Origin of the sequence: Pseudomonas sp. 6D_7.1_Bac1 (assembly GCF_025465945.1) — a bacterium.
In the GTDB taxonomy this organism is placed as follows: Bacteria; Pseudomonadota; Gammaproteobacteria; order Pseudomonadales; family Pseudomonadaceae; genus Aquipseudomonas.
The window spans coordinates 56203-113873 of sequence record NZ_JANLNW010000084.1 but is presented as its reverse complement, the minus strand read 5'-3'; the positions used below and the strand labels follow the sequence as shown (position 1 = coordinate 113873).

Genomic DNA, 57671 nt, shown 5'->3' with positions numbered 1-57671 from the left:
TGCCGAGGCCGCCAGCGCTGCCAAGCGCTTTACCTTGCTACTGACCGCCGACAGCCAAAGTGCCGAACGGCTGGAACAGGAGCTGAGTTTCTTCGCCCCGGATTTGCCGGTGCTGCATTTCCCGGACTGGGAAACCCTGCCCTACGACCTGTTTTCACCGCACCAGGACATTATATCCCAGCGCATCGCCAGCCTGTATCGCCTGCCTGAGCTGAGCCATGGCGTTTTGGTAGTGCCTATCACCACCGCCCTACATCGCCTGGCACCGACCAAGTTCCTGCTCGGCAGCAGTCTGGTGCTGGACATCGGCCAGAAACTCGACGTCGAGCAAATGCGCACGCGGCTGGAGGCCAGCGGCTACCGCTGCGTCGACACGGTGTATGAGCATGGCGAGTTTGCAGTACGCGGCGCGCTGATCGACCTGTTCCCGATGGGCAGCAAATTGCCCTACCGCATCGACCTGTTCGATGACGAAATCGAGACGCTGCGCACCTTCGACCCAGAAAACCAGCGCTCCATCGACAAGGTCGAATCGGTGCGGTTGCTGCCTGCCAAAGAATTCCCGCTGCAAAAAGAAGCCGTGACCCGCTTCAAGGCACGCTTTCGTGAGCGCTTCGATGTCGATTTCCGTCGCTGCCCGATCTTCCAGGACCTGAGCAGCGGGATTACACCGGCCGGTATCGAGTACTACCTGCCGCTGTTTTTCGATGAAACCTCCACGCTGTTCGACTACCTGCCACAGGACACCCAGGTGTTTTCCCTGCCGGGTATCGAACAGGCGGCGGAGAATTTCTGGAACGACGTGCGCAACCGCTACGAAGAGCGCCGTGTCGATCCATCGCGCCCCTTGTTGCCGCCGGCTGAGCTGTTCTTGCCGGTGGAAGACTGCTTCGCACGCCTCAAGAGCTGGCCACGCGTGGTTGCCAGCCAGCAAGACGTCGAAACCGGTGTTGGCCGCGAGCGCTTCCCGGCCAAGCCGTTGCCGAACCTGGCCATCGAAGCCAAGGCCAACCAACCGCTGGAAGCGCTGTCGAACTTCCTCGATGGGTTTTCCGGTCGAGTGTTGTTTACCGCCGAATCGGCCGGCCGCCGCGAAGTCCTGCTGGAGCTGCTGGAACGCCTGAAGCTGCGGCCGAAAACCGTCGACAGCTGGCCGGATTTCGTCGCCGGCAAAGAACGCCTGGCAATCACCATCGCTCCGCTGGACGAAGGCCTGGTGCTGGACGATCCGGCCCTGGCACTGGTCGCCGAAAGTCCGTTGTTCGGTCAGCGGGTGATGCAGCGTCGCCGCCGCGAGAAGCGCGCCGACGGCAACAACGACGCAGTGATCAAAAACCTCACCGAGCTGCGCGAAGGCGCGCCGGTGGTGCATATCGATCATGGCGTTGGCCGTTATTTGGGCCTCGCGACCCTGGAAATCGAAAACCAGGCCGCCGAGTTCCTGACCCTCGAATACGCCGAGGGCGCCAAGCTCTATGTGCCCGTGGCCAACCTGCATTTGATCGCCCGTTACACCGGCAGCGACGATGCACTCGCGCCGCTGCACCGCCTCGGTTCCGAAACCTGGCAGAAAGCCAAGCGCAAAGCTGCCGAACAGGTGCGCGACGTCGCCGCCGAATTGCTCGACATCTATGCTCGCCGCGCCGCCCGTGAAGGTTATGCCTTCGCCGACCCGAAAGCCGATTACGCGACCTTCAGCGCCGGCTTCCCGTTCGAAGAAACCCCGGACCAGCAAACCACCATCGACGCGGTACGCGAAGACATGCTCGCGCCGAGACCGATGGATCGACTGGTCTGCGGTGATGTCGGTTTCGGCAAGACCGAAGTGGCGATGCGCGCAGCATTCATTGCCGTGCACGGCGGACGCCAGGTGGCGATACTCGTGCCGACCACCCTGCTCGCCCAACAGCACTACAACAGCTTCCGCGACCGCTTCGCCGACTGGCCTGTGAGCGTGGAAGTGATGAGTCGCTTCAAGTCAACAAAGGAAGTGAATGCCGCAGTCGCCGATCTCGCCGAGGGCAAGATCGACATCGTCATCGGCACGCACAAACTGCTGCAAGACGACGTGAAGATCAAAAATCTCGGGCTGGTGATCATCGACGAAGAACACCGGTTTGGTGTTCGTCAGAAGGAACAGCTCAAGGCTCTGCGCAGCGAAGTCGACATCCTGACCCTGACCGCCACGCCGATTCCACGCACGCTGAACATGGCGGTGTCGGGCATGCGCGATCTGTCGATCATCGCCACGCCGCCGGCACGACGCTTGTCGGTGCGCACCTTCGTCATGGAACAGAACAAGAGCACGGTCAAAGAGGCCCTGCTTCGCGAGTTGCTGCGTGGCGGTCAGGTCTACTACCTGCACAACGATGTGAAAACCATCGAGAAATGCGCCGCCGACCTTGCCGAACTGGTGCCGGAAGCACGGATCGGTATCGGCCACGGGCAGATGCGTGAGCGCGAACTCGAACAGGTGATGAGCGACTTCTACCACAAGCGCTTCAACGTGCTGATCGCCTCGACCATCATCGAGACCGGCATTGACGTGCCGAGCGCCAACACCATCATCATCGAGCGCGCCGACAAGTTCGGCCTGGCGCAACTGCACCAGCTGCGTGGCCGCGTGGGTCGCAGTCACCACCAGGCTTACGCCTACCTGCTGACTCCGCCGCGCCAACAGATCACGCCAGACGCGGAAAAGCGCCTGGAAGCGATCGCCAATACTCAGGATCTCGGGGCGGGCTTCGTGCTTGCCACCAACGACCTGGAAATCCGTGGCGCCGGCGAACTGCTGGGCGACGGTCAGAGCGGACAGATTCAGGCGGTCGGTTTCACCCTGTACATGGAAATGCTCGAACGCGCGGTGAAATCGATCCGCAAGGGCGAGCAGCCAAACCTCGATCAACCGCTGGGTGGCGGCCCGGAAATCAACCTGCGCTTGCCGGCACTGATCCCGGAAAACTACCTGCCGGATGTCCACGCACGACTGATCCTCTATAAACGTATCGCTTCGGCGACCGATGAGGACGGCCTCAAAGACCTGCAAGTGGAGATGATCGACCGCTTCGGCCTGCTGCCGGAACCGACCAAGAACCTGGTGCGCCTGACCTTGCTGAAACTGCAGGCCGAGCAACTGGGGATCAAGAAAGTCGACGGTGGCCCGCAAGGCGGTCGTATCGAGTTTGGCGTACAAACGCCGGTCGATCCGCTGGTACTGATCAAGCTGATTCAGGGCCAACCCAACCGCTACAAATTCGAAGGTGCCACGATGTTCAAATTCATGGTGCCGATGGAGCGCCCGGAAGAGCGCTTTAATACAGTGGAGGCACTGTTTGAGCGCCTCACTCCAAAATCTGCTTGAAGGACGCCGCATGCGCCTGTTTCGCTCATTGACCCTGTTGTTGACCCTCGTCGCCCCGACGGCGTTTGCCGACAGCTTGTATCAGGTTGAAATGATCCTGTTCCGCCAGAACGCCGTACCCGCCATCGTCAGCCGCGCCGCGCCCGAAGATTGGGCCGCTGGCGCGAAGCCGGTCAGCGCCGACAGCCTGCGTACACCAAGCCTGAACGACGAGGCGCAAAAGCTGCGATCCAGCAGCGATTACACGGTGCTGCTGCACAAGGCCTGGCAACAGAATCTCGGTGACGTCGAGAACAAAGTGTCGATCAGCGACGGCCGGGAGCAGTACGGCCAGTTCCCGATCGAAGGCACGCTGAACCTGAAACTGGGCCGCTTCACCGACGTCGACGCGAACTTCTGGGTCAACCAGTTCAGCGCCAATGGCATGGTCACCGCCAGCGAACGCCTGAAGCAGCAAAGCCACACCAAAAACGGCCAGCTGAACTACCTCGACAACGGCCACCTGGCCCTGCTGATCAAGATCACCTCGCTGACTGCAACTGCGCGTCCGCCAGTCCCTGACGTTATCCCGGACTGATTGAAGTCCCTATGCCCCCGAGCCTGAGCAAACCCCTGGCCCCTTCCTGGGTCAGCCGATTCAAGGAACAAAGCCTGGAGCGTGGCCGCCGCTACGCACTGGAAAATCGCGTCAGGATCGTCGAAGCCGGTGACAGCACCATCACCGCCAGTTGCGAAGGCTCTGGCGGCAATGTTTACCGTCAGACCATTACGCTGCGCGAGTCCGCAAAGGGCACATTGTTATTGGTCGATGCGACGTGCAGTTGCCCGGTGCGCGTTAACTGCAAGCATTGCGCTGCGGTCTTGCTGAAAGTCCAGGAAACCCTTGAGTACCCGGCCGCTGCCAAAGATGCCGAGCTGCTGGAAAAGCTTCAGGCCGTCCTGGAAAACCGCACGCCCGCCCCTTTGCCGCAACAGGTGGTGGACAATGTGCAACCAGTGCCGCGCCTATGGTTGGCGAGCATCGAGTTCAGTGCGTTCGAACCGCGCAACGGCAAAATGCAGCGCTACATCCAGCACCGCGCGGCGCTGTCCTTCAGTTATCTGGATGAATACGTCAGTGGGCAAAAAAATGCCGACATCCTGATCCGACAGGAACAGCAAACGCTACGGATCAAACGCCAACCGGAAGTCGAAAAAGCCTACCGCGAACAGCTGCGGATCCTTGGCTTCAAAGTCGCGACGAGGCAAAGCAAAGCCTTGCCGGAAAGTGCCGGCGAACTCTACGAGATGGTCAACGACAGCGCCTGGCTGACGTTCACTCTCAATGAGCTGCCCAAGTTGCGCACCCAAGGCTGGGAGCTACAGATCGACGAAGACTTCGGCTTTGACCTGACAGCCGTCGATGACTGGTATGCCACGGTCGAAGAAGCGCCGGAGCGCGACTGGTTTGATCTGGAGCTGGGGATTATCGTCAACGGCGAGCGCCTCAGCTTGCTGCCGATCCTGCTGAATCTGATGCGCTCGCACACCGAGATCCTCAACCCGGAACGCCTGGCCAAACGCCGTGACGACGAGTTGATTCTGGTGAACATTCCGCACCGCCCGAACTCCGAATACGGTCCGTTGCAGGTCGCGCTGCCGTTCGGGCGCTTGAAGCCCGTGCTGGCGACCCTCGGCGAGTTTTACCTGCAAGAGCCCGGTGAAACCAGGCTACGCATTAGCAGCGCCGACGCCACCCGCCTCAATCCACTGGAAGACATGCCCCTGCTCTGGGACGGTGGCGAACACATCCGCACCTTCGCCCAGCGCCTGCGTGACATCAAGGATTACACCACCGAGGCCCCCGAAGGCCTGAACGCCACATTGCGACCTTATCAGCTTGAAGGCTTGAGCTGGATGCAGTCACTGCGGCAACTGGAAGTCGGCGGCATTCTGGCGGACGACATGGGCCTGGGTAAAACCCTACAGACCCTGGCGCATGTGCTGGCCGAGAAAAATGCCGGACGCCTCGACCGACCGTGCATGGTCGTGATGCCCACCAGCCTGATTCCCAACTGGCTCGACGAAGCGGCGCACTTCGCACCACAGCTCAAAGTACTGGCGCTGTATGGCGCTGGACGTAAAAAACACTTCGAGCATCTGGCCGAATACGACTTGATCCTCACCACCTATGCGCTGCTGCCCAAGGATGTCGAACGTCTGGCCACGCAGCCATTGCACGTGCTGGCGCTCGACGAAGCACAATACATCAAGAACCCTAACAGCAAGGCTGCTCATGCGGCGCGAGCGCTCAATGCCCGTCAGCGCCTGTGCCTGAGCGGCACACCGCTGGAAAACCACCTGGGGGAGCTGTGGTCGCTGTTTCACTTCCTGCTGCCCGGTTGGCTGGGTGACGTGAAAAGCTTCAATCGCGATTACCGCGTGCCTATCGAAAAACGCGCCAGCGACGTACGACTGCAACACCTGAACGGTCGGATTAAACCGTTCCTGTTGCGCCGAACCAAGGAACAGGTCGCCACTGAATTACCGCCGAAAACCGAGATCATCCATTGGGTGGAACTCAATGAGGCGCAGCGTGATGTTTACGAAACCATGCGCCTGGCCATGGACAAGAAAGTCCGCGACGAGATCACCCGCAAAGGCGTGGCCCGCAGCCAGATCATCATTCTTGAAGCCCTGCTCAAGCTGCGTCAGGTGTGCTGCGATCTGCGCCTGGTCAATGAGGCCGCCCTGCCCACGCGCGGCAGCACGTCGGGCAAGCTCGACAGCCTGATGGAAATGCTTGAAGAGCTGTTCGAGGAAGGCCGCAAAATCCTGCTGTTTTCACAGTTCACCTCAATGCTGTCCCTGATTGAAGATGAGCTGAATAAACGCGGTATCGCTTACGCACTGTTGACCGGACAAACCCGGGATCGGCGCACGCCTGTGAAAGACTTCCAGAGCGGAAAGCGTCAGATTTTTCTGATCAGCCTTAAAGCAGGCGGCGTTGGCCTGAACCTGACGGAAGCCGACACGGTGATTCACTACGACCCGTGGTGGAACCCGGCGACGGAAAACCAGGCCACCGACCGTGCGTATCGGATCGGCCAGGAGAAGCCGGTGTTTGTCTACAAGATGATTGCTCGCGGGACCGTCGAAGAGAAAATCCAGCATTTGCAAAAGGAAAAGTCCGACCTGGCGGCTGGCGTTCTGGATGGGCGCACGGCCGGGGACTGGAAGTTGCAGAGTGACGATATTGAAGCGTTGTTTGCACCGCTGCCGGACAAATCGAAGATTTAGCGGCGACTGCGAGATCGCCATCGCGAGCAGGCTCGCTCCCACAGGTACGGTGATAAACCTGTGGGAGCGAGCCTGCTCGCGATAGAGTCAACTCGGTGCAAGCGGAGACTCAGCCCTTCAACACCCGCGCCAGCGTCGACTTCACTTTGCCCATCCCGTCATGCAGCGCCTGTTCGATTTCGGCCATGGTGATCACCGCCGTCGACTTGCCCGCCGCCGGGTTTACCACCAGCGCCAGACAGGCGTAATCCAGTTCCAACTCACGGGCCAGTGCCGCTTCCGGCATACCGGTCATGCCGACGATATCGCAACCGTCACGTTCCAGACGGGCGATCTCGGCAACGGTTTCCAGACGCGGCCCCTGCGTGCAGGCATACACGCCATGGCTGCTGTAAGCACAGCCTTCGGCAGCCAACGCGGCTATCAACTGCTCGCGCAACGGTTCGCTGTAGGGATAGCTGAAATCGATGTGGGTGACCTGCTCCAGGTCATCGGCAAAATAGGTGTGCTGGCGACCGCTGGTGTAGTCGATCAACTGATGAGGTACGCAGAAATGTCCGGTGCCCATGGCGGCATGAATCCCACCGACCGCGTTGACCGCCAGAATAGCCTGCGCGCCCGCCTGCTTCAGCGCCCACAGGTTGGCCCGGTAATTCACCTGATGCGGCGGAAAGCGGTGCGGATGGCCATGACGAGCGAGAAACAGCACTTCACGTCCAGCGTACTCACCGATCTGGATCTCGGCCGACGGCGCACCATAAGGTGTGTCCAGGGCCAATGACTGGCGAATGCTCAGACCTTCGAGCTGGGTCAGGCCGGTACCACCGATAATCGCGTAAACCGTCATTGCAAAAAGTCCTTAATCAATCAGTTGGGCATCTTTGAGCGCACCAAGAGCGGTAAGCCAACGCGGGTCCTGCCGGTAATCAGTGCTGGAGAACGACTGACTGCGCATCCGCGCGATACGTGCAGACGGCTTGACCTTCAGGCGCTGAGCCGCGCTCAGGGCCAGTTCGGCTGCCGCGCGATCATTGCAGACCAACCCCATGTCGCAACCGGCAGACAGTGCCGCTTCGATCCGACTAGCAGCGTCGCCAACCACGTGGGCGCCGGCCATCGACAGATCGTCACTGAAGATCACCCCGTCAAACTGCAACTCTCCCCGCAGGATGTCCTGCAGCCAGCGGCGCGAGAAGCCGGCCGGCTGTGAGTCAACCTGCGGGTAGATCACGTGGGCGGGCATTACGGCCGCCAGCTGCTGGCTCAGACGAGCGAATGGCACGAGGTCATTGGCACGAATTTCATCGAGACTGCGCTCGTCGTTCGGAATGGCAACGTGAGAATCGGCCTCCGCCCAGCCATGACCTGGGAAATGCTTGCCGGTGGCGGCCATACCGGCGCTGTTCATGCCACGAATAAACGCACCCGCCAGCAAGGCCGCGCGCTCCGGATCGCCTTCGAACGAACGGGTACCGACCACCGCACTGCGCTGGTAGTCGAGGTCCAGCACCGGGGCGAAACTCAGGTCCAGGCCGACGGCCAGCACTTCAGTCGCCATGATCCAGCCACACTGCTCGGCCAGGTATTCGGCGTTCGGGTTGTCAGCAATCGCCCGCATCGCTGGCAGACGCACGAAGCCCTGGCGCAGGCGCTGCACCCGCCCCCCCTCCTGGTCCACCGCCAGCAACAGGTCCGGACGCACCGCACGGATCGAAGCGCTCAACTCGCGAACCTGGCGCGGGTGCTCGATGTTGCGCGCAAAAATGATCAGACCGCCCACTTCGGGCTGACGCAACAGTTGGCGATCTTCGGCCGTCAGCCAGGTACCGGCGACGTCCACCATCAACGAGCCTTGCAGGCCAGCAGTCATAGAAATTCCTTGATAACGAAAAGCGCGCGCGGCGCAACTTTGAAGAGCCCGGTCCGGTGCAGACACACGACTTCGCCACCAAGGGCGATGCCCGGCGGAACGTGGTCGGCAACGGAGAAATGGAGCGGGGCTGAAACGATAGTCGGCATGGGCGGCTAGCTTAGCGGATGTAAGCTGCCGCGCCCACCCGTGTGCGGTTAAACCTTGGCGGCAACCGGGGTCGATTTGCTGCGCGGACGCAACTGCGCGGTGGCCATGGCAGTGTCGGTGACACCGGTTTCCGCGCGCATGCCAGCAGCCAGAAACGGCACCATCAGACGCATCACCTGCTCGATCGAGGTATTCACCCCGAAATCGGTCTCGGCGATAGCACGCAAGGCCTTGATCCCCGACATGCTGAACGCTGCAGCGCCGAGCATGAAGTGCACGCGCCAGAACAGTTCGATCGGCGGAATACGCGGCGCGGCGTCATTGACCAGCATCATGTAACGGCGGAACACCTTGCCGTACATGTCTTCCAGGTAACGACGCAAGTGCCCCTGACTCTGACTGAACGCCAGCCCCAACAGGCGCATAAAGATAGACAGGTCATTGCCGCTGCGTGGCTGCACCACCAGGGCTTGTTCGACGAGGATTTCCAGCAGTTCTTCAAGGCTCGGCTTGTTGTCCGGCTTGGCCTGACGACGCTCCAGCTCGCGATCGAGACTGATGCAAAAAGGCCCGAGAAAACGCGAGAAGACTGCTTGAATCAAGGCCTTCTTTGAGCCGAAATGATAGTTCACCGCCGCCAGATTGACCCCAGCCTTGCTGGTGATCAGCCGCAATGAAGTTTCGGCAAAACCTTTTTCCGCGAACAACTGTTCGGCAGCATCAAGAATGCGTTCAACGGTTTCCGACTGGGCCATGACTACTCCGCCTGACAAACACTTGTTTGAAACATACGTTTCAGCCTGGGCCTTGTCAAGCCTGCCAGTTCGTTTTGCGAACGGTCGGTCAGCTATTTAACCATACATGCTGGCAGCTGTAGTCCGTCTTACAGACAGCGAGCTGACGACCTGCAAACCGACCGTCCAGCAGTCGGGTTAAAAAGGAGGATTGCCAAGATCACTTCACTGTATATAATCCCAGTCACTGTATAAAAAGACAGAGCGATCGACATGCTAAAACTGACGCCACGCCAAGCTGAGATTCTGGCTTTTATCAAACGTTGCCTCGAAGACAATGGCTATCCGCCGACCCGCGCGGAAATCGCCCTGGAGCTTGGCTTCAAGTCGCCCAACGCGGCTGAAGAACACCTCAAGGCACTGGCTCGCAAGGGCGCGATCGAAATGACGCCCGGCGCCTCACGCGGTATTCGCATTCCGGGCTTTGAAGCCAAGGCCGATGAATCCACCCTGCCGATCATTGGCCGGGTTGCTGCTGGCGCTCCGATTCTCGCCCAACAGCACATCGAAGAGTCCTGCAATATCAACCCTTCCTTCTTCCATCCACGCGCCGACTATTTACTGCGCGTCCACGGCATGAGCATGAAGGACGTGGGGATTTTCGACGGCGACCTGCTCGCTGTCCACACCACCCGTGAAGCCCGTAATGGCCAGATCGTGGTTGCGCGGATCGGCGACGAAGTAACCGTCAAGCGCTTCAAGCGCGATGGCAGCAAAGTCTGGTTGATTGCCGAAAATCCCGAGTTTGCCCCGATCGAAGTGAACCTGAAAGATCAGGATCTGGTCATCGAAGGCTTGAGTGTTGGCGTCATTCGCCGCTAAAGGAGGCGTTATGCAGTTCCCTCACACACCACAGCACGCACAACTTCCGCTGTTCGAAGCGTTCATGGCTCAGCCGCTGGCGCCGACCCTCAAAGATGTGGTCGAGTCGCCCTGGAGCGCCGAACCCGAAGCATTCAGTGAACTGTCCTTACGTGGTGCAGCCGGGAACTGCCTGAACCTTCTGGCCCCTATCCTCAGAGAGCTGAGCCAGGATCAGGATGCCCGCTGGCTAACGCTGATTGCACCGCCCGCCAGCCTGACTCAAACTTGGCTGCGAGACGCCGGCCTGAACCGCGAACGCATTCTGTTGCTGCAACCGCGGGGAACGCAAAGCGCCCAGCAGCTTGCTTGCGAAGCCTTGCGCTTGGGCCGCAGTCACACCGTTGTAAGTTGGCTGAACCCGCTGAACAGCAGCGCACGGCAACAGTTGATCAGTGCGGCCCGTACCGGGGATGCGCAAAGTCTGAATATTCGACTGGGTTAAGTGACACGCACTGAGCACTTGAAAAGCGCAGGGCTTCTCCAGGACAGAGAAGCCAATCTGTAACGTTGATATGAAATGATGCCCTACGAAAAGCCGACAAACGGAATCAATGAAGAATCCGCGGCCCTTCTTCTTTGTCGAATTCGCCTTCAACCAGGCGTCCAGCCATCTGCACACCCACGCTCAACATCGCCTTGGCGACTTCAACGTGCTGGCCCTGCAGGAACGCCTTGGCGTCTTCAGAGAAGTTCAAAGTCACCAGAGAACCCTCGTCCTCAGCCCTGCGCAGCTCAATACGGCCGTCTGGCAGCTCGACAATTTCTAGAAAGGACGTTGGCATAAAGGTCTGTTCTCCACGAAAGGCGGGGATTATATAGTCATCAGCGCGGCTTCGCTCGAGATCTTGACCGGCTGCACGCCACCGAAACGGGTGTTGGAGATCATCCCTGATCCATGGCTACCCATGAACGCTCAAGGCTCAGAGCAAACGCTCAGCACTCATTCAGCCCCTCGCGAAACCGAATGGCCAAGTCCTTGAGGTTCTGGCGCCAGCTCTCCAGCTCTTCTCGACTCAACTCTTGAGGAGCCTCTTCCTCGTCCAGGTTAACCGCCACGATCAGTGGCTGTGTCACATCCCCCTTGGGTTTGTGCGGTGCGCGTGGTGGTTGAAACAGCGCGGCATAGGCAGCCAGAAGCTTTGCCAGCCAGGTCTCAGGGTTGTGCGCCAACTCGACCATTTCCGCCATCTCCGGAATAGCGATGGCCTCGAGCACTTCACGGGTCAGCAACAACTCTGCTCGCGGTGCATTGGCCTGAGGCAATCGGTAGAAACCGGCAATCTCATGGCACAAGCCCAGCAGCGCACCATACAAATGAAATAACGTTGACTCGCGCCCAGCCTGGATCAGCGCCAGGGAGTTCATCGCCCGCCCCTCTTCCGCTCGGGCCAGCGCCTCAAGCGACAGGCCGGCGAAGTAAATTTTCTGATTGGTACGGGTATAGAGCTCAAAGGCCATGACGGCAGTCTCCACTACGAAATAAGACGCGTGATGCAGGTCTGACAGTGTCGTGGATCAGACAAGCCCACTGCAAGCCCAAAACAAAGGCCGCATGAAAACCCGAGGGTTCGCATGCGGCCTTTTGCATCGCATTGCCCGGTTACTTGGCTACGCGCTTGTCTTCAACCACCCACTTGCCACCGTCGTAGAACGCCTTCCAACCGGTAGGCTTGCCTTCGACCTCGGTCTGCACGTACTGCTCCTTGGTCTTGCGGCTGTAACGGATTACCGCCGGGAGACCATCCGGGTCCTTCTTCGGTGCTTCGCAGAGGAAGTGGTACTTCGGATCGATCTCATCCTTGTGCGGCACGATCTCGATCACCAACGGAGCACGAGTCTCGCGGTTTTTCGGGAACTGACTCGCCGCCAGGAACAGGCCGGAAGCACCGTCACGCAGAATATAGGTGTCGTTGACCTTCTCGCACTTGAGCTCGGGCATCTTCACCGGATCCATCTTCGGCGGCGCCGCGTCACCGCTCTTCAGCAGTTTGCGGGTGTTCTTGCAGGTCGCGTTGGTGCAACCGAAGAACTTGCCGAAACGGCCCGTCTTCAACTGCATTTCGCTGCCGCACTTGTCACATTCCAGGCTCGGGCCTTCGTAGCCCTTGATGCGATAGCTGCCTTCTTCGATCTCGTAGCCGGCGCAATCAGGGTTATTACCGCAGATGTGCAGCTTGCGCTTTTCATCCAGCAGGTAAGCGTCCATCGCGGTGCTGCAGATCGGGCAGCGATGCTTGCCACGCAGTACCAAAGACTCCGACTCACCCTCGTCGTCCGCAGCGATTTCATCGCCCGGCACCAGGTTGACGGTCGCTTTGCAGCGCTCTTTTGGCGGCAGGCTGTAACCCGAGCAACCAAGGAACACACCGGTCGATGCCGTACGAATCTGCATCGGACGACCGCACGTGAGGCACGGAATGTCAGTCATGACCGGCTGGTTGGCACGCATGCCGTTTTCCGCGCTCTCGGCTACTTCGAGTTTCTTCTTGAAGTCGCCGTAGAACTCGTCGAGCACGTTTTTCCAGTCACGTTCGCCCTGGGCGACGTCATCGAGGTTCTCTTCCATGCCGGCGGTGAAGCCGTAGTCCATCAGGTTCGAGAAGCTTTCGGACAGACGCTCGGTGACGATGTCACCCATCTTTTCCGAGTAGAAACGACGGTTGTGCAGCGCGACGTAGCCGCGGTCCTGGATGGTCGAAATGATTGCCGCGTAGGTCGAAGGACGACCGATACCGCGCTTTTCCATTTCTTTAACCAGGCTCGCTTCCGAGTAACGCGCTGGCGGCTTGGTGAAGTGCTGGCTTGGATCAAGCTTGATCAGTTTCAGCACATCGCCCTGCGCCATGTCCGGCAATACATCGTCGTCGCCAGGCTTGGCCATTTGCGGCATGACGCGGGTGTAACCGTCGAACTTCAGGATGCGGCCCTTGGCGCGAAGCTCGAAGCCGCTAGCTGCGACGCTGACGGTGGTCGACAGGTATTTCGCCGGCAGCATCTGGCAAGCGACGAATTGGCGCCAGATCAGCTCGTAGAGGCGCTCAGCGTCACGCTCCATGCCCGACAGCTTGCTTGGATCGGTATTCACGTCAGAAGGACGAATCGCTTCGTGAGCCTCTTGTGCGCCTTCCTTGCTGCTGTAGACGTTCGGTGTCTCCGGCAGGTACTTGCCGCCGAACTCGCCTTCAATATAAGTACGCGCCATCGTCACGGCGTCAACCGAGAGATTGGTCGAGTCGGTACGCATATAGGTGATGTAACCGGCTTCGTACAAACGCTGGGCCATCATCATGGTTTTCTTCACGCCGAAGCCCAGGCGATTACTGGCAGCCTGTTGCAACGTGGAGGTAATGAACGGTGCCGACGGCTTGCTGCTGGTCGGTTTGTCTTCGCGTTTGGCGATGGTGTAGCTGGAAGCCTTGAGCTTCTCCAGCGCCGCCATGGCCTGGGCTTCGTTGAGCGGTTTGAAGGCTTCGCCGTTTTCACGGGCCACTTCAAAGCGCACGTTGGCGCCTTTGGCAGTGCCGAGGTCCGCGTGAACTTCCCAGTACTCTTCCGGGTTGAACGCGCGAATCTCGCGCTCACGCTCCACCACCAGCTTCACGGCTACCGATTGCACACGGCCAGCAGACAGACCGCGAGCGATCTTGGACCACAGCAGCGGCGAAACCATGTAACCCACCACGCGGTCGAGGAAGCGACGCGCCTGCTGAGCGTTGACCCGATCGATGTCCAGCTCGCCTGGCTGGGAGAAGGCTTCCTGAATCGCCTTCTTGGTGATTTCGTTGAACACCACGCGCTTGTAGCGGCTGTCGTCACCACCAATGGCTTCGCGCAGGTGCCAGGCAATGGCTTCCCCCTCGCGATCCAAGTCGGTTGCGAGATAGATGGTGTCAGCATCCTTGGCGAGCCGGCGCAGCTCTTCGATGACCTTTTCCTTGCCCGGGAGGATCTCGTACTTGGCTTTCCAGCCATGATCGGGATCGACACCCATGCGCGAGACCAGCTGCTTGCGCGCCTTTTCTTTAGGCGACAGCGCCGGCGCTTCACCAGCAGCAGCCTTGCCACGCTTGGCGGCAGGCTCTTTGCTGGCGCTAGCCGAACCGCTGGTGGGCAGGTCTCGGATATGGCCGATACTCGACTTCACCACGTATTGGTTACCCAGATACTTGTTGATGGTCTTGGCCTTAGCCGGGGATTCCACAATGACCAGCGATTTGCCCATGGATCAGAAAATTCCTGAATTCTAGAAGTGAAAGGCGGTTGGCGCCTGACGCGGCACCGCTATATATAGTGGCAACAAGGTGAGGTCAAGCGCAGGGTTCTGCGCGCGCTCCGCTTATGGCCTTGAAAAAAGGCTCGGTTCGGCTTGCACCAAAGCAAAGCGCGGGACCTGTTCGCCGTCAACTTCGACCGACTCCAGGAACATACTCAAGGGACGCACCCAAAAGCCGTAATCGCCATACAGGGCTTGGTAGAAGACCACTTCTTCTTCGGTCTCGGAGTGCCGCGCAACACTGAAAACCCGGTACTGCGGACCTTTGTAATGCTGGTAGAGCCCTGGTTGTATCGGCATGGTCTGGCCCTCACTCAAATCTCTTGAAATAAAAAACAAAAAAATCTTCAGAAAAACAAAAACCGGGGCACATGGCCCCGGCTTCCGTCGACGAGTCGCTTAAACGCGTTCGAAGACGGTGGCAATGCCCTGGCCGAGGCCAATGCACATGGTCGATACACCGAAAGTGCCGCCATTCTGCTTCATTACATTGAGCAGGGTGCCGGAGATACGTGCACCGGAGCAACCGAATGGGTGGCCCAGGGCGATCGCGCCGCCGTGCAGGTTAACCTTCTCGTTCATCTTGTCGAGCACTTTCAAATCTTTCAGCACGGGCAGCGCCTGTGCAGCGAAAGCTTCGTTGAGTTCGAAGAAGTCGATATCGGAAATGCTCAGACCTGCGCGCTTCAGTGCTTTCTGTGTCGCCGGTACTGGACCATAGCCCATGATCGCCGGATCCACACCTGCCACTGCCATCGAGCGGATCACCGCCATTGGCTGGATGCCCAGGTCTTGTGCACGCTGCGCCGACATCACGATCATGCACGAAGCACCATCGGTGATCTGCGACGAAGTACCGGCTGTCACGGTGCCGCCCTTTGGATTGAACGCTGGCTTCAACGCCGCCAGGCTTTCCAGGGTGGTTTCCGGACGAATGGTTTCGTCGTAGTCGAACAGCTTCAGGAAACCGTTCTCGTCGTAACCCTGCATCGGGATGATTTCGTCTTTGAACTTGCCTTCCACCGTCGCTTTATGGGCGAGTTGGTGGGAACGCACGCCGAAGGCATCCTGTTGCTCACGGGTAATGCCGTGCATTTTGCCGAGCATTTCTGCGGTCAGGCCCATCATGCCCGAGGCTTTGGCTGCGTACAGCGACATGTGCGGGTTCGGATCGACACCGTGCATCATGCTCACGTGACCCATATGCTCGACGCCGCCCACCACGAACACGTCACCGTTACCGGTCATGATCGCTTGCGCTGCGGTGTGCAGTGCACTCATCGACGAGCCACACAGACGGCTGACGGTCTGGCCAGCAGCCGTGTGCGGGATCTGAGTCATCAAGGACGCCATGCGAGCGATGTTCCAGCCCTGCTCCAGGGTCTGGTTCACACAGCCCCAGATCACGTCTTCGACTTCGCTCGGGTCGACCTTGACGTTGCGTTCCAGCAATTTGCTGATCAGGTGCGCCGACATGTCTTCAGCGCGGGTATTGCGGTGCATGCCGCCCTTGGAGCGGCCCATCGGAGTACGACCGAAGTCGACAATCACGACGTCTCTAGGATTCAAGCTCATAAAATTTCACTCTCGCTCAAGTGTTTGGACGCTTAACCGAAGAACCGTTGGCCGTTTTGGGCCATTTCACGCAGCTTCGCGGTCGGGTGGTACAGCGCGCCCAAATCAGCGTACTGGTCAGCCAGGGCAACGAACTCTGCAACACCGATCGAGTCGATGTAGCGCAGTGCACCGCCACGGAATGGAGGGAAACCAATACCGTAGACCAGACCCATGTCGGCTTCGGCAGCGGTTTCGACGATGCCGTCTTCCAGACAACGCACGGTTTCCAGGCACAGCGGGATCATCATCCAGTTGATGATGTCTTCGTCGGTCACTTCACGCTGTTCGAAGACGATTGGCTTGAGCACTTCGAGTACCGACGGATCGGCTACTTTCTTCTGCTTGCCGCGCTTGTCGGTCTCGTAGGCGTAGAAGCCCTTGCCGTTCTTCTGGCCCAGGCGCTTGGCTTCGTAGAGCACGTCGATAGCCGAACGACGGTCATCTTTCATGCGGTCCGGGAAGCCTTCAGCCATCACGTCACGACCGTGGTGGCCAGTGTCGATGCCGACCACGTCCATCAGGTACGCCGGGCCCATCGGCCAGCCGAATTTTTCCATGATCTTGTCGATACGGACGAAGTCCACACCGGCGCTGACCAACTTGGCGAAACCGCCGAAGTACGGGAACAGTACGCGGTTCACCAAAAAGCCCGGGCAATCGTTGACGACGATCGGGTTCTTGCCCATTTTCTTGGCGTAGGCAACGGTGGTGGCAACGGCCAGCTCGCTGGACTTCTCGCCACGGATGACTTCAACCAGCGGCATCATGTGCACCGGGTTGAAGAAGTGCATGCCGACGAAGTTTTCTGGACGCTTGAGGGCTTTGGCCAGCAGGCTGATGGAAATGGTCGAGGTGTTCGACGCGAGGATGGTGTCCTCTTTGACCTTGTCTTCGACTTCGGCCAATACCGCTTGCTTGACCTTAGGGTTCTCGACAACCGCTTCGACGACCAGGTCGACGTGGCCGAAATCACCATAGGACAGGGTTGGACGAATGCCGTTGAGCACTTCAGCCATTTTTGCTGCAGTCATGCGACCTTTATCAACGCGACCCACCAGCAGTTTCGCGGCTTCAGCCAGACCCTGCTCGATACCGTGCTCGTTGATGTCCTTCATCAGGATCGGCGTGCCTTTGGACGCCGACTGATAAGCGATACCGCCGCCCATGATACCGGCGCCGAGTACGGCAGCCTGTTTCACGTCTTTGGCGATTTCGTCGTAGGCCTTGGCCTTTTTCTTCAGTTCCTGATCGTTCAGGAACAGACCGATCAAGCTCTGCGCAGCAGAAGTCTTGGCCAGTTTGACGAAGCCAGTGGCTTCGACTTCCAGAGCCTTGTCGCGACCGAAGTTCGCGGCTTTCTGGATCGTTTTGATCGCCTCAACCGGCGCCGGGTAGTTCGGGCCAGCTTGCCCTGCCACGAAACCTTTGGCGGTCTCGAAAGCCATCATCTGCTCAATGGCGTTCAGCTTGAGCTTTTCCAGCTTCGGCTGACGCTTGGCCTTGTAATCGAACTCGCCGGAAATCGCGCGCTTGATCAGTTCCAGGGCTGCTTCCTGCAGCTTCTCTGGAGCCACAACCGCGTCGACTGCGCCGACTTTCAGCGCGTCTTCCGGACGGTTTTCCTTACCGGCGGCAATCCACTCGATGGCGTTGTCGGCACCGATGATACGCGGCAGACGAACAGTACCGCCGAAGCCTGGGTAGATGCCCAGCTTGACCTCTGGCAGACCGATCTTGGCCTTGGTGGACATGACGCGGTAGTCCGCCGCCAGGCACATTTCCAGACCGCCGCCCAATGCGATGCCGTTGATCGCGGCTACGGTTGGGACATTGAGGTCTTCGAAATCGCTGAAAATCTTGTTGGCTTCGAGGTTGCCAGCCACAAGCTCTGCATCCGGCAGCTTGAAGTTGTCGACGAATTCGGTGATGTCGGCGCCGACGATGAACACGTCCTTGCCACTGCTGACGATCACACCCTTGACCGACGCATCTGCCTTGATGACGTCTACGGCCTGACGCAATTCGTTCAGGGTTAGACGGTTGAACTTGTTGACGGACTCACCCTTGAGGTCGAATTTCAATTCGACGATGCCACTTTCAAGAGCCTTAACCGTGATGGCTTTACCTTCGTAAATCATCAACTGATCTCCACGATATGGAAGCTGAACAGTACACGTCGGACGCTGACGTTCTGGCTCGGCATGGACGTTACCGTCGATGCTAACGCCATTCCACCAGGCACACCCGCCAACGCGATAGTCGGGATTCTGTAGGAGCTGTCTGTAATACAAACGCTCAATTCATACGCCCGTTTGATTTGGGTACGCCACCTTCACGGAATTTCCGACAATTGTCAATCGCCCAAAATGCGGGTTGAAACTCGACTTTGCGGTCATATCCGTACCACGAAGACCTGCAACACGCGGGTGCATGTTCAGCCATTCATAGAATCAATATTTAGAAACGTCGCCCTAATTACCGGCGCAACTCGAAATACGCAGCTACGCTGGCCGGGGACGATAAACGAAAAACAGAGGCGCTTATGCGCAAGATCAGCGCCACGCCTCGGACAGCGTGACGATTTAGAGAATTTCCGGCCTGCCTGGCCAACTCCAGCCCGATGAAGATGTCGGGCTTTTTATTGCCCGCCGTTCAGGCCAGCGCCTTGAGGACCAGATCGATTTGCTGCAACACTTGGGCCTCGCCCCTCTCGCCCCAATACAAGGTGATCATTTGCTTGTCGGCCTCGATCTTGTAGACGTTGGCCGGCAATGTCTGGAAATGAATCAGTAACGACTCATCCTGACAAACTTCTCGCCATTGATTGACCCACACGCCTGGCGCACTTTGCCAATAAATCCAGCACGCTGGCTTATTACCACGTCGCGGCCGATGGTATTGCGCACACGGGCTGGGGGGCTCTGGCTCCAGCCAATGCGGCCACTCCTGCGGCGCCAGCTGCATGGCCAGGCCGATACGTCGCGCCTCCATGCGCAAGGCCATCTGCCCCCCCTGTTTACGCGAAGGTCGCAGCCACGCCAGCGGGCTTAACACCACTGCGAGGATTGACACCACTATCCAGACCGTCATATCTGTACTCCCGATTCTTGATGGGCGGATTGATCCATGCCAGAACCAATCCGCTTGAAACCAGCCATACTTACCGTTATCGCAATCCTCAGGAGGAGCACCTCATGCCCTACCACCATATTCTGGTCGCCGTAGATCTAACCGAAGAGTGCGATCCTGTGATTCACCGTGCTCGCGAGATATCGGTCGGCAGCGGTGCCAAATTGTCCCTGGTTCACATTGTCGAACCGATGGCCATGGCCTTTGGTGGTGACGTGCCGATGGATCTGTCGCAACTTCAACAACAGCAGTTCGATCAGGCCAAGGAACGACTCGAACGCCTGATCAACAAGTATCCTGAACTTTCCAAAGAGAACAGCCACCTGACCTATGGCCAACCGCGCCAGGAAATCCATCATATGGCCAAGGAACAGGAGTGCGACCTGATCGTCGTCGGCAGTCATGGCCGCCACGGCCTTGCACTGCTGCTGGGCTCCACCGCCAACGACGTGCTGCATGGTGCGCCTTGCGATGTACTGGCGGTTCGCCTGATCAAGAGCTAAACCCCGTGCCCCTATGGGAGCGAGCTTGCTCGCGATGGCGGCTTGTCAGTCAACATTGATTTCGACCGACAGGACCTCATCGCGAGCAAGCTCGCTCCCACAATGAATTTATTTCGGTCTGCAGACCGTATTCCATATGAAAAACCCGACGTTCAGCGATGAACGTCGGGCTTTTTTTACATCAGCAGCGGATCAATCAGGCATCCAGCTCGGCCCAGCGCTCGACCAATACGTCGAGTTCTGCTTGCAGTTGCTCAAGCTGCGCGATGACCTTGGCGGTTTCGGCAGCAGGACGCTGATAGAAACCCGCATCGGCCATGTCGGCTTGCACTCCGGCGATCTGCTGTTCCTTGGCGTCGATATCGCCTGGCAGTGCTTCCAGCTCACGCTGCAGCTTGTAGCTGAGCTTCTTCTTGGCCACTGGCGCTTCTTGAGCAACCACCGGCGCAGGCGCGGCAGCGACGACCGCAGAGTTCAGTTCGGCCTTGCCGGACTTGTTCTCGGTTACGCCCAACAGACGCGGCGAGCCGCCCTGACGCAGCCAGTCCTGGTAACCACCGACGTATTCGCGAACCTTGCCTTCACCTTCGAAGACCAGGGTGCTGGTGACCACGTTGTCGAGGAATGCCCGGTCGTGGCTGACCATCAACACGGTGCCGTTAAAGGTCAGCAAGACCTCTTCCAGCAGCTCGAGGGTTTCCACGTCGAGGTCGTTGGTCGGTTCGTCGAGTACCAACAGGTTAGCCGGCTTGCTGAACAACTTGGCCAGCAACAGACGCGCACGCTCACCACCGGACAACGCCTTGACCGGCGTGCGGGCACGCTGCGGGCTGAACAGGAAGTCGCCGAGGTAGCTCAGCACGTGACGGCTCTGACCGTCGATATCGATGAAGTCGCGACCTTCGGCGACGTTGTCGATCACGGTCTTTTCCAGATCCAACTGATGGCGCAACTGATCGAAATAGGCCACGTCGATGCGGGTGCCCTCTTCGACTTTACCGCTGGTCGGCTGCAAGCCGCTGAGCATCAGCTTCAGCAACGTGGTTTTGCCAGTACCGTTGGCGCCCAGCAGACCGATACGGTCGCCACGCTGCAGGACCATGGAGAAGTCCTTGATCAGGAACGGGCCACCCGGGTGAGCGAAACTCACGTTATCGAGGACCATCACCTGCTTGCCGGACTTGTCAGCGGTATCCAACTGAATGTTGGCCTTACCGGTGCGCTCACGACGCTCGCTACGCTCGACGCGCAGGGCTTTCAGGGCACGAACGCGGCCTTCGTTACGGGTGCGACGGGCCTTGATGCCCTGGCGGATCCAGACTTCTTCCTGGGCCAGACGCTTGTCGAACAGCGCGTTAGCGGTTTCTTCGGCTGCCAGGGTAGCTTCCTTGTGGACGAGGAAGCTGGCGTAATCGCCGTTCCAGTCGATCAGGCCACCGCGATCCAGTTCCAGGATGCGGGTTGCCAGGTTTTGCAGGAAAGAACGGTCGTGCGTAATGAACAGCACAGCGCCCTGGAAATCCTTCAAAGCCTCTTCAAGCCAGGCAATGGCACCGATGTCCAGGTGGTTGGTCGGTTCGTCGAGCAGCAGCAGATCCGGTTCGGAAACCAGAGCCTGGGCCAGCAGGACGCGGCGACGCCAGCCGCCGGACAATTCGGCTAGGGTTTTGTCAGCCGGCAGTTGCAGGCGACTCAGGGTGCTGTCGACCAATTGCTGCAAACGCCAGCCATCGCGGGCTTCGAGGTCGTGCTGGACGTGCATCAGCTTGTCCAGATCGGCTTCGGTAACGCAGTTCTGACTCAGGTGGTGGTATTGCGCAAGCAACTCGCCCACACCGTCCAGGCCTTCGGCAACCACGTCGAACACTGTCCGCTCGTCGGCCACCGGCAGTTCTTGCGGCAATTCGCCAATTTTGAGCCCAGGCGCACGCCAGACAGAGCCGTCATCAGGCTTCTGATCGCCCTTGACCAGCTTCATCATGCTGGATTTGCCAGTGCCGTTGCGGCCGATGATGCACACCCGCTCACCACGGGCGATCTGCCAGGACACCTTGTCCAACAACGGCATAGCGCCGAAAGCAAGGGACACATCGCTGAATTTGAGCAGGGTCATGAGCTTCTCCAAAAACCGGGCGCGCATTCTACCTGACTTGAGGCGTCAGAAGGCTGGCATTTTAAATGTCGGAGCACTCTGCCCAACAATTGTTGCGAACTTATGCCAACGGGCCGGCAAAGCTTTCACCGGTTGCTGGCAAAAGGCTAAGCTACAGGCAATCAGTGCCGGCACCTGCTGGCACTTGTCATGATTTCTCTGCCCGGATGTCTCATGCGCAGTCGCCTTTTCTGCTTTTTATCGTGTTTGCTTCTTTCTGCCACTGCCGTTCAATCCGCCCAGGCGGTGGACCTGTTCACCCAGCGCCAATATTACGATGAAGCCAAGCGCGCCTTGGCCAAGGGCGATACCGGCCCGTATTTTCGCTATAGCCAGGACCTGCGCGACTACCCGCTGGAGCCTTATCTGGCCTATGACGAGTTGACGGCGCGCCTGAAAACCGCGAGCAACGACGAAATTGAAAGATTCCTCGCCGAGCACGGCGACCTGCCGCAAGCCAACTGGATGAAATTGCGCTGGTTACGCTGGCTGGCCGACCGTGGCGACTGGTCGACCTTCGTCAAATACTACGACCCCAAGCTCAATTTCACCGAGCTTGACTGCCTCAATGCGCAATATCAGATCAGTCACAACCTCAAATCCGAAGGTTACGCCAACGCTGAAAAGCTCTGGCTGACGGGTAAATCCCAGCCTGAAACCTGCGATACCTTGTTTGCACAATGGGCCGCCGAGGGCCAATTGACCGAACAGAAACGCTGGGAGCGCGTCAAACTGGCCGCTCACGCACGCAACTATGCGCTGGCCAACAGTCTGATCAACAACATGACCACCCTGGCACCACGCGGGCGCTTATTGGTTGAAGTCGCGCAAAGACCTGAAATGCTCGACCAGCCTTCGCGCTTCATCCCGGCCGATGAAGCCATGTCCGACATTGTCAGCCTTGGCCTTCGCCGCTTCGCGCGCCAGGACCCGGACCGGGCGCTGGACCTGCTCGACAGCTATGCCAGCAGCATGCATTTCTCTCGTGACGAAAAAGTCGCCATCGCCCGTGAAATCGGCCTGACGCTGGCCCGACGCTTCGACAGCCGCGCCCTCGACGTGATGACCAAGTACGACCCGGAGCTGCGCGACAACACCGTTTCCGAATGGCGCTTGCGCTTGCTGCTACGCCTGGCGCGTTGGGACGATGCTTATCAGCTGACCCGACGACTGCCGCAGGATCTGGCTACTACCAATCGCTGGCGCTACTGGAAAGCTCGCAGCCTGGAACTGGCCCAGCCGCAAAATCCGGAAGCGCAAACCCTGTACAAGAGCCTCGCGCGTGAGCGGGACTTCTATGGGTTCCTTGCCGCTGACCGCTCGCAATCGCCGTATTCACTGGTCAACAAGCCGCTGGTGTTGAGCCAGGCGCTGATCAACAAAGTCCGCAATACGCCGGGCGTACGTCGGGCCCTGGAACTCCATGCTCGCGGGCAGATTGTCGACGGGCGCCGCGAGTGGTACTACGTCAGCCGGCACTTCAGCCGTGACGAAATGGTTGCCCAGGCGAAACTGGCCTACGATCTGAAGTGGTATTTCCCGGCGATCCGCACCATCAGTCAGGCGCAATACTGGGACGACCTGGACATTCGCTTCCCGATGGCTCACCGCGAAACCCTGGTACGTGAAGCCAAGATTCGTGGCCTGCACTCGAGCTGGGTATTTGCCATTACCCGCCAGGAAAGTGCCTTCATGGACGACGCCCGCTCCGGCGTCGGCGCCAGTGGCCTGATGCAGTTGATGCCCGGCACCGCCAAGGAAACCGCGCGCAAGTTCAGCATTCCGCTGGCCTCGCCGGCGCAAGTGCTGGACCCGGACAAGAATATCCAGCTCGGCGCTGCCTACCTGAGTCAGGTCCACAGCCAGTTCAACGGCAACCGGGTCCTTGCCACCGCCGCCTACAACGCCGGTCCCGGCCGTGTTCGCCAGTGGCTAAGCGGTGCCAACCATTTGGGCTTCGATGTCTGGGTGGAAAGCATCCCGTTCGACGAAACCCGCCAGTACGTACAGAACGTGCTGTCCTACTCGGTGATCTACGGCCAGAAGCTCAACTCGCCGCAACCGCTGGTGGATTGGCATGAGCGGTATTTCGACGATTTGTAAGCACTGACAAAAATGCCCGCATTGAAAGATGCGGGCATTTTTTTGGCGGCTTACTTAGTCGGTTACCGGGTCGTCTCCTTTAAAAAAGATCGCTGTCTTCGGCAGCCCCAACAAACTGCAACGCCGCCAACCGCGCATACAGCGCATTGCTGGCGATCAGTTCGTGATGTGTGCCCACCGCTACCAGTTTTCCCTGGTCCATCACCGCGATCCGATCGGCGTTCTTGACCGTGGCCAGGCGATGGGCGATGACCAGCGTAGTGCGGTTTTGCATCAGGCTGGGTAGCGCTTGCTGAATCAGGTGTTCGCTCTGTGCATCGAGGGCGCTGGTGGCTTCGTCCAGCAGCAGGATCGGTGCATCCACGAGCAACGCTCGGGCGATAGCCAGGCGCTGGCGCTGACCGCCGGAGAGTCCAAGGCCGCCGTCGCCCAGATGCGTCTGGTAGCCATCAGGCATTTTTTCGATGAAGTCGTGGGCGTAGGCAATCTTCGCGGCTTCCTGGACCTGGGCCAGGGTCGCCGAGGGTTTGCCATAGCGAATATTCTCTTCGATGCTGCCGAAAAACAGCGCCGGGTTTTGCGACACCAACGCGAAACAACGGCGTAAATCCAAAGGATCAAGCTGGGTCAGCGGCACGCCATCGAGCAGAATGCGACCTGCTATCGGATCGTAAAAGCGCAGCAACAGGTCATAAACCGTCGACTTGCCAGCACCCGAAGGCCCGACCAGCGCAAGGGTTTCGCCGGCCTTGATCGCGAGACTCAAGCCATCGACCGCGTAGCTTTCGGGCCGTGAAGGGTAGGAAAAACGCAGATCTTCAAGCAGCAGTTCGCCGCGCACTCGGTCAGGCAATGTCACCAACCCAACGGTCGGTGGCTGGATGATGTTTTCCGAACGCAGCAACTCGGCAATCCGCTCGGCCGCACCGGCGGCCCGTTGCAGCTCACCAATCACTTCGCTCAAGGTGCCGAAGGCGCTGCCGACGATCAGGCTGTAGAACACGAACGCCGCCAGCCCGCCCGCGGAAATGCGCCCGGCAATCACGTCCATGCCGCCCACCCAGAGCATTACCGCGACCGCCCCCAGCACCAGCATGATCACCAGAGTAATCAACCAGGCGCGCTGGATGATACGTCTGCGTGCGGTATCGAAAGCCTCCTCCACGGTGACGGCGAAGCGCTGTTCGTCTTGCACCTGATGGTTGTAGGCCTGCACGGTTTTGATCTGGCCGAGGGACTCCGACACATAACTGCCGATATCGGCGATCCGGTCCTGACTCAAACGCGACAGGCTACGTACCCGACGCCCGAAGATCAGGATCGGTGCGATCACCAGCGGCAGCGTCACCACCACAATACTGGTGAGCTTGGGATTGGTGATAAACAGCAGCACGATCCCGCCGATAACCATCAGCAGATTGCGCAGGAACAGCGACAGCGACGAGCCGATCACCGATTGCAGCAGTGTGGTGTCGGCAGTCAGGCGCGACTGGATCTCGGAACTGCGGTTGTTCTCGTAGAAGCCTGGGTGCAGGTAAATCAAATGATTGAACACCTGCTGTCGGATATCGGCCACGCAGCGCTCGCCGATCCACGACACCAGGTAAAAACGCATAAAAGTGCCGATGGCCAGGCCCAGCACCAGCAACATGAACACGCCAATGGACTGATTGAGTAATTGCGGTGACTGGGTCATGAAGCCCTGGTCCACCAACAGGCGAATGCCCTGCCCCATGGACAAGGTGATACCGGCAGTGACGACCAGCGCCAGCAAGGCACCCAATGCCTGCCAACGATAAGGCGCGACAAAACGACTGGCCAAGCGAATCGCGCGGCGGTGACGAGCAGAAAGCATCAGGATCATCCGAAAGCGAAAACTGAAGGGATCAACCCGGCCAAGCCTACACCGGTCGATCCACCGGAACGTACGCAAATCACAATGAGTCAGGTTAAATATGACCTCTGACAATAGAGCCTAGATGTTATTGGTCTAAAGTCCGGCTAGAAGTCCGAGGTTATTTCTGGTGGACTGGTATGACCGCCTTGTCAGCCTGTAGGGAGTTGTCACAGCTTGGTCACTTGGTGGTCCTAGAGTAAACGCACAACCTGATGAGGAGACAGGCCATGTCCTTGCAACACAGCAGCGATGACAAGATTCAAGTGATCCGCACCCAGCCAGACCAGTCTCTGGGCTGCGCCATTATTGACGCCCAAGGGCGCGAAGTGCCGATCACTGAAGAGATGATCCAGAGCGCATGCCGTGAACTGGACCAACGGTTGGTCAAGCCTGCCAAGCAAGACTGATACATAGCCTTACGTCTTCCGCCCCGGCCCCTTGGCCGGGTTTTTTATGGCTGCCATTTGCAGCGCTGACGGGGGTGGGCGATCAGATCCAGAAACCCGGCGGTCTCAAGCAAGCCCGCACTCTTTCGCAGGCATTGCTCATGGCAGTAGCTTAGACACTAAGAACAATAAAAATAATGGCGTTTTAGTATCAACCCTTGGGGTTTCATTCGATAACCAAGCGGAACAACTTCAAGTTCATAGATCCCGCTTTTGACATATAATGTTACAAATATAATAGAAGCCCATTAATATAGCGCCCCGAGCGCGCACCCGTATTGCCCATAGCACGCAGTGAAATATCCTTATAAGTCAACACAAACACTCAAAAATGCGTACCTCTTCGCAATTCATACTCAAAACTTGTCAGTAGTGCCTCGTTCTGTAGCCTGATCCGAGGGGTCACTCTATTGCCCATCTAGTGCAACATAGGAAAATGTCAACCGAAGAGCCTAATCTCGCTGAAAGGTGCGAACCAACTAAGTCCGACATGACAAAAGCAACTGAAATTAAGCCCCGGCAGTTGGCTATGTCATTGAATCAACTGACAGCACTCGCGATGAAATGGTCAATTGGCACGCCTGTTCAAGACAGGGAAATGTTATAAAACGTCAGATAACTTCAGGATTTTGTGTATTAAGATTGCAACGCCAGCACATATGAGTAATTTTCACGATGAACACTGAGAGCAAGATCGAAAACAATCAGAGGGGTATTCTCGCTATTGGGCGCACCTGGCGCACATCAGAGAAACTAAGGCAGCTATTCATACCACACTTCACACCTGTATATATATTAGACCATCCCACCCCTCTAGAACTTGATATCGACACTCAGACTCTCGATGCAATACTCATAGAAATTGAAAGCCCATCGACGCTTGATGACAGCCTGGAACTGATTAAAAAATTACGTGCAGCACATGTAAAACCGACCATTGTTGTCGCCATCAATTATCGCTCTCCGCACGCTAAAATTGAATGTTACCTGGCCGGCGCCGATCACTGCATCAATGTACCGAACGATCAGGATGAAAAGACCAGGTTAATGTCAACATTGTTCACAAGTACTGATTGGAAGCCGACCACCACGTTAACCCTGGATCAAACTTGCCTGCACTTATATAACAATGAACACAAGATCGATCTCGCCTACCAGGAAATGAAAGCCCTGGATGCGCTTATCAATGCGGAAGGCCATATTCTGCACCATGACTGCATGGCTGAATCCATGGGTTTAAATATAAAGCTCTACGACCCACGCGTCCTGGAAAAGTCCATAAGCCGGCTTCGCAACAAAGTAAAAAAAAACGTTGGCATTAACATAATTCACAGTGTTCGCGGTTATGGCTATCGACTGCTCCGAGGGGTCGTGTCTGTAAAGCAAACACATTTCCACTCTTAAAGGGACTGAGCCATGGAATCAAGCAGGCAACCTATAGATCAAGAACGCTTCGCTTTGATTTTCTTCAGACAATCGATTCTCAAACGAAACGACGAGCTGTTCGGCAATGAAATTCATGCCAAGGCAACACAACAGAATGTCCCCCTGACCAAGGGGTATCAACCCTTGCATCCCGATCATCCACTGACGATCTATCGCGAAGTACTGACCCGGATTCAGTTAAATGCCATTTCCCAACCGCCCCCCGCCACAAACACTCCAAACAAGCTGTTTGTGACCGTGAACCAATCCTCTTTATTGGACAAAGCGCTCATCAAGGAAATGAACAACGCTCAAGCGATACTCAAAGAGCATCAGCAACAGCTGATCCCCAGCATCAACAGCAGCGCGTTTACCTCGTTCAACCTAAAAGAAAAAAGAACCATTATCAGTCACATCCACCTATTAAAAGACAACGGGATCGAGGTCGCTTTCGCGGGTTATGACTTCAGCGACAACCGCGCGGAAAAGCTGATCAGCCTGGCATTGTTTGATTATATAAAAGTGGATCTGACCTACACCAACTTCGACATCATGGTCGAAAACAGCCAGGACTTTTTCAATCGGTCCTACGACACCCTGAGCCGCATGAGCCATGACAGCAAGATCAAGTTCATAGCGGACCGAGTGGAGCACAAAGCGCTACACACGCTGGCTCGCAGCATGCCCTTCGATTTTTTCCAGGGGAGGTACTACTCACCGACCGAGGTTATTTAAGTTCTCAAAAGTTTCACCCGCCCAGGAAGGAACCTAATTATGAATACGTCCAACAATAATTTTTTAATTTTCACCCGAGACCAACTGGCACGACAAGCAATAGAGTCGCTTCTCGCACAACGGCTGTATTTATCTTTTGAAATCGAGTCCGGCAAACTCAGCTGCGAGCGAATCAAAAAGAATCGCTTCACGCACATCCTGCTCGACCAGGCGGACATATCGCTGAGTGATGTCAGCTTTATCCGCAGGAATCAAAAAGATGCAGAGATCATACTCATAACGCCCAACTCGGAGCACTCGGAACTCCATCACTTCTCGCATTTCGGGATTGATGGCTTTATCAAGAAGCCAGTGGCCGATGAAGAGTTCATCTCGGCGGTAAGTCGAGTTAAAGAGTCGCAAGGCAATTCCGAGATCTGGTGGTTTAACGCGGATGAGCGAACCCTGATCAAGGAAGATACAACCATCCTGTTGACCGGTACCGAATCGTTGATGCTCACACAGTTGGTCATCAGCGATCGACGAGTACTCAGCAAGACAGATCTGATCCTGCGCATTGATAAGGACCCGGAACGTTACAGCGGTCTTGAGATGTGTTTGAGCAGGCTGCAGAAAAAATTCAAGGGCGCGGCCAATGGAGAGCGCCTTGTTCGCTCAGTGAGAAACCGCGGTTATTGCCTGGCCCAAAGGATAAGAGTCGCTTACTGATTGAGCTCGCAAAAATAATAACAATAAATGCGAGCCCCAGCCCCCTCCAGGCACACAACCATCGCTGAACCACCCTCCTCTTCGCGCTATTGTTCCTGCTTTCCACTTCTCGTCCATCATCCACGCCACAGTTTCTGTCCAGCCTCCTCCCTCTTGCACTCGACAAGCGCCTGTCGGAATACGGCAATTATATAGATAACCTGGCTATGTGCTCCTAGCCCAAGAGCACGACCTTTTATAACAGCGCCCACAACAGCGTGGCCGTTATAATTCGTCAGACACCCACAAAGATTAAGGCACTAGTATAAAAACCGGACTCTGAGACAACCGTATCAGCCGACACCTTTATAAAAACACACCCCCTATGGCCAGTCATTAGCCCGCCGATTCTCAACATCAATCATAAAAACAATGCCTGATGAAATCGCACGACCCAAGACTTTGCGCGTGGCTGCCATTTATCAACCGTCGACTGATACACAACGTGGCGCACGCCCGAGGAATACCGCGATGGTACATAATCGTATTAATCGGAACAGCATAACCAAAGGACTTACGTTCTGGGGGCAATGGGCAATTGCCATCACTTCGGTCAATGCATTGTTATTTGCTCTGGCGCTGTACCAGACCGGAGAAGTCGACGCCCGTTATCGTGTGCTGGCGGTGCTTACTTTTCTGGGGTCGGTCCCTTCCTACTCCTTGCTGCAGGTCTATCACAAACGGCACGGTTACCTCACCGGCCTGGGACGCCTGCTGCTGGGTTGGTTGCTGACGCTGGCGGGGCTGACCAGTATCGGTTTTCTGAGCAAGACCGGCGAATTGTTCTCCCGGGAAATCATCCTGATCTGGGCCGTGGCCGGTTATTGCCTGCAGGCCTTGCTGTACCTGCCCCTGCATGGTTTTTCCAGACACTACCATCGGCAAATGCACAGCCAGTACAACACCCTGATCATCGGCACCGACCGACTGGCGGTGAAGCTGGCAGACACACTGGCCAAGACCGAATATCCGCCGCTGGTTGGCCTGATCAGTTCCAGCCCCAACGAGCTGTCTACCAGCATCAGCGCCCACAGGATCGTTGGCCCGTTGCAGGAGCTGCGCGAGCTGATCCGGGCTCACGATATCCGGCGGCTGTACATCGCACTGTCCTTGAGTGAAGCCAAACAGGTCGAAGCGCTGTACATCGATCTTCTCGACTCGAATGTGGATGTGGTCTGGGTTCCCGACCTGGGCAGCATGACCTTGCTCAATCACTCCGTCAGCGAACTGGATGGCCTGCCCGCCATCCACCTCAATGAAAGCCCATTGACCAGCTACCCTACGGCGGCGCTGAGCAAGACCTTGCTCGACAGAAGCCTGGCCGCCCTGGCAATCATCGGCTTCAGCCCGTTGCTTCTGGTGATCGCCGTCGCGGTGAAGGTCTCCTCCCCGGGGCCGATCATCTTCAAACAGGAGCGGCACGGCTGGAACGGCAAGATCATCAAGGTCTGGAAATTCCGCTCCATGCGCCTGCACGACGACCATCAGGTCCAGCAGGCCGGCCGTCAAGACCCGCGCATTACACCGATCGGCCGTTTTATACGACGCACGTCCATCGATGAACTGCCGCAGTTCTTCAATGTGCTGCAAGGCCATATGGCGCTGGTCGGGCCTCGGCCGCATGCCATCGCCCATAACGACTACTACACGGGCAAGATCCGCGCCTACATGGCCCGCCATCGGATCAAGCCGGGTATTACCGGGCTGGCCCAGATCAGTGGCTGCCGTGGCGAAACCGAAACCCTCGACAAGATGCAAAAGCGCGTAGAGATCGATCTCAACTACATCAACAACTGGTCGTTGTGGCTCGATATAAAGATCCTGATCAAGACCCCCTTCACGCTCTTTTCCAAGGACATCTATTAGCCCGTGCCCATAGCCTGTCTATGCTTGAGCCTGTTGCGAACAGGGTTGCAATCCGGGCAGTCGCCCGGAGCGTCCCACGGCCCATCCCATTTCAGGTGAACCATGCGCCCTATCACCCGACGCCAACTACTCACCGCCACAGCCTGCGGGGTTGCCGGCCTGACGCTGGGGCAACTGGCCCTGTTGCAATCGAAACGACCGACGCCGCACCAGCAAGACCTGCCCCTGCTTGAACAGGTCGACGCAGCGTGCGAGCAACTGTTCAACAGCATGCACATTGTGGCTCCCTTGAGCCTGGCGAAACACTGATGGCGACCGATCCCACCCTGGAAACACTCATGGCCAATACCGCGCTGATCGCTCAGGCTGCCCAGCGCTCGGATGCCGCCTCCAAGTTACAGCACCGTTTTGTGCATGGCGGGGCTGATGAAAGCATCCCCACCGAGTCTGGCCCGCTCCCGACGCTGAGCAAATGGAAAGCCGATACCGATCAGGTGTTGGCCCAGGTCAAGGTGATAGCCGACTCGAATGCTCGCCGAGAGGCCGCTGACCCCACGGTCCGGGCAGATGGCAGCCCCCTGCAGAGCGGCGATGAATACTTCAACACCCTGGACAGGCTCAAGAAGGTCTATAACGGCGCAGTGTGGTACGTCCCGAATGCCGATGGGCAGATGATCCAGCGCAACCTGGCCAACGCTACCGACCCCGATACAGGCCCGAACATGGTGGGGTTTCTGCAATCGGGGACAGGCACTCAATCGCGCACCGTCGGCGATAAGCTCAGGGAGCGTCACAGCCTGTTCGACTTCATGGCCAAAGCAGAGCAAGACGATGTGACCTCAGGAGGCTCGCGGCTCAATCACACGGCTGCGATCAATCGAGCCTTGGCCTCGGGGTATGAAATCGAGCTGCCGGACGGGGTGCTCAATGCCGAATACATCGAGCTGGTAGACGGTACTCGCGCCATCGGCAAGGGGCATATCGCCGGTCGGCTGGGTACCAACAACTGGAGCGGCACGGTAATCAGAGCCTTGCCCTCCGCAGAGCGGAAATTTATCCGCATGCCCGCGGGCAAAATCAGGGGCGTGTTGCTGGAGGGGTTTACCCTGGCCGGTGACCACGTGCATAACCCCTTGCAGGATGGCATCAGCCTGGAGGGCGTGGTTTCGGGCCGCGATGGCGGTTTGTGGGATTTCGAGCTGCGCCGCCTGTTCGTCAAAGGTTTTGCCGGCGACGGCCTACGGCTGGTGGGGGGTTATAAGGATACTCAGGCGCCTGTGCAGTTCGGCCAGGTTGCTCATGTACTCGTTGAACGACCCGTGGCGACGGCACGGAGCCTGGTGTTGATGGGGCAGTGCGAACATATCGAATTCGACGAGTGTCGATTCGATGGTGTGTATGGCCTGGGGCCTGTAGGCGTGGGCTCCTATATCGGCAGGTTCGATCCCGCCCATGACATAAGACCCAACAACATAACCTTCACCAACCCCAGCTTTCAGCGCGCCAGCGTCGGCATCGAGATCGACCGCTGCGAAAACATCGTGATGATTGCGCCGTGGTTTGAAACGGTCAAAACCGCGGTCCGGCAAAACAACTCATCGGTCGGGCTGGAGTTGATCGCGCCGCGCTTCGCCAATGTCATCACCGGCCTGGAGTGCGGCAAAAACTGCATGGCGTCGATCCGCTCCCCCATCGTTGCGGGGAGCATTTCGAACCTGGTGGTCGGCAGTAACCATAGCGGGGTCAGGCTCGACTCACCGTCCAAGGCCGGTGTCGGCACCAGCGGCGTCCACTCCACGGTGTCGTTCAATTCCGGGCGCCAGCTTGAGGTCAAGGCCCATACCTTCCTCAACGTCGAGTTTGGCCCGGGCCTGACGATAGAGACGATCAACGGCTATCACATGCCGGGGGAAACCTTGACCCTGCTGGTGACCTCCAACCCGGTGAGATTCACCTCCGCAGGCAACCTCGCACTGGGCAGTCTGGGGCCTTATAAAGTGCTTGCCCCGGGCAGTACCATCACCTTCATTCGCACCGACGCACCCGGCGTCGCTCACTGGCAATGCATAGGGCTGGTGTGAGGTAACGACCTCACCCCGCCCTCACACTTCCTCGAAGCCGCGAAATGGCAACTCGGCCAAACACTTGAGTCGCGCCATCATTCGGTAACTTTCTCGAAGTTGTTGTAGAACAGCTCGCTGTCACGCCCGTCGGTCATGGTCTGCAGCGAGTAAGCACGGCCCAGGCGCGCGCCGCCGTCCCGGGTCAGCGGCGCCCAGACGATATTGGCCCGGCGCAGGGTCGAAGTACTCATCAGCTCGTCGAACGGGATGGAAATATAGATCCCCTTGTCGAAGCTGCCCTCACCGTATTGTTCTTTCGAGGCGGTGGTCAGAGTGACCCAGGCGCCAAACTTCACGCCATTATTGAACGTCCGCGACAAGTCGACGGTGGTGCCCCAGTCCCGTGCCAGATAACGCCCGACACTGACCGCCGCGTGCAGGTCATTGGGCAGCTCGGTATAGCCGGTGACATGGCCCGTCACGGTCCGGTAATCACGCAGACCAAAACCCTGATCAAAATCACGCTGACGCACGAAGTTCAGATCGGCGCCCACCGACCAGCGTTGCCCCATGGGCCGATACAGCACTTCGCTGCCGACCCCGGCAAACATCGATTCCAGGTAGCCGCCGTAGACCATGCCATACAGGTCCCGATCCAGCTGCACCGCATGGTTGAGCTGGAACGTCGGCATCGTCACATCGGAGGTGGTCAGGTATTTGCGCAGATCGGTCCGCACCCTGGGCAATCCGCTCGGCGCGTCGTAGGTGAACTTGTCATAGTTGTTCAACAGGTTGGCACTGAGCAGGCCATTCCACCAGGTATTGCGGGTGAAAAGGTACTCCGCGTCGGCATCGGCGGTGAACTGATAAAGCAGGCCATCAGGGCCGCCGATGTTCTGTTTGTAACCCAGGCCAAAGCCATAGCTGAAGGGATCCAGCGCCTGGGTGTAGAGCGTGGTTTCCCGGTGCGCAACCGCCGGATTGATTTCGGTCGAGCGGTGCAGATCCGTCAGCGGCTGCTCGTTGTTCACCACCGCGCGGAACGTTTTGCGGGGCAGGCTGGTTTCCTCTATCGACATGTCGTAACGCTGGTCCACCAAGGTGAACCAGTCGATATCCTGATTGACGCTGTTATCGAGAATCCGGCTGGCCCGCCCCACGGCCTTGGCCGGGTAAAAGTAGCGGGACTGCTCGCCATACACCATCAGCTCCGAACCGCGCTGGGTGATGCGCTTGACCTTGTAGCCGGCATTTTGCTGCAACCGGTTGGAGACATTGGCCCAGTTGACCTGATCGGCCGGGATCGACGGCGCCTGCGCCGGTAGTGGCTCGGCAGGAGGGTCGTAGGTCTTGGCCGGCGCCTTGCGGCTGACGAAGTTGGTGTGCAGGGTGATGCCAAACATCGCGGTGTTGCCACGCTCCCAGGCGGCACTCAGATCGACGCTGTCGGCCAGCTTGTAGACCACGCCGATATTGATCGGCAGGTCTTGCTTGATCAGGTTGTGGAGAGGCTCGTTCCGGTAGTCGTTACCCTCGTACTCGACTTTCAGGCTCAGCGGCTCCCACGGCGTCTGATAGGCAACCCCACCAAACAACGATGGGCGACCCTTGAAATAAGCATTGGAGTTCACCCCGCCTGCCCTGGCGACCGCTGCAGTGCTTTGCGGGCGGTCATTGAACTGGCTGCCGAACACCGTCAGCGGGTTGCTGAAATCCCCTCGATCCCCCAGATAACCCCAGGCAATGCCGAGGCTGAAATCCAGGTCGGCATAGCGCTTGTTAGCGACGAAATATTCGCTGGAAAACAGCCCGGTACCACCGATGTCCCGCGCACCGAATGCGAGCTGCGGCGCCCAGTGACTTTCTTCCCAAAGCCGTGCCTTGACGTCGATGGCCTTGTCTTTGAAGCTCTGATTACCACTCAACGCCTCGGTGCCGTACTTGCGGTTGGTGATCGCGGTGTAACGAAACGAGCCTTCCAGCCAATCGAACGGTTGCAGGGAAAAACTGTAGCGCGAGTAAGGCTCGGTACGACTGGCCGTGACGCTCAACTCCCCTGCGGGAGCCATGCGCGCGGTGGGTGTCTGTAACAGACCGACACCACCAAAATCATTCTGGGTGTAACGCGGTTCGCCATGAGCCAATCCGCAGGGCAGGAGCAATACAGCAGCAAAACGTAACTTCAAGGGGCCACCTCAGCCAGGGGTTGAGTGGCGAGAAACTCGGCCAGTTGTTGATTGAGCTCAGGGGTCGGCGAATCGAGATCGTCGTTTCTGATTGGCACCAGAATCCTGCTGCCGGGGGCCGGCACGACACCCTCCTCACGATTCCATGCCGCCACGCCCACGTGCCGTACCTGGCCGTCGGGCTGAATCAGCCACAGATAATCGCTCTCGGCATCGCTGAGGATCGTGCAGTGCCGGGCATAGTCGCGGGCTTCCTGCATGGCGCTGAAAGGCACCTGACAGGGCTGCACGACCGCCCCCCAGACTTCCACAGTGGTCGGTCGCGCGGGATAAATCAGACGATCACCATCATCCAGCAGAGCGTTGCGGGCGAACCCCACCTCCAGGGCGATCGGATCAAGTACCGCGACCTGGCGCCCGGTGACCGGCAACCGCTCGATCTGCTCATACAGGCGCGCGCTCAAGGTCGCTCGCGTGTGCCTGTCATCGAGCAAGGCAACCCGCTGCAACAGCTTCAGATCAAACAGGATTCCGGCCTTCAACCGGGTCTGCTTATCCACTAATGAGCGGTGCAGCCACGCCGCGCCCAGCCAGTAGCTTTCGGCGTTGGGTTGGGCGGCGCTGATGACGTCCAGCAAACGTGCGCCGGGTTTGACCTCAAATTCTCCGGGGCTGCGGACATCACCACTGACGGTGACGGCCGCCTGACCCACGGCCGGGCCGATCAATAACAGGCCAAGCAACAAAAGGTTCGAACACTTCACCGGGCGGCTCCCCGATCAGGGCGCAACTGCACGATATTCAGGGAGAGCTCAGGCGTCAGATGCTGCTCGCTGCGCAGGATGAAACCGTCCCGGGGGTCGACCCAGTAGTGGTTGGTGGCGTGAAAGTTCAGGGTGGGCGCCTCCACCTGCTCATCGATCCGCAGCAAGGCGAAATCCTTGTCCAGAATGCGGATGCTTTCGATGTCATGGATGCTGAAGCGGCTGTTGACCGCGATGCCGACACGGTAGCCGTCGTAGATATCGATCCAGCGAGTGCTGGTATAGCCGTCGGGCAAGTGCTGAAGACCACGCTTGAAGGGCGACTCGCCGCTGAAGCGAGTGCCGTCCAGGGAAACGCCCAACCCGACACTGCGCACCACCAGGCCGTCACGCATCATCAGCACTTGTTTGCCGGAAGCGACCCAGAACTCCAGGTCGCCACGCTGACGAGTCATGGCCATCACCCCCTCGCTGGTGGCGGTGGTGACCAGGATCTGCGGATAAGGCACGGCATCGATCTGAGCGTGGGTCAATTCGATGGAGGCAGGCCCCGTAGCAGACGCTTTAAGCGTGTCCCAAGAGGCTTGCATCAAAGGAGTACACCCGCACAGCAGTAGCGCCATCGTCAGATAGGCGCTGGTAGGCAAAATGTTCACTGCGTGGTTGAGCCTTATCTGCTTTTAGCTTCGCTGAGGTTGTTGACGGAGCTGGCGCCGGTCCCGAGGACACTGGCCGTAGGCAGAAGTTGGCTGATCAGACGGTTCCAGCGCGTCACGCCGGCCGGGCCGACATAGACGATATCTTGCGGCTGCAGGTCGAAACGGGTGGCCAGCACCAAGGCCGAAGGTGATTCAGCATTGAGCTGGAAGACTTTGGCCGGCTCGGTTTCCAGATTGTCTGCACCGCGAATCACATACACCGCATTGCCGTTGGAGGTGGTCTGGTTCAAGCCACCCACCGTGCCCAGGGCATCGGAGAGGTTCATCGATTTGCTCTTGAAGCTCAACGCACGGGGTTGGTTGACCTCACCCATGACATAGATCCGCTTGAGGTCGTTATACGGCAGGTACAACTGGTCGCCCCCTTTGAGGTAGACCTTGTGCAGCTGTGAGTCCTGGCGATTGAGGGTGTCCAGATCAAGCCGGTACTCACGCCCGTTGCGGGTCAGCGTCAGACCTGACAGATCCGCATTCAGCGGGTCTACCCCTGCGACGCCGATGGCTTCCACCAGGCTCAGCGGATTGGTGGTGATCGACTGTTGGCCGGCTCTTGTCACCGCGCCGGAAATCACCACCGTCTGGCTGGCGAAGCGCAATACGCTGACATCGACCTGAGGGCTTTCGACAAATTGCGACAGGCGCTGAGCGATAAAGGCTCGCAACTCTTCGATGGTCTTACCCGCGGCCGGGACATTGCCGATGTAGGGGTAAAACAGCGTGCCGTCCGGACGAACCAGACGACCGTTGGCATCGATTTGCTGTTGCGGCCCCGAAGGCGCCGTCAACTCGGGATGATCCCAGACTGTAATAAACAATAAGTCATTGGCGCCCACGCGATAACCACCCGGCGCATAAGACAATAACGCCGAGGGCACCGACTCACGAACGTGCGCAGCGGCATCCATGGCAATCAATTTAGGCGTGATGGGAATAAGTTCCACCCGGCTACTCTCCACAGAGCCGTCACCCACCAGTTGACGGGTATCCATATGTTGGCCAGGGGAAAACATACAACCGTGCAAGCTAATACTTGCCAGCATTACAGCAGAAAACCTACGGATCATAATGGCACTACGCTAGTCGAGGGCAAGTCTAAAACAAGACCACCCGGAAAGTTCCGAGTGATCTTGAACAACACACTTCGGAGGGGATCAATGGGTGCCCGTCGTTCCGGTAGTACCGGTGGTCCCCGTCGTTCCAGGCGTTCCGCCATTGGAACTGCCACCCGAGTTTGCAGCGGCCACCGCAGCGGCGGTAACGGCCGCTCCGACCATCACGCCCCCCCCTACCGTAACGCCCCCGATCAATGGGGTGCTCAAGGCCAGGGGTTCTTCGACCGCCGCCGCAGGGGCAGCCAACGCCGGGGCAATCACGGTCAGGGGCTCTGCCGCCAGCGCCGCGCTGCTCATGACAGTCAGCAAGCCAACAACCAGTAGTTTCTTCATATCAAACTCCTTCTCGGCACCAACTCTTTATAAGCGTTGATACTAAGGGGCCAGGAATGGAACAGCAGGTTTATGTACTGACATTCGTAAGTTTAACGAGTCAGCCCATGCGCCGCGCCTATTGTTATTATTCGTCAGGATTCTCCCGAGCCATTACCCCAGAAGGGCTTTGCGCGCCGTGAAGTTTCAGCTAAAACAGCGACTGGCAATAACATTCACGGTTAAATATAGACCGTTAATAACGATAGGCTGAGTGTTCACTCAAATAGCAGTGACACGGATGTTCAAACCTCGGGAGCTGTTTTTCCCAACTGCTGCAACACCCGTTGCAGCTCCCGCGTCCAGCTTTGCGGTGCCAATCCATGAGCGTGCTCAAGGGCTTGGCAATCGAGTACGGACCAAACGGGTCGTTTGGCCGGCGTCGGATATTCGGCGGTAGTAATCGCCTTCAAGCCCGGGCGTTTTTCCAGCAAACCCAGCGCCAGGGCCTGGCTGAAAATCTCATCGGCGAACTCATACCAGGTGCAGGCGGGAGCACCACTGTAGTGATACAGGCCCCACTTGAGCACGCCGTCGCGCTGAAAAATCGTCGCGAGCGCCCATAAGGTATCGGCAATACTGCCGGCGGAAGTCGGACAGCCGCGCTGATCCGCGACCACGGCCAGCTCATCCCGATCACGCCCGAGACGAAGCATGGTTTTGACGAAATTGTTGCCATGGGCGCCGAACACCCAACTGGTTCGCAGAATCACATGACGCGAACAGTGTTGCTGCAGTTGCTGCTCGCCGGCCAGCTTGCTCAACCCATACACACCTGAAGGGGCCGTGACATCACCGGGTTTGTAGGCACTGTCGCTGTCGCCACTGAACACATAGTCAGTGGAGATATGCAGCAACGGGATACCCAGCTCCTCGGCCGCCAGCGCCAGGTGCGCAACGCCATCGCGGTTCACCCCATAGGCCCGCTCGACCTCGCTCTCAGCCTTGTCCACTGCGGTATAGGCCGCCGCGTTGATCAACAACTGCGGCTTGATCCGGGTCAAAACCTCCTGGACCTGGGCCGGGTCGCTGATATCCAGATCACCCGAGCCGTAACCCATCACGCTGAACCCGGGCGGCACTCTTTGCAGCAACTCGCGCCCGACCTGCCCTTGCGCTCCGGTCACTAGAACCTGCATGGTCATTCCCCGCTCAGCAGTGTGCGCAAGCGCGGATGGCGCTGGTCTTTTTCCGAGAGTTGAGGCGACTTCAGAGGCCAGGCAATGTCCAGCTCCGGATCATTCCAGAGAAGGCCACCCTCGTCCTCCGGGTCATACACATCGGTGCATTTGTATTGAAAGTCGGCCGTATCACTGAGCACACAGAATCCGTGGGCATATCCCGGCGGGACCCATAGCTGAAGATGATCATCGGCGGTCAGCTCAACCCCCACGTGTTCACCGCACGTGGCGGACGCGGGATTGATGTCCACCACCACGTCGTAAACCGCGCCACGGGTGACCCGCACCAACTTGCCCTGGGGCCGGGTCCGCTGAAAATGCAAACCCCGCAGTACGCCATACCGGGAGCGCGAGTGATTGTCCTGCACGAAAGGCCATTCGATTCCAGCGTCGCGATAACGCTGCTGGTGATAACTCTCGAGAAAGAACCCACGGGCATCGCCAAACACCTTGGGCTCGATAATCAGTACGCCAGGCAACCTGGTTTTGATCACCTTCATTTCCCAGGCTCCGTGGTCAGCACCTGTGCCAGATACTGGCCGTAACCGGTTTTGCATAACGCAGTGGCTTGTCTATCCAGTTGCTCGGCCGACAACCACCCCTGGTGGTAGGCCACTTCCTCAAGACAGGCCACTTTCAAGCCCTGGCGCGCTTCAATGGTCTGGACGAAATGCCCGGCCTCCATCAACGAATCATGAGTCCCAGTGTCCAGCCAGGCAAAACCACGCCCCAGCACGCTGACGTGCAGGTCCCCGCGCTGCAGATAAGCGTTGTTCACATCAGTGATTTCAAGTTCGCCACGAATCGAAGGTTTGACTTGCCTGGCAATGCTCACCACGTCGTTGTCGTAGAAATACAAACCGGTAACCGCATAGTTGGACTTCGGGTGTTTAGGCTTCTCCTCGATCGAGACCGCCTTGCCGTCGCTGTCGAACTCGACAACACCAAAACGCTCTGGGTCGCTGACTCGATAACCAAAGACGGTAGCGCCGGTCTGTCGTTGTGACGCTTCGCGCAACGAGGCGCTGAAACCATAACCGTAGAAAATGTTATCGCCGAGAATCAGCGCCACATTGCTGTCACCGATAAAGTGCTCGCCGATCAGAAAAGCCTGTGCCAGGCCATCCGGGGAGGCCTGCTCGGCATAGCTGAGTTCAATACCGAAAGAGGAGCCATCACCCAACAAGTTCTTGAAGTTGGGCAAATCCTGCGGGGTGGAGATAATCAATATCTCCCGAATACCCGCCAGCATTAGTACCGACAGCGGGTAATAAATCATCGGCTTGTCGTAGATCGGCAGCAGTTGTTTGGATACGCCGCGGGTAATGGGATGCAAGCGGGTGCCGGAGCCTCCCGCGAGAATTATGCCTTTCATATGGGGATTCCCTTCGAAGTCTAGCGAGCTTAGAGGCAGTGTTTTCCTGCCTCAGGAGGTTTGGCCAAGACGCTCCGGCCGGTACTGTCCGTTAAGTACCCGTTGCCACCATTCTTGATTGTGCAAATACCACTGGACCGTTTTGCGTATGCCGCTTTCAAAGGTTTCCTGTGGCCGCCAACCGAGCTCACGCTCGATCTTGCCTGCGTCGATGGCATACCGAAGATCGTGACCCGGCCGGTCCTTGACGAAGGTAATCAGCTCGCGATAACGCGCGACACCGGCGGGTTTGTCGGGAGCCAACTCTTCGAGCAGATCGCACAGGGTTTCCACGACCTCGATATTGGTTTTCTCATTGTGGCCGCCGATGTTGTAGGTTTCGCCGACCTTGCCCCGGCACACCACCTCGCATAGCGCGCGCGCATGATCTTCTACAAACAACCAGTCACGGATCTGCAAACCATCGCCATAGACCGGCAGAGGCCTGCCGTGGATGGCATTGAGAATCACATGGGGAATCAACTTCTCGGGAAAGTGATAGGGACCGTAGTTATTCGAACAATTGGTGACCAACACCGGCAGACCGTACGTACGTTGCCAGGCCCGAACCAGATGGTCCGAACTGGCCTTGGACGCCGAATAGGGTGAACTGGGCGCATAGGGCGTGGTTTCACTGAACAGGTTATCGGTGCCTTCCAGGTCGCCGTAGACCTCATCGGTGGAGATATGGTGGAAGCGAAACGCCTGTTTTACCTGCGCCGACAGCCCGTTCCAGTAACGACGGGCTGCTTCGAGCAAGGTATAGGTCCCGACTATGTTGGTCTGGATAAAGTCGGCGGGGCCGTCGATAGAGCGATCGACGTGCGACTCCGCGGCCAGGTGCATCACCGCATCCGGTTGAAACGTGGTAAATACTTGATCCAGCGCCTGAGCGTCACAAATATCGACATTGAAGAAGTGATATCGCGGTGACTCGGCAACTCCAGTCAAAGACTCAAGATTGCCGGCATACGTCAATTTATCGAGGTTGGCCACTTCGCATCGGGTGTTTTCGATCAGGTGCCGGACGACCGCAGAGCCGATAAAGCCGGCTCCACCAGTCAGGAGAATACGGATAGTCATAGTCGTCTCTCTACCGACTGACGGGATACCAGTCAGTCAATAATTTTTCATACTGAAGCAAGATTTGATTCCACGTGAACCGCAGATGAAAGCGCGTAAGGCTGGCCGCTTTCATCTGCGCAAGCGTTGAATCGTCCGTCAGCAGTTGGTCAAACAAAGCAGCACAAGCCGCTTCATCCTTGAAGTACGCAGCGCCGCTTTCCGTTACCCAGCGATTGAATGGATTGTCATGGGCAATGACCGCACACCCGGCGCCAAGCGCCTCGACCAACGATGGGTTAGTTCCACCGACACGATGCCCGTGCAGGTAAAACCGACAATAAAAACGCAGTGACTGTACGACCGCCGTCTCATAGATCGCCCCGGGAAAGATGACCTCTGCGCTGGCCGCATCCATGACCTGTTTATGGTACGGATTAGCCTTCGGCTGAAAGTTGCCTAAAACCACAAGCCGGTGATTGCGCGGTGTGGAACTGAAGGCGCGCACCATCTCGAGGAACGAGTTTTCGGGCTCTGGCCGGGCGATGATCACCGAAAACTTGCCGGGCTCTACGGCATAAGTCGCCAATAAACCCGCGTCTGCGCTCAGGACCCTGTCTCCCCCATAGGGGATCATGGTGATCTTGGCTTCGGAGACCCGCGTCGCAAGGTGCGACTTGATCTTGGGGTGATCCGCGACCAGGTGATTGCCCATCCAGCAGCCGGCACGTTCATTGAGCCAGAACCAGGTCTTGGCAATAGCTCCCCATTTGTCACGCCGCCACTCAACGCCATCCATATTAATAATGTTGGTCTGCCCTTTAAGCCTTTGCAGCAAACTGAAGACGGCGGTGTTGTAACCCAGGGTCAGAAACAAACCTTTTTGCGAGGTCGCATGACGCGTGGCTTTCCAGTCAAAAACAACCGTGCCCAGCGCGCCTTCCTGAGTCACAGGGATATGAATCCTGTTGACACCGTTCCAGGTACTCCGGGTGATTTCTCCGCGGCCCTCTTCCTGACAGTAGACATACACTTGCCAGCCGTAGGCCGTTAAATAAAGAGACAACTTCTCTGCAAAGGTTTCGAAACCACCGTGCTGAGCCGGAACACCTCTTATGCCCAGGATATAAAGTATTTTAGGTGTCATGCTGCATCTCGTTGAAGAGTGTTGAGAACTTGCGTTCGAATACTTCCAGGTTAAAGTCCCGGGTACGGGACAACGCATTATCAGATAGCGTCTTGTATTTCTCAGGGTCCAACGAAATCCTGCATATCGTGCTGTAAAGCTCCTCGATATCGTATGAAGAGATTAAATAGCCTTCGACATCACTGCGCACCAACTCAGCGGGACCGCCCACAGGCGGGACGATCACAGGCAAGCCGTGGGACATCCCTTCGAGGATGGTCAAACCGAAGGTTTCAATCCAGCCATCCGGTCGGGAAAGGTTTAACAGCACGTCGGATCGTAAGTAAAAACCCGACATATCTGTTTGACGAGGGTAAATCGCCACATTGCTTGGAATGTCGATACTGGAAAAATAACTATCCACTTCACTTCGGCTCGCATTGAGCACCAGGGTAAAATTCAAGTGCTTGTCATCCTGGCTGCGCCGAGCAAGCGCCAGGAACTCCATGACGCCCTTGTAGGCTTTCAAGGAACAGATCATCAACGAGGTAAAACCTGCCTCTTCCTTGACGCGATACGTGTGCCCAGCCGCTGTATCCAGGGCATTATGAATAACCACCTGAGGAAGCTTGGCAAAGCGCTCCACCTGCATCAGATAGTTCGAGACAAATACAACCTTTGTGCTGGTTTTTTCAATAATCAACCGGAGAAACCTCTTCAGAAGGTTGGGTTTTATTGAAGTTTCATGCACATGATAATAAACCGGTATCTTCAGCAGTTTCCCCGCCAGGGCAGCACCAAAGGGCATCATGGTATTGACATAAAACACCACGTTCTGCCTCTTGTATTTCAAGCACTGAATAAACAACAGCCCCTGAGAGATCAGGTAGTAGCCAAGGGTCAGCAACTTATTCTCAGACCTTTTATAAAAAAGCCTGCTCTGCACATCCGCCACGCCTGACAAAAAACCGTCACCATGGGCACTGGTGATCACCTCGGTGGCTATATTGTTATTCGCCGCCGCCTTGATCACTTGAGACAATACCTTGGGACTTCCACTTCTGTCGTTGAACAGATGGATGAAAACCAACTTCTTCGCGTGCATGTTTATGCTCTTTTGATGAGGGAGCGACTGAGTGTTGAGAACCGCTCGGTAAGGGCCATACACACCCAAAAAATGGCGATCGAATGCGCGGGAATGGTCTGACTTGAAAAGGCCATGGCCAGAAAAAACGCGACCAGCGCGGCCCCCACTCTGACTTGATAGCGGTCGACACCTTGATCAATCGCCATCCTCCTGACTGCCTTCAAGCTGCGCTTGATCACCAGAATGATGAATGAGAAGAAGACGATGAAGCCGACGATGCCAGTGTCGTTCAGTATTGCCAGGGGCAAATTGGATATCCATGCACTGCGATGATTCTCCGAACCGACCAACTCCGGTGCAAAAGAATATATTTCGCTGAAGCTGTAGATACCGTTTCCGAACAGGGGGTTTTCCAGAATGGAATTTGCCGCCAATGCCCACATGATAAAACGCGTCTTGACCGAGTGGGTTCTGCTGATCAGCTCATAATCGCCAAAAGAAGAGGCAATGAAATAGGACAGGAGCGACATCACCGCCACCAACAGCGTTGCTCCCAACAGGTACTTCACCAAGTCCCTGTTCTTGTACGCTCTCGGATAACTCAACCCGTGATAAAGCCAGACGGAAATAATGTAGGAAACCCAAGGCGCTCTTGAAAACGAAAAGAGCAACGAGGTGTGCAAACCGATCACAAGGATCCACCACCATAACTTTCGGTAATAACCCAACGCCAGCACCGTCAGTATCATCAGCGATACAAACACCCCGAATAGATTGGCCTCATAAATTCCGCCACGGATGCGCGTGCCCCCACTCCCCTCTTGCAGCCAGTGAACGGCCAGATCAGGAAGAGGAAACTTCAACAGTGAAAGCACATAAATCAACGATAAAAATGGGCCCGAAAACCATGCCAAAAGCAGATAGGTCCTGGATTTGAAAATCGTAAAGGGATTGGCCTTTAACCAGATCACCACATAATAAAATGAAGCCGCCAGGAGTAAGCCTGCGTACATTTTCAGCGACCAGGCCTCCACCGGGCCGGAAGCTGATGCGTAAAAAGCCAGCACCACCCATACGGTCAGGATGATCCCCGTCCTGGGCAGTCGCAGTGGAATGTTCGAACTGACCAACAGCAATACAGCAATAAAAAAAATAGGCGCGGCCAGCAACCTTTCCAGGGTCAGGTTGTTACCACCCAGCGACCATTCAATATTGTTGAAAACCACCGTTATGCCAATGATGACAGCAAGCACATAACGCGGATTGATACTCGAGGACTTCAAGCTCGCGGAACCGTGGATCATCATGAAACTTTAATTGGCTTTTTCGCCATGTTGGTTGAAAGGGCCCCATCGAGATAATTCCAGGTCACCAACCTGAGTGCTTCCAGCTTTTCATGACTGCTTTTAAAGTCGATTGATTTTCCGACTACCGCGTCGACATCACTCACGCTGCTCACCAGACGATCGGCCAAACCCACTTTATCCAAGAGGCCTTTGATTCTATTCAGTCCACTCTCGGGCAGGGCCGTGACGAAGGGAATCCCGAAGTTCAAGGCGAATGCGGTGCCATGGAACGAATTGGTGATGACAAAGGCGGCATTGGCGAACAGCGAAATATAATCGCCAGGGCTGGCATCCATGATGTGCCTGTCGCTCTTGTAGCCAAGGAAAGGGTCCTGATCGATTGCCACGACTCGCAGCCCCAATACAGTCCTTATCCTGTTGATCGTTTCCCTGACCAGCGTGTTCTTCTTCAGGGTGTACACAAGAATGTATTTCTCGTTAGTTCCCGGCGCTCTGCCGGCGAGCTGCAGGCTCTGCATCCACTCTTGCTTGTTCAGCATCAACGTAGGGTCCAGGGTGTGATCAACCTTTTGATTACCGAGCAGGCTGCGCAGATATCGTGCGGTGTCCTCTTCCCGGACGGAAATACTGTCAAATGTCGACAGTGCCTTTCTGACCTTGACCACCTCCTCTTCCGAATAGCGGTACGAGCCCGCGCTTGAGGAAAACGAAATCTTCTTTTTCGCCCGGGAAAACGCCAGCATATAGTTCAGGTCCAGATACCCGGTGATATTCGGATTCCATATCTGATCGCTGCCACAGACCACACAATCAAAGTGACTCGATAAGGTTTGCAGCGCTTGTAAATCCGGGCACTCGGGGGTCAGGTTATAGTTGACCCGCATGAATTCCTTGAACTTTGCTATCAATCGCCTGCGGGGGAGGATTCGAAAAACATCCTTACCGGCTCTAAAAATGCTGCGCGGGTTGCTGTCCACTCGAATCAGCTTCAAGGTGTTTTCCAGCTCTTTGCTTTTGTAATCAATAATCTTGACGTCGCCATACTTCGACAGCACGTTCTGGCTGGCGAGCGCTTGTAGAGTCCCACCATAACTATTGGCGTGATGTATCGTGATCAATGCAATTTTCAAGGGGCTGAGTCCTTTGCGACCAAGGGTGAGTACTTACTGGCTGGACAGCTTGGTATACACTTCTTCGAGGGGGCGACGCGCAGAGGCACACACCGTGTTCTGCTCATTTGGGTAACCTATCGCCAGCATCATCATCACCGTATGCTGCGGACTGATCTTGATCACCTTGCGAAAGTTGATATCCGCCCTCCCCGACTGACTCCAGTTCAAACAGCACGAAGCAATACCGATTGAATGCAACGCCAGGATCAACGACATGGAAAACATCCCGCCATCGATCCAGTGTTGATAACGCTCTCGAGGGGAAACGAAAGCACGCAAGTCTGTGGTGATAATCAGCAAGTCTTTTATTTTGTGCCCGAACCCGCGATTGCCATCTTGAAACGCAAGGGCTTGCTGCGCCAATTCGCCCTCCAGATGATAGACATGCCACGATTGCCTGTTACAGGCAGACGGTGACTTCATGGCCATCTCCAGCGCTCTGCTTAATTCTTCTGCACTGATTTCCGCGTCAGAGAACTCTCGAAGCGAGTACCTGGACAGGAAGAAGTTCTCCGGGGTCATCAATCGACCTTTATTGAACTCCGTTCTGGCGTGATTGATCGCCCCACTGTTGTCATAAAACGGGATGGTTTGCTTGCTGAGGCTCTCGACTTTAACCAGACGTTTTATAAGCTCGGCGGTTTTTTCCGGTTGGTGGGCCTTCTCGGCTTCAGCGAACTTCTTTAATACCGTGATTGCCACCAGGTCATGATAGCCCGTGCCGTTGAGCATGAACGAACGCTCCAGTGCCTTGATCAGCGCATTGGCGCCTGCCCATCCAGACCCCGGCTTCCTGTTGGTAAAACTCAGGCTCTTTTCAAGGGTGTGATACACCTTGACCATGTAATAGTTTCTGGCTTCGACCGAACGGAGTGAAGATTGCCATCCCGAATACCGGGCATAGCGACTCAGGTCATATAAAAAGCCGAACCCCGCCAGTACTGTCCGGGCATAAATTTTTACGGTATCAATCATGAGCGTTCATCTCCCGAGGGTCGGAAGTGATCAATAATTTAGGCATGGAAGTTGTACCTGCTATCGAAACTTGTTCTTGAAAACCAACCGTTGTGCACCATAAAAATACAACGACAACAGCAATAGATTGCTGACAACGGTCGCCACCGCGGCGCCACGCAGATCAAACAGGGGAATTAATGTCACGTTAAGGAGCACATTGATGATCGCCACCAGCGCCATGTATTTAACTTTCACCTTCATGTGTTCCTGGGTCACCAACGTGGCACCCGCACTGAAAGCCAGAAAAATAACCGGTGCCGACAGGGAAAGAATCTTCAATACCGACGACGCCTCTCGATAGGCCTCACCAAACAGCAGAGGCACTGCCCAGTCCGCACAGAGCAGAATAGCCAGCATGGCCAGAGTGCCGAGTAGTAACATCAGCCAGTTACCCTTTCGGTATATCTGATAAAACATGTCTGGATCATGGTTAGCCCAGCGGTGCATCTTGGGCAGCAGAAACCTCTGATAAATCACACTCGGCAACAAATACACCGCGGTCATGATGGTAAAAGCCACGCTGTATATGCCTGCCGCGCTATTACTTGAGAGGTGCTTCAGCAAAATGATGTTGCTTTGAAAATAAATCAGGTGCGAGAACGCCGCGACGCCAAATGGCCAACTGGCGCCGGCAACACTTAACATGCTCGGCTTCAGCGACAGGGCCGAGAACTCCCTGGCCCGTTCGTGGCCTTTCAGGGTTAGTTTCCCATTCACCATGTGCAGCAACTGGGGGACAGCCAGTAAAAAAAACACCACTGCAATGACGGAATAGAAGACCGCGTAGTACTCCGCCGCTAATGCCATGGAGCTCACGACCACCGTGATGAAGACCATCGAGCAGCGAAGGAAGTGCGGCAAAAACTGCCAGAGCGCCAAGTGAAAATACTTTTCTTCAAGTTGGAGTTTGCTGCTCACCAGCTCTACTGACAGCTGCCCCAGTATGTACAGGGAGAGAATCAACAGCAGGTTTTGCGTTAACCGGTCATGGCTGGAATACAGCGCCCACGTCACGATGGCGCCCATAAGAAACAAGGTACTCAAGGCGATGAACTGGAACGAAGGTTTCAACCAGCGTTCCCCCGCCCAGCCCTCCTGACCGAAAGCCTTGAGCCAATATTGGGATATCCCGAAGCCCGCCAGAGGCGCCAGTAGAGTGATGGTCGTGAGTGCTGACGAAAAAGCACCGAAGTCATTACTGCCCAACTTCCTGGCCAGCAACACCTGAGTCAGAAAGGCAAACCCGGCTCCCGCCAGGGACCCTATCCAGAGAAGCGATATAGCCTTGAACGCTGTAGTTTTATTCATTGACCTGTGTCATTCGCAATCACGCTACCGCCCCAGGATTTTTCGTCATATTCCTCAGGACGTGGTGTTTCTATGAAAGGTTGGTTTGATCATGCCCGCAGGCCTATTGATCCGCGCGGCAATACGATAGAAATTCAAACATCAAGGGCGACAGCAGCGCTGTTGAAACCTGAACTTATGACACGGCCTGTTCGCTGCTCATCAGCTTTTGTCGGAGGCATAGGCATAGTGGTAATAACCATAATCAGCGTAGCCATATTTAGTGGAGGCCTTTTTCTCCACGCCATTAAAGATCGCACCTTTAATGGCCACCCCGTTCTGGGAGAATCTGCGGACCGTCAACTCGATTTCCTTCGCCGGGTTCAGACCAAAGCGCGCGACGATCAGATTGGTCCCGCAAAGGCGCCCGACAATCGCTGCATCCGTCACCGCCAGTAGTGGGGGCGTATCGAGAATCACCAGATCATAAAGCCCACTCACCTGCTCCAATAGCGCGCTGAAATTGGCATGCATCAGCAGCTCGGAAGGATTGGGCGGGATCTGGCCTCGGCTCACAAAATCAAAGTTTTCGATTTCAGTCTTATGGATCGCAGTGGCCATATCGCAGCGCCGAGCCAGGACATCGGAGAGCCCGTTATCCGAAGGAACGCCTAACACCTTGTGCAGGTAACCCTTGCGCATGTCGACATCAACCAGCAATACCCGCAGCCCGGTTTGCGCGATCACTACCGCCAGGTTGACCGACACGAACGTTTTACCCACTTGAGGGCTGGGGCCGGAAATCATCAACCGGTTATTGTCGGCCTCGTGCATGGCAAAGTGCAGGCTGGTACGCAGACTGCGCAGCGCCTCGACCGCCAGATCGGTGGGGTGACTGATGGCCAGCAATGAAGAACCTGCTCCGGAACGCCCCCGACCACGCAAGGCTTTGTCTTCTTCGGCCTTCTGCAGGATGCTGTAAGGGATCGACGCGTACACCGGCAAGCCGAGTTGCTCGATGGCTTCCGGGCTTTCCAGGCCACGGTTCAGCGCCTTGCGCACCAGCACCAGGGCCACCGCCAGGAATCCGCCAAGCAGCGTGGCGACCAATACAATCAAGGCCTTTTTAGGTTTGACCGGCTTGAGGAAATTGACGTCCGCGGTGTCAATCAGACGCACGTTACCGACCGTCCCCGCCCGCATTACATCGAGCTCCTGAGACTTGTTCAGCAGTTGGGTATAAATGGCCGTTCCGACCTCTACATCCCGGGTCAGACTCAGCAGCTCCTGCTGGGTAGAGGGAAGGCTTTCGACCTTGCTCGCCAGGCGTTTCTGCTTGCTGCTCAACTCACCGATCTGGGTCAACAATGCGCGGTAAGCGGGATGTTGGCGGGTGAACTTCCTGTCCATCTCGGCTTGCTGCAACTTCAACTCGGAGATGCTGGTATCCAGGCCAACAATCTGATCAAGAATGGCCTTGGTTTCGAGCGTGATATCCACGGATTTGCTGCGAGTCTGATATTCGTTCAAGGCGTTTCCGGCTTTTTCCAGGTCCTTTTTGACCAGCGGAAGTTGCTCCTTCAGAAACGCCAGACTCTGCGCCGCCTCTGCCGACGTGCGCTCTACGTTTTTCCGCACATAGATATCGGCAATTTCGTTGAGTATTTTGATTGCCTGGTCCGGATCGGTACTTTCCAGTGCCAGACCAATCATGCCCGACTCTTTTCCGCGTTCGGACACCTCCAGCGCCTCTTGATAGTCGAGGATACTGGTCAGTCGGGAATTACGGATGATTCTGAAGCGGGTTCCAGGATGGGCGTGTATTTCCTCGATTTCAAATTTGACGCCATTTTGCTCGAACATTTGTCCGGCCTGGCTGGCCGCCAACAGTTTGTCATCTTCATCCACCAGGGTGTAATGACCCTCTTCACCTGCGGTCAGCGTCAACTTCTTGCCCAGTTGCGAATCGGGAAGATCCAGTTTGAATACTTTCAGCGACTCCCCTCCCCAGGCGAAGCTCTTCAGCCCCAACCAGGCATCGGCTAGTTCACCGGGGTTGTTGTTCTTGAATCGACGTGCCAGAAACTCGCCAAAAACAGGGAAGTGCATCGGCTGTATGACAATATCAAGTTTCAAGTTGTCGACGGTTTTGCCAATCACCGAGCGGGACTGGATCAACTCGATCTCGGTGGCCGAAGGAGACTCCTTGCCGAGCATGCTGCCGATATCCGAGAAGCCCAACAAATCGTTCTTTTTCGCTTCAACCTGCAGCAACGCGTTCGCCTGGAATACCGGCGTCGCCAGCACCGCATACGCGGCCCCGGCCACCATGAACGCGCCGGTAATCGCGGCAATCAGCCATTTATGGTCGATGAGTGTTCCAAACAGACCGAGAAGATCAATCTCGTCATTATCGTCTTCCCGCATGTTGACTACTGGCGCTTGCTGCATAAGTCGAATTCTTTGCCTTTATTACGATTCAATAGGGAGTGGCCATCAGCGTGCTAGACGCTGTGCCCATGCGTGTACGGCTTCTTCGATCAACGCATAAGCGTGCACAAAAGCAGGTTGGCCTTGACGGTAGGGGTCGCTGATTTCGCGGTCGTCTTGCCATTTGCCCAGCATCAGCACCTTGCCTCGCGCTTCAGGGGCTATGTTGAGCACGCCGCTGACATGCCGCTGCTCCATCACCAGAATCAGGTCCGCCTCGCTGACGGCTTGAGGCGTGAGTTGAATGGCCTGGTGCTCATCAGGCAGGTGGCCATGCTCCTCGAGTACCGCACGCGCCATCGGCTCGATCGGCTTGCCGACCAAGGCGGCAAGACCCGCTGAGCGGACCTCGATATCGGAATGAACGAGTGCCCGGCGCAGCAGATGTTCCGCGATGGGGCTGCGGCAAATATTGCCGACACAGACAATCAAAACCCTTTTAAGCAAGATGACCTTCCCCGTCTCGTCAACATTGGCGGTGACCTAACACTTGCCGAACATAAGAGTTTTAAACCACGGACATATCTAAGTATCTATAAATTCAGCCACTGCTGGATCAACGTCAAAATATCAAGTGCCTATTTATTATCACGACACGTGAACAGCACCGAATTTTTTCTTCAGACAAAAAATAACACTTCGCTCTTTGGCAGACTCAAAGCAACAACCAGCACACTTATCCAGACAATTTCTAACCGTTAAGCTTTTCCCGCAGCCGATCAATTTAGATTACACCGTCATTAGCCAATGGATAATGTATGGCTGTTCCGCTAGTGCGTTGCCAGAGTCCTGTCAGGTATCGGGTAATTCATCAGTCTACTTTCAAGGACGCTCCATGATTCGTAAATGTCTGTTCCCCGCTGCAGGCTATGGCACCCGCTTTTTGCCCGCCACCAAAGCCATGCCGAAGGAGATGCTGCCGATCGTCAATAAGCCGCTGATCCAGTACGCCGTCGAGGAAGCGCGCGATGCCGGCCTGCAACAGATGGCCATCGTCACCGGCCGTGGCAAACGAGCGCTGGAGGATCATTTCGATATCAGCTTCGAGTTGGAACATCAGATTCGCGGCACCGATAAGGAAAGGTTCCTGGCCGGGACCCGAGAGCTGATCGATACCTGCAGCTTTTCCTATACCCGTCAGGTGGAAATGAAGGGGCTGGGGCACGCCATTCTCAGCGGTCGCTCGTTGATCGGTGATGAGCCATTCGCCGTGGTACTGGCCGACGACCTGTGCCTGAACCTTGAAGGTGACGGGGTGTTGGCGCAAATGCTCAAGCTTTACGCCAAGTACCGTTGTTCGATCGTGGCGATCCAGGAGGTGCCCCGTGAGCAGACTCAGAAGTACGGGGTGATTGCCGGCGAGCTGATTCACGAGGGTCTCTACCGGGTCAGCAACATGGTCGAGAAACCCCGCCCGGAAGACGCCCCTTCCAACCTGGCAATCATCGGCCGGTACATTCTGACCCCCGATATCTTCGACCTGATCGCCGACACCGAACCTGGCAAGGGCGGTGAAATCCAGATCACCGACGCGCTGATGAAACAGGCCCGCAACGGCTGCGTACTGGCTTACAAATTCAAGGGCCGACGCTTCGATTGCGGAGGTGCCGAGGGTTACGTCGCCGCCACCAATTTCTGCTTCGAGCACCTGCATCAACACACGCTGTGACGGCCTCATGATCCTCTTTACCCTATGGATGAAGCCTCTATGAATACGTTGAGCGGTTTCACGGCAGATGACAGCCGCCATCCGTATGGCGCTGAACTTAAAGGCAACCTCGCGTACCTCATCGTTCGCGCCTATGCGTCGGAATTGATTTTCCCACGCACGCAAAAACCACCGGTGCTGCTGGTGGAGCGTATCGGCGCCTTCCCTTCTTCCGGGGAGATCCGCCGTCAAGTCAAGAATGGCGCCGCGCTGCTGGCGAGCATCAAGAGCCGCTACGCCGCCGATGCCCTGGACATCAACGAGAGCAACGGGCTGAACCTGGTCTTTGCCGACTGGCGCTTCAGCGTGCGCCTCTCGGGCGATGGCAACGTGACTTACTTGAATGTGGAAAGTCGCGGCGACATCGCGTTGATGCAGCGCAAAACCGCCGAACTGCTGGAGCAGATCGGCGCAGGGACAGACTGAATATCGGCACACAAAAGAGAAGTACGTCGAATGAACGCGAGTGCAGAACACGCCGCCAAAGCCTGGTATCTGGTCCAGTGCAAGCCCAGACAAGATGAACGCGCCGAAGAACATCTGCAGCGCCAGGGCTATGCCTGTTTTCGCTCCAGGTACACGCGCGAACGTATTTTACGGGGGCAGCGACGGCAGATCAGCGAGTCGCTGTTTCCGGGCTACCTGTTTATTCAACTGAGCCTTCAGGACAGTTGGGCCCCGCTGCGCTCGACCCGTGGCGTTTCGCGAGTCGTCGGATTCGGCGGTCAGCCACTGCCGATCCGCAATGCGTTGATTGACGAGCTTCAAGAACGCAACAGCCAGGCCCTCGTGACAACGCTGTTGAAACAGGGTGAAACCGTACGCATCACTGAAGGCCCGTTCGCCGATCTCGAAACGGTGTTCCTCGCCATGGATGGCGAGGAACGGGTGCTGCTGCTGATGAATTTCCTGCAACGCGAACAGCGAATCAGCTTGCCTCTGTCAGTGGTGAACGCGCTTTAACTGTACTCCCGCGAAGGCGAACCCATCACTGGCGAGCCGGACGGGCTCGCCAGAATTCTCCCCGGGCCAACGACACCCACGACCTGGCTCAGCGCTTGTCATACTCGTCGTGACGACGCCACCAGGGGCCTGTCTCGTTGCGCCCCTTGGGCGCACGGTCGAGCCACTGGTACATGCCCCAGAGGCCGTCCAGACCGCGCGCGTAAGTCGAATAGGTGTGGTAGATGACGCCGTCCTCGAGCACAAACGCGCTCATGCCTGGCCTGTCCCGCGAATACGTGGGTGCGTCGGTTCCGCATGTCGCCGCGAACTGGACGACGGGCGCCGGGGCCGGTGTCGCGTCCATCGCATGGCCAGCGCGCCGATAGTTGTATTCGACGCTCCCTTCACGCTGTTGCTCCTCGGTGAACGAGACGCTGAAATCGAAGTTGAAGTCGCTGTCGAGCGAGGACGCCCAGGGAAACGTCCACCCCATCCTGCGCTTGTACGCTTGCAGCTTCGCCAGCGGCGCCCGCGACACCGCCGACAACGTGACGTCGTGGTTCGCCAGGTGGACCGCGAAGCCCTCGAACCCGTCCGCAATCGCCGAGCAGGACGGGCACCCCGCCATGTAGTCAGGCCCGAACATGAAGTGGTAGACGAGGAGCTGCGAACGTCCTCTGAAGAGGTCTGCCAGTGAGGCGCTCCCTTCATCAGTCTCGAATCGGAACGCCTTGTCGACCCGGACCCACGGCAGCGCCTGACGTTGCCGTGCCAGCTCGTCGCTACGCCGCGTGAGCACCTTTTCCGCTTCGAGCAGCTCGAGTCGTGCTGCCAGCCATTGTTCACGTGTGCCGATCATGTGTTGGTTCATCATCGTCTCCCTTCGTCGTTCGCTCGGTGCTCGATACGACAGGCTGTTTGGTGGTCGTGAGATAGACTAAACACCGGGCATCGGACAGTGGGAGTGACAAATGTGGCGGGATTCAGATGGACTCGCTGATCACGGCCGCGGCGCGTGCGCTCGCGGCGGGTGATCCCCTTGGCGCACTGAACCGGGTCGCCTTGCGCGACGATGCGCCTGCACTCGCGCTTCGAGGCATCGCGATGGCGCAACTCGGCGAACTTGTTCGAGCGAAGGCTCTATTGCGAAGTGCCGCACGCGCCTTCGGCCCGAAAGAGGCCCTGGCCCGTGCGCGGTGTGTCGTCGCCGAGGCCGAGGTCGCGCTCGCCTCGCGCGATCTCGGCTGGCCTGCGAAGGCGCTCGACACCGCGCGGGCGACGCTTGAGGCGCACGGCGACCGGGTGAACGCCACGCATGCGCGGTATCTCAAGATCCGGCGCTTGCTCCTGATCGGGCACCTCGACGAGGCCGAGCATACGCTTGCCAAGCTCGACCCCACGCCTTTGCCGCCTGCCTCGAGGGCCGTCCACGAGCTGGTGGTTGCGGGGATCGCGATACGCCGCCTCCAGACGAAGACCGCACGCGATGCGCTCGCTCGGGCCGAGCATGCCGCACTCCAGGCCGGTATCCCTGCGCTGACCGCCGAGGTCGAAAGCGCATTCCTCGTCCTCAACACACCTGCGGCGCGCCTGATTGAACGCGGTGAGGAGCGGCTCCTGCTGCTCGATGAGGTTGAAGCGTTATTGGCCTCAAAGGCGCTCGTGGTGGACGCGTGCCGTCATGTTGTGCGTGACGCAGGCACGCTGGTCTCGCTCGCACGGCGCCCAGTGTTGTTCGCGCTCGTACGGGCGCTGGGCGAAGCGTGGCCCGCCGACGTGCCGAGGGAAACGCTGATCGCGCGAGCCTTTCGCTTGAAACTCACGGATGAATCGCATCGCGCGCGGTTGCGTGTCGAAGTCGGGCGGCTACGCGCGGCGCTTCGGACATTGGCCGGCATAACCGCGACGAAGCGCGGGTTTGCGCTGGAGCCGCATTACGCACGGGAAGTCGTCGTGCTGGCGCGCCCCGTCGAAGAGAAACAAGCAGCAGTGCTCGCCTGCCTCGCCGACGGCGAGTCGTGGTCGAGCTCGGCCCTGGCGCTGGCACTTGGCGCCAGCCAGCGCACCGTGCAGCGGGCACTCGACTCCTTGTCGGCAGTTGGCAAGGTGCAGTGGTTTGGTCGCGGGCGAGCGCGTCGCTGGATGACCCCATCGGTGCCGGGTTTCGCGACGTCTTTGTTACTCCCCGCTCCACTGCCGAGTGACTAGGATCACTCCACGACCAAACCAACAGGATGGAAGACATGAAACGCTCAGCAGCCGAAATCATCCGCGAATATGGACCCTTTCCGGGGGTCGACAACGTGCATGGGGTCACCTATGACGGCCAGCACGTCTGGTTTGCTTCCGGAGACAAGCTGAACGCCCTCGACCCGGCGAGCGGGAAAACGCTGCGCTCGATCGATGTCGCCGCGCATGCAGGAACGGCCTTCGACGGCGAGCACCTGTTTCAGATCGCCGAGGATCGCATCCAGAAAATCGACCCGAATACCGGCCGTGTACTCGCCACGATCCCGGCTCCCGGCGGCAGTGACTCAGGGCTCACGTGGGCCGAAGGGACGCTCTGGGTAGGCGAGTATCGGGACCGGAAGATTCATCAAATCGATCCCCAGACAGGGGCGATTCTTCGCACCATCGAATCCAATCGTTTCGTCACCGGCGTCACCTGGGTCGACGGAGAACTCTGGCACGGCACCTGGGAAGGTGACGAAAGCGAATTGAGGCAAGTCGATCCTCAAACGGGAGAGGTCCTGGAGAGCCTCAAGCTGCCTTCCGGCGTCGGGGTATCGGGGCTCGAGTCAGACGGCGCCGATCAGTTCTTCTGCGGAGGCGGAAACAGCGGCAAGTTGAGAGCAGTTCGCCGGCCGGGATAGAGCTCCCGGGCTATCGATAACCCCGTGCCTGCAAGTCAAACAACTGCGCATAACGCCCGCCAGCCGCGACCAGGCTGTCGTGATCGCCCCGCTCCAGGATTGCGCCCTGGTCCAGCACGATAATGTGATCGGCATTGCGCACACTGGAGAACCGGTGAGAGATCAGCAAGGTCATGCGGCCCTGGGTGTGCTGGCTGAAATGCTCAAACACTGCTGCTTCCGCCGCCGGGTCTAGCGCCGAGGTCGGCTCATCCAGAATCAGGATATCGGCGTTGCGACGCATGTAGGCGCGGGACAAGGCAATCTTCTGCCATTGCCCGCCGGACAGTTCCTGCCCACCGGCAAACCATCGTCCCAATTGAGTGGCATACCCTCGATCGAGATGTTCGATAAAGGGGGCGGCCATGCCCTCGGCGGCGGCTGCATGCCAGCGTTTCTCATCGTCAAAGGCCAAGGTGTCGCCCACACCGATGTTCTCGCCCACGGAGAACTGGTAGCGAATGTAATCCTGAAAAATCACGCCGATGCGCCGACGCAGTGCATCTTCTTCCCACGCCTGCAAATCGCTGCCGTCC

At 57.4% G+C, this 57671-nt stretch carries 50 protein-coding genes (2 of these 50 only partly in view); 19 read left to right on the top strand and 31 right to left on the bottom strand.

The features are described 5' to 3' along the window. The 3 genes in view from mfd to NTD87_RS27200 are tightly spaced (at most 11 nt apart) and all read left to right on the top strand, a layout consistent with a single transcriptional unit that may run on beyond the window. Nucleotides 1-3361, top strand: the 3' portion of a protein-coding gene (mfd, locus tag NTD87_RS27210; protein WP_262117259.1) for a transcription-repair coupling factor. It extends 89 nt beyond the left edge of the window; the window shows 3361 of its 3450 coding nt (coding positions 90-3450); the start codon falls outside the window, past its left edge; it ends in the stop codon at nt 3359-3361. A 10-nt stretch (nt 3362-3371) separates the two neighbouring features. Beyond that, nucleotides 3372-3938, top strand: a complete 567-nt coding sequence (locus NTD87_RS27205) for a peptidoglycan binding protein CsiV (protein ID WP_262117258.1) — start codon at nt 3372-3374, stop codon at nt 3936-3938. Between the two features lie 11 nt (nt 3939-3949). Further along, nucleotides 3950-6640, top strand: coding sequence for a DEAD/DEAH box helicase (locus NTD87_RS27200; RefSeq protein ID WP_262117257.1), 2691 nt, complete (start codon nt 3950-3952; stop codon nt 6638-6640). Between the two features lie 109 nt (nt 6641-6749). Here NTD87_RS27200 and NTD87_RS27195 read toward each other — a convergent pair whose 3' ends face one another. The 3 genes from NTD87_RS27195 to NTD87_RS27185 all read right to left on the bottom strand — a co-directional run bounded on the left by NTD87_RS27195 (nt 6750) and on the right by NTD87_RS27185 (nt 9415). After that, a complete protein-coding gene (locus NTD87_RS27195) occupies nt 6750-7487 on the bottom strand; it encodes an S-methyl-5'-thioinosine phosphorylase (protein ID WP_262117256.1) in 738 nt (245 codons plus the stop codon). A gap of 12 nt (nt 7488-7499) precedes the next feature. Next, entirely contained in the window at nt 7500-8510 is a 1011-nt protein-coding gene (gene nagZ / locus NTD87_RS27190) for a beta-N-acetylhexosaminidase (RefSeq protein WP_262117255.1), read from the bottom strand. A 197-nt stretch (nt 8511-8707) separates the two neighbouring features. Beyond that, on the bottom strand, nt 8708-9415 hold the full coding sequence (locus NTD87_RS27185; RefSeq protein ID WP_262117254.1) for a TetR/AcrR family transcriptional regulator: 708 nt from the start codon (nt 9413-9415) through the stop codon (nt 8708-8710). Nucleotides 9416-9667: 252 nt separating this feature from the next. Between NTD87_RS27185 and lexA the strand changes: the two genes are divergently transcribed. Together lexA and sulA are read left to right on the top strand one after the other, a co-directional pair. After that, nucleotides 9668-10276 (top strand): transcriptional repressor LexA, encoded by a 609-nt coding sequence (lexA, locus tag NTD87_RS27180; protein WP_019692743.1) that lies wholly within the window; start codon nt 9668-9670, stop codon nt 10274-10276. 10 nt (nt 10277-10286) lie between these two features. After that, a complete protein-coding gene (sulA, locus tag NTD87_RS27175; RefSeq protein WP_262117253.1) occupies nt 10287-10760 on the top strand; it encodes an SOS-induced cell division inhibitor SulA in 474 nt (157 codons plus the stop codon). A 106-nt stretch (nt 10761-10866) separates the two neighbouring features. Here the strand turns inward: sulA and NTD87_RS27170 are convergent, their stop codons facing one another. From NTD87_RS27170 to NTD87_RS27140, 7 genes are all read right to left on the bottom strand, one after another. Then, nucleotides 10867-11100, bottom strand: a complete 234-nt coding sequence (locus tag NTD87_RS27170) for a hypothetical protein (RefSeq protein ID WP_019692745.1) — start codon at nt 11098-11100, stop codon at nt 10867-10869. 151 nt (nt 11101-11251) lie between these two features. Then, nucleotides 11252-11776, bottom strand: a complete 525-nt coding sequence (locus tag NTD87_RS27165; protein WP_262117252.1) for a DUF6586 family protein — start codon at nt 11774-11776, stop codon at nt 11252-11254. Nucleotides 11777-11918: 142 nt separating this feature from the next. Continuing rightward, the gene (topA, locus tag NTD87_RS27160) at nt 11919-14540 is read right to left on the bottom strand and encodes a type I DNA topoisomerase (protein ID WP_262117251.1); all 2622 of its coding nucleotides are present in this window, start codon (nt 14538-14540) and stop codon (nt 11919-11921) included. A gap of 114 nt (nt 14541-14654) precedes the next feature. Beyond that, nucleotides 14655-14891 carry a DUF1653 domain-containing protein gene (locus tag NTD87_RS27155; protein ID WP_019692748.1) on the bottom strand — a complete coding sequence of 79 codons (237 nt, stop codon included), beginning with the start codon at nt 14889-14891 and terminating at the stop codon, nt 14655-14657. A gap of 99 nt (nt 14892-14990) precedes the next feature. Then, nucleotides 14991-16166 carry an acetyl-CoA C-acyltransferase FadA gene (gene fadA, locus NTD87_RS27150; RefSeq protein WP_095165331.1) on the bottom strand — a complete coding sequence of 392 codons (1176 nt, stop codon included), beginning with the start codon at nt 16164-16166 and terminating at the stop codon, nt 14991-14993. A gap of 32 nt (nt 16167-16198) precedes the next feature. After that, nucleotides 16199-18346, bottom strand: a complete 2148-nt coding sequence (fadB, locus tag NTD87_RS27145) for a fatty acid oxidation complex subunit alpha FadB (RefSeq protein ID WP_262117250.1) — start codon at nt 18344-18346, stop codon at nt 16199-16201. Between the two features lie 514 nt (nt 18347-18860). After that, on the bottom strand, nt 18861-19298 hold the full coding sequence (locus NTD87_RS27140; protein ID WP_262117249.1) for a hypothetical protein: 438 nt from the start codon (nt 19296-19298) through the stop codon (nt 18861-18863). Between the two features lie 104 nt (nt 19299-19402). Here NTD87_RS27140 and NTD87_RS27135 point away from each other — a divergent pair, with 104 nt between their 5' ends. Continuing rightward, nucleotides 19403-19840 carry a universal stress protein gene (locus NTD87_RS27135; protein ID WP_262117248.1) on the top strand — a complete coding sequence of 146 codons (438 nt, stop codon included), beginning with the start codon at nt 19403-19405 and terminating at the stop codon, nt 19838-19840. Between the two features lie 196 nt (nt 19841-20036). Here the strand turns inward: NTD87_RS27135 and NTD87_RS27130 are convergent, their stop codons facing one another. Further along, the gene (locus NTD87_RS27130) at nt 20037-21953 is read right to left on the bottom strand and encodes an ATP-binding cassette domain-containing protein (protein WP_262117247.1); all 1917 of its coding nucleotides are present in this window, start codon (nt 21951-21953) and stop codon (nt 20037-20039) included. Between the two features lie 213 nt (nt 21954-22166). Between NTD87_RS27130 and NTD87_RS27125 the strand changes: the two genes are divergently transcribed. Continuing rightward, entirely contained in the window at nt 22167-24095 is a 1929-nt protein-coding gene (locus NTD87_RS27125) for a transglycosylase SLT domain-containing protein (protein ID WP_262117246.1), read from the top strand. A 79-nt stretch (nt 24096-24174) separates the two neighbouring features. On the opposite strand, the gene NTD87_RS27120 is transcribed toward NTD87_RS27125, so the two are convergent. Next, nucleotides 24175-25959 (bottom strand): ABC transporter transmembrane domain-containing protein, encoded by a 1785-nt coding sequence (locus NTD87_RS27120; protein WP_262117245.1) that lies wholly within the window; start codon nt 25957-25959, stop codon nt 24175-24177. A gap of 260 nt (nt 25960-26219) precedes the next feature. Between NTD87_RS27120 and NTD87_RS27115 the strand changes: the two genes are divergently transcribed. From NTD87_RS27115 to NTD87_RS27085, 7 genes are all read left to right on the top strand, one after another. Further along, the gene (locus NTD87_RS27115; RefSeq protein ID WP_262117244.1) at nt 26220-26399 is read left to right on the top strand and encodes a PA1571 family protein; all 180 of its coding nucleotides are present in this window, start codon (nt 26220-26222) and stop codon (nt 26397-26399) included. Nucleotides 26400-27113: 714 nt separating this feature from the next. Beyond that, nucleotides 27114-27842: a winged helix-turn-helix domain-containing protein gene (locus tag NTD87_RS27110; RefSeq protein ID WP_262117243.1), complete on the top strand. Its 729-nt coding sequence runs from the start codon at nt 27114-27116 to the stop codon at nt 27840-27842. Nucleotides 27843-27854: 12 nt separating this feature from the next. Further along, nucleotides 27855-28598, top strand: coding sequence for an EAL domain-containing protein (locus tag NTD87_RS27105; protein WP_262117242.1), 744 nt, complete (start codon nt 27855-27857; stop codon nt 28596-28598). 39 nt (nt 28599-28637) lie between these two features. Then, nucleotides 28638-29306, top strand: coding sequence for a response regulator (locus tag NTD87_RS27100; RefSeq protein WP_262117241.1), 669 nt, complete (start codon nt 28638-28640; stop codon nt 29304-29306). A 510-nt stretch (nt 29307-29816) separates the two neighbouring features. Then, nucleotides 29817-31211, top strand: coding sequence for an undecaprenyl-phosphate glucose phosphotransferase (locus tag NTD87_RS27095; protein ID WP_262117240.1), 1395 nt, complete (start codon nt 29817-29819; stop codon nt 31209-31211). Nucleotides 31212-31313: 102 nt separating this feature from the next. Then, nucleotides 31314-31520: a twin-arginine translocation signal domain-containing protein gene (locus NTD87_RS27090; RefSeq protein WP_262117239.1), complete on the top strand. Its 207-nt coding sequence runs from the start codon at nt 31314-31316 to the stop codon at nt 31518-31520. Continuing rightward, a complete protein-coding gene (locus NTD87_RS27085) occupies nt 31520-33292 on the top strand; it encodes a hypothetical protein (protein ID WP_262117238.1) in 1773 nt (590 codons plus the stop codon). Before NTD87_RS27090 ends, NTD87_RS27085 begins: the two co-directional genes overlap by 1 nt. Before the next feature lie 77 nt (nt 33293-33369). Here the strand turns inward: NTD87_RS27085 and NTD87_RS27080 are convergent, their stop codons facing one another. The 17 genes from NTD87_RS27080 to NTD87_RS27000 all read right to left on the bottom strand — a co-directional run bounded on the left by NTD87_RS27080 (nt 33370) and on the right by NTD87_RS27000 (nt 52017). Continuing rightward, the gene (locus NTD87_RS27080; RefSeq protein ID WP_262117237.1) at nt 33370-35460 is read right to left on the bottom strand and encodes a YjbH domain-containing protein; all 2091 of its coding nucleotides are present in this window, start codon (nt 35458-35460) and stop codon (nt 33370-33372) included. After that, nucleotides 35457-36224 carry a capsule biosynthesis GfcC family protein gene (locus NTD87_RS27075; protein ID WP_262117236.1) on the bottom strand — a complete coding sequence of 256 codons (768 nt, stop codon included), beginning with the start codon at nt 36222-36224 and terminating at the stop codon, nt 35457-35459. The genes NTD87_RS27080 and NTD87_RS27075 overlap by 4 nt, the downstream gene beginning before the upstream one ends. After that, nucleotides 36221-36880: a YjbF family lipoprotein gene (locus tag NTD87_RS27070; RefSeq protein WP_315975347.1), complete on the bottom strand. Its 660-nt coding sequence runs from the start codon at nt 36878-36880 to the stop codon at nt 36221-36223. Before NTD87_RS27070 ends, NTD87_RS27075 begins: the two co-directional genes overlap by 4 nt. A 14-nt stretch (nt 36881-36894) precedes the next feature. Next, the gene (locus NTD87_RS27065) at nt 36895-38007 is read right to left on the bottom strand and encodes a polysaccharide biosynthesis/export family protein (protein ID WP_262117234.1); all 1113 of its coding nucleotides are present in this window, start codon (nt 38005-38007) and stop codon (nt 36895-36897) included. 87 nt (nt 38008-38094) lie between these two features. Continuing rightward, entirely contained in the window at nt 38095-38388 is a 294-nt protein-coding gene (locus NTD87_RS27060; RefSeq protein ID WP_262117233.1) for a hypothetical protein, read from the bottom strand. A 284-nt stretch (nt 38389-38672) separates the two neighbouring features. Then, a complete protein-coding gene (rfbD, locus tag NTD87_RS27055) occupies nt 38673-39566 on the bottom strand; it encodes a dTDP-4-dehydrorhamnose reductase (protein WP_262117232.1) in 894 nt (297 codons plus the stop codon). Nucleotides 39567-39568: 2 nt separating this feature from the next. Continuing rightward, nucleotides 39569-40108 carry a dTDP-4-dehydrorhamnose 3,5-epimerase gene (gene rfbC / locus NTD87_RS27050; protein ID WP_262117231.1) on the bottom strand — a complete coding sequence of 180 codons (540 nt, stop codon included), beginning with the start codon at nt 40106-40108 and terminating at the stop codon, nt 39569-39571. After that, nucleotides 40105-40983 carry a glucose-1-phosphate thymidylyltransferase RfbA gene (gene rfbA / locus NTD87_RS27045; RefSeq protein ID WP_262117230.1) on the bottom strand — a complete coding sequence of 293 codons (879 nt, stop codon included), beginning with the start codon at nt 40981-40983 and terminating at the stop codon, nt 40105-40107. The genes rfbC and rfbA overlap by 4 nt, the downstream gene beginning before the upstream one ends. A 51-nt stretch (nt 40984-41034) precedes the next feature. Next, a complete protein-coding gene (rfbB, locus tag NTD87_RS27040; protein ID WP_262117229.1) occupies nt 41035-42105 on the bottom strand; it encodes a dTDP-glucose 4,6-dehydratase in 1071 nt (356 codons plus the stop codon). 10 nt (nt 42106-42115) lie between these two features. Then, nucleotides 42116-43231, bottom strand: coding sequence for a DUF1972 domain-containing protein (locus tag NTD87_RS27035; protein WP_262117228.1), 1116 nt, complete (start codon nt 43229-43231; stop codon nt 42116-42118). After that, nucleotides 43221-44315 carry a glycosyltransferase family 4 protein gene (locus NTD87_RS27030; RefSeq protein ID WP_262117227.1) on the bottom strand — a complete coding sequence of 365 codons (1095 nt, stop codon included), beginning with the start codon at nt 44313-44315 and terminating at the stop codon, nt 43221-43223. Before NTD87_RS27030 ends, NTD87_RS27035 begins: the two co-directional genes overlap by 11 nt. Nucleotides 44316-44317: 2 nt before the next feature. After that, nucleotides 44318-45604, bottom strand: coding sequence for an O-antigen ligase family protein (locus NTD87_RS27025; protein ID WP_262117226.1), 1287 nt, complete (start codon nt 45602-45604; stop codon nt 44318-44320). Next, entirely contained in the window at nt 45601-46734 is a 1134-nt protein-coding gene (locus tag NTD87_RS27020; protein WP_262117225.1) for a polysaccharide pyruvyl transferase family protein, read from the bottom strand. The genes NTD87_RS27025 and NTD87_RS27020 overlap by 4 nt, the downstream gene beginning before the upstream one ends. Before the next feature lie 33 nt (nt 46735-46767). Beyond that, nucleotides 46768-47751 (bottom strand): nitroreductase family protein, encoded by a 984-nt coding sequence (locus NTD87_RS27015; protein WP_262117224.1) that lies wholly within the window; start codon nt 47749-47751, stop codon nt 46768-46770. Nucleotides 47752-47811: 60 nt separating this feature from the next. Next, nucleotides 47812-49101 carry a flippase gene (locus NTD87_RS27010; RefSeq protein WP_262117223.1) on the bottom strand — a complete coding sequence of 430 codons (1290 nt, stop codon included), beginning with the start codon at nt 49099-49101 and terminating at the stop codon, nt 47812-47814. A 201-nt stretch (nt 49102-49302) separates the two neighbouring features. Beyond that, nucleotides 49303-51531, bottom strand: coding sequence for a polysaccharide biosynthesis tyrosine autokinase (locus NTD87_RS27005; protein WP_262117222.1), 2229 nt, complete (start codon nt 51529-51531; stop codon nt 49303-49305). 45 nt (nt 51532-51576) lie between these two features. Further along, a complete protein-coding gene (locus NTD87_RS27000; RefSeq protein WP_262117221.1) occupies nt 51577-52017 on the bottom strand; it encodes a low molecular weight protein-tyrosine-phosphatase in 441 nt (146 codons plus the stop codon). A gap of 388 nt (nt 52018-52405) precedes the next feature. Here NTD87_RS27000 and galU point away from each other — a divergent pair, with 388 nt between their 5' ends. Genes galU through rfaH form a run of 3 tightly spaced genes read left to right on the top strand, consistent with a single transcriptional unit; the run spans nt 52406 to nt 54241 of the window. Continuing rightward, nucleotides 52406-53239 carry a UTP--glucose-1-phosphate uridylyltransferase GalU gene (gene galU / locus NTD87_RS26995; RefSeq protein WP_262117220.1) on the top strand — a complete coding sequence of 278 codons (834 nt, stop codon included), beginning with the start codon at nt 52406-52408 and terminating at the stop codon, nt 53237-53239. A 39-nt stretch (nt 53240-53278) separates the two neighbouring features. Further along, nucleotides 53279-53704: a phosphomannomutase gene (locus tag NTD87_RS26990; protein ID WP_262117219.1), complete on the top strand. Its 426-nt coding sequence runs from the start codon at nt 53279-53281 to the stop codon at nt 53702-53704. A gap of 30 nt (nt 53705-53734) precedes the next feature. Beyond that, nucleotides 53735-54241, top strand: a complete 507-nt coding sequence (gene rfaH / locus NTD87_RS26985; protein WP_262117218.1) for a transcription/translation regulatory transformer protein RfaH — start codon at nt 53735-53737, stop codon at nt 54239-54241. Between the two features lie 88 nt (nt 54242-54329). Here the strand turns inward: rfaH and NTD87_RS26980 are convergent, their stop codons facing one another. Next, nucleotides 54330-55094, bottom strand: coding sequence for a DUF899 domain-containing protein (locus NTD87_RS26980; RefSeq protein ID WP_262117217.1), 765 nt, complete (start codon nt 55092-55094; stop codon nt 54330-54332). 116 nt (nt 55095-55210) lie between these two features. Between NTD87_RS26980 and NTD87_RS26975 the strand changes: the two genes are divergently transcribed. Together NTD87_RS26975 and NTD87_RS26970 are read left to right on the top strand one after the other, a co-directional pair. Next, nucleotides 55211-56431, top strand: a complete 1221-nt coding sequence (locus NTD87_RS26975; RefSeq protein WP_262117216.1) for a helix-turn-helix domain-containing protein — start codon at nt 55211-55213, stop codon at nt 56429-56431. 35 nt (nt 56432-56466) lie between these two features. Continuing rightward, a complete protein-coding gene (locus NTD87_RS26970; RefSeq protein ID WP_262117215.1) occupies nt 56467-57096 on the top strand; it encodes a PQQ-binding-like beta-propeller repeat protein in 630 nt (209 codons plus the stop codon). Between the two features lie 10 nt (nt 57097-57106). Here NTD87_RS26970 and NTD87_RS26965 read toward each other — a convergent pair whose 3' ends face one another. Beyond that, nucleotides 57107-57671, bottom strand: the final stretch of a protein-coding gene (locus tag NTD87_RS26965; protein ID WP_262117214.1) for an ABC transporter ATP-binding protein. It continues 1247 nt past the right edge of the window; 565 of the gene's 1812 nt are visible here — the last part of the coding sequence; the start codon falls outside the window, past its right edge; it ends in the stop codon at nt 57107-57109.

Excerpts from the sequence above, each read along its gene's own strand:
- rfbC (WP_262117231.1), bottom strand. The coding sequence starts at position 40,108 with ATGAAGGTGATCAAAACCAGGTTGCCTGGCGTACTGATTATCGAGCCC.
- NTD87_RS27065 (WP_262117234.1), bottom strand. The coding sequence starts at position 38,007 with ATGATCCGTAGGTTTTCTGCTGTAATGCTGGCAAGTATTAGCTTGCAC.
- NTD87_RS27185 (WP_262117254.1), bottom strand. The coding sequence starts at position 9,415 with ATGGCCCAGTCGGAAACCGTTGAACGCATTCTTGATGCTGCCGAACAG.
- NTD87_RS27115 (WP_262117244.1), top strand. The coding sequence starts at position 26,220 with ATGTCCTTGCAACACAGCAGCGATGACAAGATTCAAGTGATCCGCACC.
- NTD87_RS27085 (WP_262117238.1), top strand. The coding sequence starts at position 31,520 with ATGGCGACCGATCCCACCCTGGAAACACTCATGGCCAATACCGCGCTG.
- rfaH (WP_262117218.1), top strand. The coding sequence starts at position 53,735 with ATGAACGCGAGTGCAGAACACGCCGCCAAAGCCTGGTATCTGGTCCAG.
- NTD87_RS27010 (WP_262117223.1), bottom strand. The coding sequence starts at position 49,101 with ATGAATAAAACTACAGCGTTCAAGGCTATATCGCTTCTCTGGATAGGG.
- NTD87_RS26990 (WP_262117219.1), top strand. The coding sequence starts at position 53,279 with ATGAATACGTTGAGCGGTTTCACGGCAGATGACAGCCGCCATCCGTAT.
- NTD87_RS27095 (WP_262117240.1), top strand. The coding sequence starts at position 29,817 with ATGGTACATAATCGTATTAATCGGAACAGCATAACCAAAGGACTTACG.
- nagZ (WP_262117255.1), bottom strand. The coding sequence starts at position 8,510 with ATGACTGCTGGCCTGCAAGGCTCGTTGATGGTGGACGTCGCCGGTACC.
- NTD87_RS26980 (WP_262117217.1), bottom strand. The coding sequence starts at position 55,094 with ATGAACCAACACATGATCGGCACACGTGAACAATGGCTGGCAGCACGA.
- NTD87_RS27090 (WP_262117239.1), top strand. The coding sequence starts at position 31,314 with ATGCGCCCTATCACCCGACGCCAACTACTCACCGCCACAGCCTGCGGG.
- NTD87_RS26975 (WP_262117216.1), top strand. The coding sequence starts at position 55,211 with ATGGACTCGCTGATCACGGCCGCGGCGCGTGCGCTCGCGGCGGGTGAT.
- NTD87_RS27100 (WP_262117241.1), top strand. The coding sequence starts at position 28,638 with ATGAATACGTCCAACAATAATTTTTTAATTTTCACCCGAGACCAACTG.
- NTD87_RS27165 (WP_262117252.1), bottom strand. The coding sequence starts at position 11,776 with ATGGCCTTTGAGCTCTATACCCGTACCAATCAGAAAATTTACTTCGCC.
- rfbA (WP_262117230.1), bottom strand. The coding sequence starts at position 40,983 with ATGAAAGGCATAATTCTCGCGGGAGGCTCCGGCACCCGCTTGCATCCC.
- NTD87_RS27170 (WP_019692745.1), bottom strand. The coding sequence starts at position 11,100 with ATGCCAACGTCCTTTCTAGAAATTGTCGAGCTGCCAGACGGCCGTATT.
- NTD87_RS27135 (WP_262117248.1), top strand. The coding sequence starts at position 19,403 with ATGCCCTACCACCATATTCTGGTCGCCGTAGATCTAACCGAAGAGTGC.
- rfbB (WP_262117229.1), bottom strand. The coding sequence starts at position 42,105 with ATGACTATCCGTATTCTCCTGACTGGTGGAGCCGGCTTTATCGGCTCT.
- galU (WP_262117220.1), top strand. The coding sequence starts at position 52,406 with ATGATTCGTAAATGTCTGTTCCCCGCTGCAGGCTATGGCACCCGCTTT.
- fadB (WP_262117250.1), bottom strand. The coding sequence starts at position 18,346 with ATGATTTACGAAGGTAAAGCCATCACGGTTAAGGCTCTTGAAAGTGGC.
- NTD87_RS27195 (WP_262117256.1), bottom strand. The coding sequence starts at position 7,487 with ATGACGGTTTACGCGATTATCGGTGGTACCGGCCTGACCCAGCTCGAA.
- NTD87_RS27025 (WP_262117226.1), bottom strand. The coding sequence starts at position 45,604 with ATGATGATCCACGGTTCCGCGAGCTTGAAGTCCTCGAGTATCAATCCG.
- NTD87_RS27130 (WP_262117247.1), bottom strand. The coding sequence starts at position 21,953 with ATGACCCTGCTCAAATTCAGCGATGTGTCCCTTGCTTTCGGCGCTATG.
- NTD87_RS27005 (WP_262117222.1), bottom strand. The coding sequence starts at position 51,531 with ATGCAGCAAGCGCCAGTAGTCAACATGCGGGAAGACGATAATGACGAG.
- fadA (WP_095165331.1), bottom strand. The coding sequence starts at position 16,166 with ATGAGCTTGAATCCTAGAGACGTCGTGATTGTCGACTTCGGTCGTACT.
- NTD87_RS27120 (WP_262117245.1), bottom strand. The coding sequence starts at position 25,959 with ATGATCCTGATGCTTTCTGCTCGTCACCGCCGCGCGATTCGCTTGGCC.
- NTD87_RS27035 (WP_262117228.1), bottom strand. The coding sequence starts at position 43,231 with ATGACACCTAAAATACTTTATATCCTGGGCATAAGAGGTGTTCCGGCT.
- lexA (WP_019692743.1), top strand. The coding sequence starts at position 9,668 with ATGCTAAAACTGACGCCACGCCAAGCTGAGATTCTGGCTTTTATCAAA.
- rfbD (WP_262117232.1), bottom strand. The coding sequence starts at position 39,566 with ATGCAGGTTCTAGTGACCGGAGCGCAAGGGCAGGTCGGGCGCGAGTTG.
- NTD87_RS27105 (WP_262117242.1), top strand. The coding sequence starts at position 27,855 with ATGGAATCAAGCAGGCAACCTATAGATCAAGAACGCTTCGCTTTGATT.
- sulA (WP_262117253.1), top strand. The coding sequence starts at position 10,287 with ATGCAGTTCCCTCACACACCACAGCACGCACAACTTCCGCTGTTCGAA.
- NTD87_RS27205 (WP_262117258.1), top strand. The coding sequence starts at position 3,372 with ATGCGCCTGTTTCGCTCATTGACCCTGTTGTTGACCCTCGTCGCCCCG.
- NTD87_RS27110 (WP_262117243.1), top strand. The coding sequence starts at position 27,114 with ATGAACACTGAGAGCAAGATCGAAAACAATCAGAGGGGTATTCTCGCT.
- NTD87_RS27030 (WP_262117227.1), bottom strand. The coding sequence starts at position 44,315 with ATGCACGCGAAGAAGTTGGTTTTCATCCATCTGTTCAACGACAGAAGT.
- NTD87_RS27155 (WP_019692748.1), bottom strand. The coding sequence starts at position 14,891 with ATGCCGATACAACCAGGGCTCTACCAGCATTACAAAGGTCCGCAGTAC.
- NTD87_RS27125 (WP_262117246.1), top strand. The coding sequence starts at position 22,167 with ATGCGCAGTCGCCTTTTCTGCTTTTTATCGTGTTTGCTTCTTTCTGCC.
- NTD87_RS27200 (WP_262117257.1), top strand. The coding sequence starts at position 3,950 with ATGCCCCCGAGCCTGAGCAAACCCCTGGCCCCTTCCTGGGTCAGCCGA.
- topA (WP_262117251.1), bottom strand. The coding sequence starts at position 14,540 with ATGGGCAAATCGCTGGTCATTGTGGAATCCCCGGCTAAGGCCAAGACC.
- NTD87_RS27015 (WP_262117224.1), bottom strand. The coding sequence starts at position 47,751 with ATGATTGATACCGTAAAAATTTATGCCCGGACAGTACTGGCGGGGTTC.
- NTD87_RS26970 (WP_262117215.1), top strand. The coding sequence starts at position 56,467 with ATGAAACGCTCAGCAGCCGAAATCATCCGCGAATATGGACCCTTTCCG.
- NTD87_RS27140 (WP_262117249.1), bottom strand. The coding sequence starts at position 19,298 with ATGACGGTCTGGATAGTGGTGTCAATCCTCGCAGTGGTGTTAAGCCCG.
- NTD87_RS27060 (WP_262117233.1), bottom strand. The coding sequence starts at position 38,388 with ATGAAGAAACTACTGGTTGTTGGCTTGCTGACTGTCATGAGCAGCGCG.